The sequence below is a fragment of the Mycobacterium sp. NGS59 genome, assembly GCF_059812345.1.
Genome location: NZ_JCALCN010000031.1, coordinates 1 through 45,618 on the forward strand (window position 1 = coordinate 1; position 45,618 = coordinate 45,618).

Genomic DNA, 45,618 nt, shown 5'->3' on the forward strand with positions numbered 1-45,618 from the left:
GCGCGGTTTCGGGCGGGTAGTAGAGGGCTCCGGGGCTGACGGTGCTGGCGGCCTGCAGGTAAGCAACCTCGGCGCGTAATTGGTCGATGTCGGTCGCCAGATCGTAGGCGTGGGTGGGGCGCTGCGCCAGGGCGCGGGCCGCCCCGGCTTCTGCGCGGCAGAGTTGGTCATCGAGGGTGCGGGCGTTTCGGCGGGCGTCGTTGAGGGCGGCGGTGTCGGTGGTGATGGCCGCGGTGCGGCGGGTGTGGATGTGGTGTTCGGTGACGATGCCCTGCGGGCCGCCGGCGGCGTCGAGCAGGGTGGTGCGGGTGTCGTCGAGTCGGGTGCGCGCAGTGTGTAGCGCGACAGTGATGCGCTCGGTGTTTCTGGTGACCTGGTCGCGGTGGGCGCGGTAGCGGGCGGCGGCACCGTGATCGGCGCGGCGGGTCGCCGCGGTGATGGCGGCGTCGAGCTGGTCGAGCAGCGTGGCGTGCAGCGCGGCGGCGTCTTCGGCGTGCACCCACCGGGTGTGGGCGTGGGCCAGCGCCTGGTGCAGGGGCCGCTGCTGGTGGTGGCGGCGGCGCAGGTCGGCGAGTTCGGCGGCGGCGGCGTGTTCGGCGGGTCCACCGCCCCCGCCCAGGATGGCTTTTTCCAGCTGGCGCAGGTGGCGGTAGGCGGCGTCGCGGCGGGCGCGCAGAGCGGGGATGTCAGTGTTCTCGGCCAGCTCAGCACGCAGGGGCCGGTGGTGGGGGAGGTCGTCGAAGTCCAGGCCGGCGAGGTCCTCTTCGGCGAAGCTGTAGGGGTAGTCGGTGGGGTCGGGTGGCGGCTCGCCCAGGTGCTCCTCGAGCCCGTAGTCGCCGGTGGCGAACAAGTCGAGTTGGTCGCCGACCGCCTGTGTGTGCTGGGTGTCGGCGGGGTGCGGTACGTCGGGGTCGAGGGTGGCGGCGTGGTGGGTGAGCAGCTCGACGCGGTAGGTCAGCAGGCGCGCGTACTGGTCGGGGCGCAAAGGCTTTTCGGCGTTGATGTCGTGCAGGTGTTCCGCGGCGGCGGCGAGCAGATCAGCCGGGGGCCAGTCACAGGCGGCCACCGCGGCGACCAGGGACGGCCAGGCGTGGTCGGTGATGATCGCTTCGGCGACGACGGTGCCGAACAGACCGTGTAGCGCCGCGGCCCAGGCCGGTCGCAGGGTGGTGTCGGCGCGATCCAGCGACGGCGGGGCCAGGGTGCCGGCCAGGCGCCACCACAGGGCGGCGGCGGGCATCTCGGACGGGAGTGGGCCGTGCGCGGCTAGGGCGTCGCGCAGCAACGTGTCGATGTCGGCGCCGGCCTGGGCGGCGTCGTTGAAGTGGGTGGCCAGGCGCGGCCAGAACGGGTCTGCGGTGAGATGTCGGTCGTGGTTTTCGGCGAGCTGGCGCCAACGCGCGGCGTCGGTGTTGGCTCGGGTCAGGGCGGCGTCGAGGCGGGCGTTGATGAGCTGTTGGAAGACCTTGGAGCGGTTGGGGTGTTGTTCGGGGCCGGTGATGCGGGTGTCGGCCTGATCGACGCCGTGGGCGGCCCGGAAGACGGCGATTTCGGCCATCAGAGGGTCGCGCTGGCCGAGCAGTGGGCGCGCCCATGCCGGTGCGGTGGCAGCCCCCCACCCGCGGGCGGTGGAGCGTACGGTGTCGGCGAGTTCGGTGACCAGTTCAGCCCGCGCGCGCAGGCACGGACCCCACACGTCATCGTTGCTCAGGGCCGCTGGTGTGGGGTTGAGCCAGTGCAGCGGGGCGGGTTGTGGCGCAGTGGTTTCGCCGCGGATGGGCAGGCGCCAATCCAGGACGGCGGCAGGGTCGACAGCATCGCCGAGTGGGGTGGCTGCGGCGTCGTGGAGGGCGGCGACGGGGTCAGCACCGTGCAGGGCAAGCAGAGCCAGGTTGCGGCGCAGCACCGGCCAGGCCGGGGCGTCGGTGACGCGGGTTCCGAGGCCCGCGGCCGCGGTGTCGATGGCGGCCATGACGGTGGTGCCGGCGCGGTGTTCGGCGCCCGCAGAGAGCGCATCGGCATACATCGCGCACGCTTGGTGTAACCGGGTGAACGGGTCGGCGTCGAGTGCGGCGGCGGTGTGAGCGGAGATTTGTGCGCCGTCGCGGCCGAGAATGGTCGTGAGCACGTCGACGGCGGTCGGTGGGTGGGTGGCTTTGGGCGCCAGGATGCGGTGCGGGTCGGATTCGGCGGTGGAGCCGTAGAAGTGGTTTTCGGTGCGTCCGCGGGTGCCAGCGACGTAGAGCTGCTGGCGGGTGAGCCGGTCGGAAATGACGGTGTGGCAGGTGCCTTCGACGTCGCGCCCACCCGCGGTCATGCCTTGGGCGGCGTTGATGGTGCAGGCGTAGCCCAGGGTGGTGTTGGTGGTGACGTAGCGGGCGGGTAGCCGCACCGTCGTGGCGCGGCCTCGGAGCGGGACGACGGTCAACGAGCCGTCGTCGTGCACGGTGCGGATGGTCCAGCGGTGACCGTTTTTGACCCAGCCGCCGCGGCTGGTGGTCCGTATCCAGCGGGCGTTCTTGCGGGTGGCGATGATGTCGCCGGCCGAGGCGGTCAGCCCATCAGCGAGGGTGACGGTCGCTGCGGCTTTGGGTGTGCTCGCGTCGGTGCCGGCGGCGGTGAGACGGTCCAGTCGGGCGCGTTCGTTGAGTTGGGCGACTAGCTCGTTGGTGGGAGCCAACAGGATCGAGTCGCGCCCGGCGGCACGGTCGGCGGCCCAGGCGTCGTAGGCCATGTCCGCGGCGTGTTGATCGGCGCCGACATGGACGCGGCCGTGGTCGATGTAGAAGCCGATGCCGGCGGGGTCACCGTTGCGGATGGCCAGGCTGGCGGCGGCTTCGGCGTGCCCGGTTTCGGGGTGGGTGAAGCGCACGACGGTGCTCAGGGTGACCGCATTGTGGCGCTGCGCCAGATCGCGCAGGATGCCGCCGGCCGAGATCGACGCCAACTGCTCATCGTCGCCGATGAGGCGCACGCTGGCACCGCGCGCTTCGGCACAAGCGCGGAGGGTGTCCAGGTCGGCGGTGGAGGCCATTCCGGCTTCGTCGACGATGAGCAAACTGTCGGCGTTGATGGTGTCGAACCATCGGCGGGCGGGGTCGTCGTGGGGGGCTTCGGGTTGGTCTGCCCGGGTGCCGGTGAGCTGCACCAGTTTGGCGAGGGTGTCGGTGTCCGAGCCGAGGTCTTCGGCCAGGACTTCGGCCGCTCCGGCGGTGGGGGCCAGGCCGATCACGGTGCCGCCGCTGGTGCGCCAGGCTGCCGCGAGGGCGGCCATGGCTGTGGTTTTGCCGGTGCCTGCGGGGGCGAGCGCGAGTTGTACGCGGGCCCCGGAGGTGGCCATTTCGCGGACCATGGCAATTTGTCCGTCGTTGAGGGCCACACCGGTGTTGGCGTGGGCTTCCAGCAGCGCCACTTCGATGCTGTCGGCGTCGATGACACGGCCGTCGGTGCGGGCGGCGGCGGCCAGGATGCGCCGCTCAGCGGCCAGGATGGCCTCGCTGGTGTGCAGGGTGGTGTCGTGGCGGGTGTACACGCTGGAACCGTCGGCGCGGCGCAGGGCGGCGGGTTCGTGTTTGTCGGTGTCGGCGTGGCTGGTCAGGACCAGACTGTGCCCGCGCAGGGCGGCCGTGACGATGCGGTCGACCAGTTCGGGTCCGCCGGGGTGATCGGCGTAGCGCAGCTGGCGGTGGGCTTCGGCGCGGACGTGGTTGATGGTCCAGGTGGCGCGATGCTCGGAGACGGTGTCGATGACGTGAGCGGCCTGCTGGTGTACCCAGCTGTCGCTGATCGGGACGTGGTGTGCCGGTGCGTGATTGGTGACCGCGGCGACCATGTTGCTCAGCGCGCGCTGGCTGCCCAGGACCTCGACGGCTTGGACGCGCCAGGTGTGGCGCTGCTCGGCCAGGGAGCGGGGTTCGTGTTTGGCTTGCCGTGTTTCCAGGGTGGCTTGCTGAGTCAGGGCGAGCATCTCCACGGCGGTGGGTTCGCGGCCGTGTTCGGTGTGGAACGCCTTGGCCAGCTCGCCCACCCGGTGGTCGATGGCGGCGCTGCGTGAGGAGTATTTCTCGTTGAGTTCCTCGGGGATGCCGTCGATTTCACGTACCGGTCGTTTACCGCGCCGGGACTGCCGCGCGGTGAACCGCACCCGCAGTTTTTCGACCAGCAACGCTTCGATGCGGGTGTTGTAGAACTCCGAGGCCGCGACCGCGGCACGGTGCAGTGTCGCGCCGTCCAGCGCCATCCACCGGCCTATTCCGTCGGGGCCGATGACGTGGACCTTGTTGCTGACTGCGGCGTGGGTGTGCAGGTTGGGGTCCCCGGCCCGGGAGTCGCGGTGATCGAAGGCGGCCACGATCAAACCGGTGGTGTCGACCTGGGCGATGCCACCGGCTCCCATGCGGGAGAACGCGGCGTTGTCTTCCAGGAATTCCAGGGTCTCCTCCACCGCCTGGCGGTGGCAGTCCTCGATCGCGGCGGCGATCGGCGGTGCCCCGATGGCCCACAGCGTGGAGACCGATTTGACCGGGGTGAAGGTGAGGTCGTAGCCGGCTACCGCGGTGGAGGCGGCGCGGGAATTGGCGGCGATGAAACCGGACAGTTCCCGCGCGTCCGCCGGTGGGCGAGCGTAGGTTTCGGTGAACAATTCCTGCCCGACCGCAGTGCGCAGCCGGGCCCGGATGTCGGGGGCGATGCTGGCTGAAACATCGGCACCGATGGTGAGGTTGTAGTCGCGGTAAACCTCGCGAAGCCTGGTGACGAACCGGTTTTCTTTGCCGTCGACATGGAAAGGCCGGCCCAGCCGCGCGGCCATACTCGCCCCGGCCGCACCGGCGCCCAGCTTCGTCAGAAGACCGGTGATCTGTTCGGCGTTGGGATGTAAACCCTCACCGAACAGCGCCTTCATCTGCTCTTCGCCGACCTGCGAGCCAGCCGGCACGCCCCAGTACTTGGCGACCAGCGGATCACAGGCGTAGCGGGCCAGCGGAGTGGCCAGTGCCGCCAGGCCGCGGCCCATCCACCGGCCCGGGGATTCCCCCTTTTCGGTGTAGTACTGCGCCAAAGTGGGGCGGCCCCGCTCGGTGGCATCAGAGGCGGCGACTTGGCGGATCAAATAGAGATAGCCGTCGCCGGCGGTCAATTTATGTAAGCCCATCACTGCGTCATCACCTGAACCTGAAACTAGGGGCGCCCCCGCCCCCAGATAACGGCCGTTACCGAACCGTTACCTGAGTGCAAGAGGTGTGATGTTCGGCGGTCGGGAAAAGTTAGGGCACCCTAAGTGCCGCTCGGGTGGGCGGTGAGTGCTCGGTTGCGAAGCCTGGTGTGGGGTGCGGTCGGAAAGATTTTTGGCTTGCGTTGCGGCGCTGGGGGGTTGGTGGGGCTTAGCGTGTGATCCATGGCGAACACAGTGATCAGCAAGCAGGCCCGCCGCGCCGCGCGTGAGGCCGCCAGCGCCGCCCAGGATGACGTGGTGCGCCGCACCAGGGCCAACGTCGAGGACCTGGGACGGTACTTCTCCGCCCGCGAACGCGTCGAGGCCGTCGACGGCTGGCTTTCGGCGCGTCAGCAGGTGTTGCGTGAGGATGCCGATCGCCGCCGAGGCGCGCAGCGCGTGGTGTGCGGGCAGGCGCTGGCCGCGATGCGCGATCGGGGGGAGCCCCTGCGTGAGATCGCGCGGATGGCCAAGCTCTCCGAAAAGCAAGCCCGCGAACTGATTCGGGAAGCCGAAGCAGCCGGCCCAGTGGCGCAGGACGAGGCGGCGACGGCGGCGCAGCCGCCGGGTGCGGACGCCGAGGCCGCGCGGCCGGTTGCTGAGCCCTCGGGCGGTGCGGTCGAGGCGAGCGAGGCGCCGTCAGTGACGGCAGGGGACGCGAGCCGAACCGGTGCGGCTGTGAAGACGCTGGCGCCGTCCTCGGCGACGGTCTAAGGCGGCAGTGTCGGTGTGCGCGGCGATGATGGGTGCTGGTGCGGCAACCGGGCCGCACGCGGGCATCGAAACGCAGTGGGGTCATGGGACGTTCGCAACCGCTACAGCTGGTCGTCGATCCGGTCGCGCATGCCGAGGAGTTGGCGCGCTTTGCCAGCCACGTGGTGCGCGGGCCCGGAGCGGAGGATTGCGCGATCTGGACAGGCGCGGTGGGAACCGACGGCTACGGCCGGTTCTGGGTCGGCCGCGGGTCGGACCGGATCATGGTGCGACCGAACCGGTATGCGCTGGCGGCCGCACTTGAAGGCGAACCGTTGGCGCCGTGGGTGCGCGCTCTGCATGGCTGTGACAATCCGGCGTGCGTGAGGGTGAGCCTGCCCGGGGAGGTCGGCCTGCTGCACATCGTGGGCGGGACTCAGCGCGACAACATGGTGATGATGGCGCGGGCCGGTCGCGGCGGCGGGCGGCTGCCGATCCGGCAGGGCGACAATGGTCTTCGCGCGCGCCGCGAGCGGGCGGTGGCGTTACGCGAAGCGGTGCGCCATGGCTGGAACGCCGAGGCGGTGCGCGTGGCGCTGCTGGGATCGAGTGATCCGACTCTGTGGTGAGTGGTGGGCCGGAGGCTAAGAAGGGTGCCCGACCGCCAGCGCTGTCGGGGCGGCTGGCGGTCGGGCCCCTGGGTGGAGCTTACTGGCGCGCGGTCCAGCCGGGCCCGGGGTGGCTGAGCCGGTAGTGGAGTCGGTCGCGCGCCCAGGCCCCGAAGTTTTGCGAATTGGGTGTGGTGCGTTCGGATTCGGCGGTCAGCGAAGGCAGCGGTGTGCGCCGCCACCCGGTGTGGTCGGCGACCAGATCGGTGTGGGCGAGGTATTCGCGCTTGTCGAGGTTGCACAGGTAACCCTCGCGGGTTGACGCGGCTGCCTCGCCCAGTGGCGTGTTCGGTGTTACGCCGTCTGCCACGAGTCCGTCGAACCGCACGAAATGGCGGTCCTCGACAAGGAAGTACAGAGCGGCCTGGTGGCCGGGATCGGGGTCGGCGCAGTCACCGGCCCAGACCAGGCGCAGACCGCCGTCGAGAGCCAGCAGGGTGAGCACCGCCGACATGAGCGGGTCGTCGGCGCGGGTGTGCCCGGCCAGCTTGAGGCCCGAGCCGTAGTCGGCGGGGTCCAGGGCGCAGACGATGTGCCCGGCGGTGTTGAGGAAGATCGGGGTGAAGTACTCGCCCATGAGTTCGGCTCCTTTCGGTGTCGAGGGTTCAGCGGACGATGCCGGCGGTCAGGGTGTCGGCGGTGACAGGTTTCCATCCGATAGGGGCTACTGCCCAGGCGGTTTCGCCGGTAACGACGACGTCGCCCACCGACAGGCTGCGGTGCCCGGCCAGGCGGTAGCGCAGCGCCCAGATGTGTTCGGGCTCGTCGATGTTGAGCTGTTCGAAGACCACGTTAAGGGCGACGTCGACGAGAGCGGCTCCGGTGAGGTGCTCGGGGAGGTCGAGGTCGAAGGTTTCGGCCATGCGCAGTTGCGCGGTGGTGTCGTTGAATCCGAAGAAGCGGGCGTGGGCGTGGTTGAGGTACACGGTGGTGCGCAGAGTGGTCATGGGACAGTCCTTCCGTCGAGGTTGGTGTGCCGGTCGGCACGGGGTGCGGGCAAGCGGGTGAGGGTGGGCTGTCCACCCCGAAGAGTCCGGTGGTAGGGCCGGCGGATTTTCGGCCCGCGAGCGGCAGCGAGCTGGTAGGGCCGGAAATGTCCTCCGCCGCCGGCGCGACCACCGGGCGTGGGTGGACAGCTCGGGCCCCCGCCCGGTTAGCGTGTGCGCCCCGTCGAGCGGCAGAAGGTGAGTGGCTACGGAGGAGGTGGCCGCCGCTGAGGCGGCCCGCGCGCGCGCCGTCAGGCGCGGCGATGAGGCCGGAAGAAAAAGGGGGGCCCGGCCAACCCCCGAGTGTGGGGAGCTGGCCGGGCCCGGGCGGGTCGGGTTAGAGCGTCTGCAGCATCCGGAAGGCTTGGGCTTTCAGCGAACTGGTGCTGGCGGCGCTGGCGATGTTGCGCAGCGCGCGGGCGTTGGCCGCGTCACTGCTGGTGCGGGCACCTCGGACCGGGACGTGATGGTCGAGGTATTCGGTGACGGCGTTGTAGGCGGCCCAGCGGGTTCCGGCGATCGGGGTGAGGGTCGGCGAGGACGTCCACAGCTTCACGATGCCGCCCGCGCGTTCGCGGCGGTGCCGGCGGGTGGCGGTGCTGGTCGCGGCGTCGACTTCGAACAGTTGGTGGGCGAAGTCGCGGACCTGATCGGTGTCCATCTCCCGGGCGTAGAGCGCGGCCGCTTCTGCTTCGAAGGACTGGGCGTAGCGCCAGGTCAGTTTCAGCGCGTTGCGGGCCTCCAGGATGGCCGCGCGTGCCCCGCCGGTGTGCCGGATTCCCCAGCTGGCCTTGGCATCCCGCAAGGCCGCGGCTTGGGTGTTGCGGCAGACGATGCGGATCGGGGTCACGAGGAAGGTGAACTTCGAGGACCCGTCGTGGGAATTCAACGCCGCCAGATAGAGCTCGGTGCGGTCTTTGGTGCCGTCTCGGCCGTCGAACACGATCGCTTCGGGCAGCTTCATGGTGACGAAGGTTTCCCGTCCGCCGCGCAACGCGCCGGCGGTCTCGAAGTGCGCCCCGCTTTCGTCGACGAGGGCGTCGAGGAGATCGCAGGACGCTTCGTTTTGGACGGGCTCGTACTTGCTGCCGACGACGCCAAGAACGTCGAGGCGGCCGTTGATGGGGTTGGTGCGCACGGTGGCGTAGAAATCGGGCACCGGCAGGGGTTGCGGTGCGGTGACGCCGTTTTCGTCGATGACGGGCTCCTGGGGCACCTGCAGGGCCATTTTGCGGACGTTCCAGCCGGCCAGGTGGGCGGCGTCGAGGGCTTCGCGTGCGGTCATGGTGTGGCCGACGGTTTGGCCCAGGCGGTGCCAGTGGTCGCTGCGGGAGTTGGCGAAGGAGGCGATGCCGCTGGTGATGTCGAGTTCGTGTGCCATGAGAGGTGTTCCTTTCGGGAAACGGTGTTGTGGTGCGCCGGTCGGCGCAGGGGTGCTTGGAAGCGGGTGGGGGTGGACGGTCAACCCCGCAGAGTCCGCGGTGGGTGTTCGCCGGGTTTTCGGCCCGCGCCCGCCCGGCGCGCAGCGCCTCGGGGCGGGCTGGCATAGGGCCGAAAACGGTCACTCGGCTACGGCGATGCCCGACCGTGGGCGTGGGTTGAGCGGACGGGTCCCCACCCGGTTACCCTGTGCGCCCTGCTGACAGGCAAAAAAGTTGAGTAGCTACGGATTCCGCGACGCCAGGGGCGGCTGCGAAAGGGGTTTCCTCCGGCGGCTGGCCAGGTGGTGGGGCCGGAAGAAAAAAGGGGGCCCGGCCAACCCCCGAGTGTTACGGGTGCTGGCCGGGCCGCGGGTAGATCGGGTTCAGGTCAGGCCTGCGGCGACCAGGGCACGCCGGATGGCGGCCAGGTCGGCGACGCTGTCGTTGAGCATGGCCCAGGTCTGCCAACCGTGCAGGGCGGCGTCGACGTCGGTGTGTGCGACGCGGGGGCGGGTGAGCGCTTGGGTGCGGCCGTGGTCGGGGCGGCGGGTGTCGTCGATGACGGCAACGAGTTGGCCGGTTCCGTCGAACAGACGCGGGTCACCGGGGGGTGCCCAGTTGAGTTGGAACCGGAGCTGGCGGGTGATGTTGTCGGCCGGGTCGACGAAGTCCAGGGCCAGTCCGTAGTCGATGTCAGGCATGAGAGATCTCCTTGAAGGGTTGGGGTATGGGAAACCCGGCCCGCCGAGTCGGTGGCGGGCCGGGCTGTGAGGTCGTCGGTGAGTGCTAGGCGGCGCGGCGACGGTGGTGGTCGACCAGGTGCTCGATCGCGTCGTCGAGGGCGTCGTAGTCGGTCGGGCGGTGGTCGTCGATGGTGGTGGTCCACAGCGGGTCGTCGGCGTCGTCGAGTTCGTCGCCGGTGGCGGCGGCCAGGCGGTAGGTGTGGCCGGCGGCGGCCGCCGACCAGGCCCACTTGTTCTTGGGCAGGGCGTGGAAGGTCAGGTCGCCGGCGCGGACTTTGAGGATCCGGGTCACTGGGCGGGTGTGCAGGTCGGGTGTGGTGGCTTCGACGGCGGCGAGTTGGCCGTGGTCGTCGGTGGCCAGCAGGATCAGGCGGTGCCCACCGTCGGCGGTGCGTTCGTGCACAGTGGTCAGTGCGATGTCACCGTGGTTGTGGGCGGCGATGCGGGTGATTCCGTAGGCCTGCTCGGTGATGCGGCCCGCGGCCTCGTCGCACAGGTTGAAGGCGTGCTCGAATTCTGAGATCTCCATGGTTGTGTTCTCCGTTCGCTCAACGTGATTGGCTGCGCCGGTCAGCGCTAGGGGTGCGGTCAATCGGTCGAGGGTGGGCTGTCAACCCCGAAGAGTCCGGTGGTGGTGCCGGCGGATTTTCGGCCCGCGAGCGTCAGCGAGCTTGTAGGGCCGGAAATGTCCTCCGCCGCCGGCGCCGCCACCGGGCGTGGGTTGACAGGTCGGGCCCCCGGCCGATTAGGCTGCGCCCCCTTGCTGACGGCAAAAGGGTGAGGGGCTACGGATTGCGAGACGCCACGGGCGGCAGCGACAGGGATTTCCTACGGCGGCTGGCCGGGGGTGGGGCCGGGAGAAAAAAGGGGACCGGCCAACCCCCGTGCGGTGGGGAGCTGGCCGGTCCAGGCTTGGTGGTGATCAGTCGGTGTCGGGGGTGCGGGGTTCGGTCGCGGCGATGAGGGCTTGGCTGATCTTTTCCGGTGAGAGCCCGGCACGCAGTGCCGCGGAGAGCAGACCGGCCAGTCCCGGCTCGGGTGTGTGGCTAGTGTGGGCTTCGTCGAACGCGGCGTCCAGGGCGATGCCGGCGCGCACGGTGTCCCCGTTGAGGCACAGGCAGGCCGCTGCCACGGTGAGCGCTTCGGCGCGGGGTGCGCCGCGCAGTCGGCGGGCGATGTGGGTCCACAGGTCCGCGGCGTATTCGGGGGTGTCGATGGCCAGCCCGATCATCGCGTCGCGCAGGGCTGGGTGTGCGGTGATCAGGATGCCCGCGCGGGTGGCCAAGGTTGGATTCGTGATGGGCCCACCGGCCAGGGCGGCGGTGATCTCCTCGACGGTCGCTGCGACGAGACGGGCGTGGTCGCCGACTGTGGCGGGCGGCGCGGGGGGCAGTGGGCTGAATTCGTCCTCGATGTCGCTGCGGTGGGCGCGGATGGTGTGGCCTCGGTGGACGAGTTGGGCGGTGAGCACGGCGTCGGTGTAGGGGTAGGTGGGTCCGTACTGGCCGGTGTCGATGTCGAGCCACTGGCCGGTCTCGGTGACGTCGCGGGTGTGCAGGCAGCGCAACACCTCGATGTTGACGGCGCGCAGGGAGTCTCGGGTGGCTTCCAGTAGGTGGTGGGCGTGGGTGTCGTGGGGTTGGTCGCAGACCGCGAGGATGATCGCGGCGGCGAAGTTCCCGGCGCGCAGGTTGCAGGTGGCGGGGAAGTTGGTGGCTTGCTCGGTGCTGTTGGTGATGTCGAAGCGGGCCGCGCAGCGCACCCCAAGACCGGTGGTGGGGTGCTGGGCGAGCAGGTAGACCACGATGCTGTTGGTGGGAACGAATCCGAGCAGGCCTGGTGCGGCGGCGACGATGTCGGCGGGGGTGCGCAGTGCGTTGAAGTTCTCCATGGTGTTCTCCGTTCGGTGAAGGTGATTGGCTGCGCCGGTCAGCGCTAGGGGTGGGGTCAATCGGTCGAGGGTGGGTGGTCAACCCCGAAGAGTCCGGTGGTGGTGCCGGCGGATTTTCGGCCCGCGAGCGGCAGCGAGCTTGGTAGGGCCGGAAATGTCCTCCGCCGCCGGCGCCGCCACCGGGCGTGGGTTGACCGCTCGGGCCCCCGGCCGATTACGATTTGCCCCCAAGCTGACGGCAATAAGGTTGAGGAGCTACGGATTACGCGCCGCCACCGGCGGGTGTGACCGCCACTGCGCGGCAGCCGGCCGGGTTCGGGACCGGAAGAAAAAAGGGGCCCGGCCAACGCCCTGGTGTGAAGGGTGCTGGCCGGGCCTTGGTGGGTGGTTAGCGTCCTGCTTCGGTGGTGTCGGTGACGTATTCGGCTGCGCCGGTGGGTCCGGCGAAGGACGGCTCGTGGCGGTGTCCGTCGATGCGCAGATCCCAGTATTCGCGCAAGTTGGCCGGGTCCAGGCGACGGCTCAGTTCGTAGTGGTGGTGACCGGACGCAACGAACACGGTCCGGTCGGCCGGATCGGGGCAGGCGTCGTTGGTGATACGGGCGGCGGCGTTGTGCCATGCCAGTGGCCCGCTGCGGAAGGTTCTGATTCGTGAGCTGATCGCCGTGGGCAGTGGGTGAGTGGCGGTGGCTTCGGCGGCGGCGTGCAGGTTCCCGTGGCTGTCGGTGGCGTGCAGCTGGGCGCTGTATCCCCAGGGGTGGGTGGTGTGCAGGGCGGTGACGGTGCGCCCGTCGATGGGGGCCAGGGTGCGGTGGCCTGCGGTGAAGCGGTAGAGGCTGTCGATGGCCAGGCCTTTGAGTCGCTCGGCGAGGTGGTAGGTGGTGGGGTTCGGTGTCGTTGTGGTGTGAATCTTGCTGCGCGCCATGATGTTGTCTCCTGATTCTGTGATGGTGATGTGTGGGTTGGTGGACGGGTTGGGGACACACCCGGCCGGGCCCTGTGCGGTACCCGGCCGGGGTGTCGTGGTTAGACCGCGACGGCGTGGTGGTGCTCGCGGACGCGGTGGTCGAGTTTGAGGACCTCGAGGATGGGCGGGGTCTGGGTGTGATCGCGGCGTGCTGCGACGTCGACGCGGTCGATGAGAGTGGCGCTGATGCCGGGGTTTCCGCCGGCCAGAGCGAAGGTGGCGGCCAGGGTGAGGCTTTCGATGCGGGCCTGCCCGCTCAGGTGATCGGCGATGCGGGTCCACAACAGTGCGGCGGCCAGGGGGCGCCGTTCGGCGATGTGGTGCAGCAGGGTCTTGTTGAAGGTGTCGTCGAGGACGAGTCGTCCGGCGAGTTCGGCCAGGCCGCGGCTGGGGTCGGGATTCCCGGCGATCAGTTGGGTGTGTAGTGCGGCTAGGACGGCGATGCGGTTGTAGGACATGATGTTTCTTCCGTTCTCCTGTGGTGCTTGGTTGCGCCGGTCAGCGCTAGGGGTGGGCGTCAATCGGGTGAGGGTGGGTGGTCAACCCCGAAGAGTCCGGTGGTGGGGCCGGCGGATTTTCGGCCCGCGAGCGCAGCGAGCAGGTGGGGCCGGAAATGTCCTCCGCCGCCGGCGCCGGCGCCGGGCGTGGGTTGACCGCTCGGGCCCCCGGCCGATTACGCTTTGCCCCCTTGCTGACGGCAATAAGGTTGAGGGGCTACGGATTACGCGACGCCACCGGCGGGTGTGACCGGTACTGCGTGCGGCAGCCGGCCGGGTTCGGGATCGGAAGAAAAAAGGGGGGCCCGGCCAACCCCCTGGTGTGGGAGCCGGCCGGGCCCGGGTGTTAGAACAGGCGCCCGGCGCGGTGTGGGTCGTTGTGGCAGGGGCAGCCGCAGCGCCAGCAGAAACCGGGCAGGGACAGCTTGAGCAGAATGCCGCCTTCGTGCGGGCCGCCGAGGCGGTGCCCGCACTGATCGTGGCGGCCTTGGTCGCACGTTTTGGTCGGTGCGTTGTCGGGCATCTCGACGATGACTGAGGCGCCGTTGATTTCGTCGGGGAAGGTGATCCAGCGGCGCCGGGTGACTAGGCCGAGGTGGCGTTCTTCGCGGAAGGCCACCGTGGCGCGGCGTTTGAGGCACTGGATCGGCGCGGCAGTGGTGGCGGCCCATTGTTCCCAGAACTCGCTCATTCTTCGTCCTTTCGAAGTGCGGCCGGGTCAGGACCGGTCGGTGACGTGTTGGGTCAGGGCGTAGGCGGCGCGGGTGAGCCGCAGGCTTTCGGTGATGAACGCGGCCACGTCCTCGCCGGTGGTGGCTTCGCTGAACTCGACGTCGTAGACCTGGTCACTGAGCAGGGCGCTGACCGCTGTGTGGGCTCCGGTGAGTGCCGTCAGGGCGGTGTTGAGGCTGGTGATGAGTTGGGCGCGGTGGTGTTCGATTTCCAGATCCCTGTCGGCGTAGATGTTTTCGGCATCGGCGTCACTGCCCACAGCGGGGGGCTGGTGCGGGTCGTGGTCGGTGCTGGTCCATGGGTCGATGGTGTGCTCGGTGATGTTCATAGTCAGGATTTCCTTTGCGGTCGTGGTGATCTGCGCCTGGGGGCGCGGGCTTGGGGGGACCGGTGGGGTGGCGGTGTCAACCCCGCAGAGGACCGGCGGATCAGCAGGAGGCGGCGTCAGCCGCCGGTGCCGCACGGGCGCAGCGGGAGCCGCCCGTCAGGGCGGCGGGAGCGCAGAACGGGCGAGCCCGCTGGGCCGTGGGTTGACGGCGACGGGGCCCTCACCGGTCATACTTAGTGCCCGCTGACAGGCAAAAATGGTGAGCGGCTTCGGATTCCGACAGCAAACCTCTGGCCGCTCGTGCCCGGCGGGTATTGTGGTCACATGGTCGAGAACGCGTTGCGACAATTGATGCTCGAGGAGCCGAATCAGGTTCCGGTGGCACTGGTCGCCTGGGTGGTCACCGGTGAGTGGCCAGCGCACCAATCGCGTTGCGACATCGCAGTGTGCGAATTGCCGTATTAGTTTGCGCCGCGCCTGTGCTCAGGTGACTGTTGGCGGGCGGTACAGGTAGGGCTTCCCCGCATCGGGGCACCTCGCTCCGAGGAACTGCACCCGGCATGAACAGCGCCGTAATGCCAGGATCTCGCTATCTACTGTGATGAACTCGGCCCCGACACCACGGTGTCGCGTGGTGGGAATGCCCACGTCGCCATCGCCGTCGGCGGGTGGGAACGCAGAGGGTGGCAAGGGTCGATTCCTCGGATCAGTTCAGCAGTTGCAGGCCGTCGGCCAGGGAGGCGAAGCGGCCGTGTTCTTGGCCGTTGGTGGTGGTTTTTTCGCCGAGCCAGATGCCGATGATGTCGGCGGATCCCGTGTCGGTGGTGAGCCAGACGGGGCCGCCGGAGTCGCCGGGGATGCTGGCCGGCATGCCGGTGGTGAGGTATTGGTTTTTGCCGGCGTATCCGGTGATGGCTCCGCAGTGCTGGCCGCTGGAGACTCCGGTGCGGCAGACTTGCTGGCCCTTTTCGGGTTGGGGGTGACGGTTGGTGGTGGGGGTGTCGCCGATGTAGGCCAGCGGCAGCGATCGGATACCGAAATCGATCAGGCCGTAGTCCGGCCCGCCCTGGTAGGGCGGCTCGACGATGGCGCGGGTGAAGTCTCCGGTCAACCCGGTGCGGGTGGCGCGGGCGTAGCCCGCGGTTTTGCCTCGGCAGTGCCCGGCGGTGACGGCGTAGGTGTGCAGGTCGCGGCCGGTGTAAACGTAGCCGATGGTGCAGAACATGGTGACATCGGCGGTGGGACTGAGGTATTCGATGCGGTCGCCGGGGCTGACCGTGGGTATGTCGGCGGAGGCCAGTGGTGATCCGGCTACAGCCAGGACAGCCAGGAAAAGGGCGGTCGCGGCCGCGCGGGCTGGGCTGGTGATGTGCATGGGGTGGTTACCTCGAGGAGTGGGGGCGGTGGGGGCGGAGGTGTCGTTCGGAGCGCAGTTGGGCGCGTGCGCACAGGCCGTCGATCCACGCGCGGGCGGTGTGGGCGGCCGGGCCGCCGGTGCGGCCTGCGGCCGCGGTGATGGCGGTGGTGACTTGTGAGGTGACCAGGGTGTCGATGCCGGTGTTCATGCGGACTCCTGCAGGCGGGGCTCGGCGGTGGCGCTGCGCCGGTAGTCGGCGGCGGCGCGGGTGCGCAGTGCGGTGACGGTGCGCAGGGCCGTCTCGGCGGTTACTGAACGTTTGTGGCGCACGATCTTGGTCAGCTGCTGGTGTTGGTGGTGCACGGCGCGCAGCTGGCGGGCGGCTTCGGCCAGCCAGCGGCGGTGGGTGTGCGCTTGGGTGACGGTGGCGCGCGCTTCGGCCAGCGCGGTCGCGCAGTGGGCGGCGGCTTCGGCGGCGGTGGCGGCGGTGGCCAGGGCATGCAGTTCGTCGAGGCTGACCACGGTGAGCCCGCCGAAGGGTTCGCCCGGTTGCCACAGGCCGGCGGCGAGGTGATCGGTGATGTCGGATTTGTCGGCCTGCAGCGCTGCGAGCACGATGACTACCTGCGCGACGCGCCGCCGCAGCCGGGTGTGCAGGTCCAGGGCGCGCCGGTAGCCGGCAAGATCCCGGTCGGCGGCGATGACCACCTTCAGCCCGTCGAAGTGCGCGAGCAGGTCGTCGGTGAAGTTGGCGGCTCCTTGGGCGTTGGTGGTGGCCAGTCGGCCTGCGCCGGTGAGGGTGTCGGCGTCTTTCTCGCCTTCGGTGATCCAGATCCACTGGCCGCTGGCGGCGGCGGTGCCGATCGCGCTACTGCGGTAGAGCACGGGGGCGAATCCTTCGGGTTTGCGGTACACCCAGCGGCGGCCGTCGCGGTAGCGTTGCTGAAATCGTTTGTGCGGCTTGCCGGTGCACCCGCATTCTTGGCGCAGCACTTGCTGGTGGGGCAGTCCGCGGTCGGTGGTGTAGGTGTAGACGCGCACCGTTGTCCATTGGTGGTTGACGCGCTCGGCGGTTCGGGTGATCCGCGCGGGCAGCGGACCCGAGACGAGCGCGGGTCGCGCAGCGGCGGTGCGCCGCTGCGGCGTGGGGTGATTGGTGGGAGCCGGTGCGGGGGCGTCGAACAGCTCGGCCACTCGCAATCCGAGGGCTGCGGCGAGGTCGGTGATGCTGGCCTGGCAGCTAAAGCAGTGCATCAGCACCGCACCCCCCTGGTCGCCGCGCCCGGTGGGCCGCCAGGTGACCGACAGCGACGGGCTGTGGTCGGTGTGTAGCGGGCAACTTGCCATGAAGGCATCGGTCCCACGGGGGCGGATGTGGTGACCGGCGGCCTCGAACGCCTGGTAGACGTGCTCGAAGGCATCACGGGGTCGCCAGGTGTGGTGTGGTGTGACGCTCATCGCGGGACCCCGTGGTCGATGACGGCGTGCACGACGGCGTAGGTGGCGCGGGCGTTGCGGATGGTTTCGTCGAGGAACGCGGCGACGTCGCGGCCGTCACGGCCGTCGATGAAGTCGGCGTCGTAAACGGTGTTGCTGCACAACCGATCCAGGGTGTCGGCAGCGCTTTGCAGGGATTCGATGCCGGCCGCGATGTGGGCCAGCAGTTGAGCGCGGGTTTCACCGATGCGTTCGAGATGGTCGAGTTCACCGATGTCGTGCAGGTCGTGGTCCAGGGCGGCGAAAGTGTTCATGGCAGTTGTCCTTTCGATGGGAGCGGCCTAGGCGGCCAGCGCCTTAATGCGGTCCGGGCGAAAGCCCCCCCAGTGCGTGTCCTCGGCGACCACCACGGGTGCTTGCAGGTAGCCCAGCGCCATCACGTAGTCGCGGGCTTCGGCGTCGATGGTGATGTCGATTGTCTGGTAGTGCACGCCTGCTTTATCGAGGGCGCGGAATGTGGCGGTGCATTGCACGCATGCGGGTTTGGTGTAGACGGTGAGAGTAGACATTGGTAGCCCCCTGGAAGTAATTGCGGGATGGGTTATCGATAATTCAATATTACTGCGCCTATTAGGCTGGCGCTACATCGGTGAGAAACAAATTTGTTGATCTTTTGTCACGGATTCTCTTTGCGCATCGGACGCCGGAATCACTGCTCTCCGCCCTGGCCTCGACGCAGGTAGTCCAGTTGTTTGACAGCGCATTTCGCTCGGGCAGGCCTCCTGGTCTGGCCACCGTGCAGCGCGGCGGTGTCTCCCTGTTTCTCGGGCAAAGTGACCCGGCGAAGAAATGCATTATCTGACTGCTTTCGCGCATCCGGTAACCAACAGATTGATTGTCGTAATTTATCGGCTGATGCGTTCCCTTTCTTGCACACTTCATTTGTTTCCTGTCCGTCTGTGACATCTATTCTTTTTGCCCTTCTGGCAGCACGATCTAGACCGGGTTACGGGCGGCGGAGCGCAAGGCCCGGGCGCGAAGTTTTCCCAGGGAGCCCGTTGTGTGGGCGAGCGGCTCGGGGAAAAGTTCGCGAGTCCGGTAGGGCCCGGAGCAACGCGCAGGCCGGCGCCTTGCGTGCAGCCGATCCGGCCGGTCACGATCGACAAGCCAGAAGGCAAAATGCAGTGTGCCTGTTGCACAACGGAGTTGGCCCGGTCAGATGCGAGTGGGGGCCAGCGCCGAAGCCCTGACCCCCACCAGCCGCCCGAATTTACTGCTTCCCAGCGTCGGAGAGATACTCGCTGTAGACGGTCTCGGCGTCGGTTGTGCCGGTGATGATTTCCTCGACCGCTGCCAGCGGGTAGTCGTTGGAGGCCAGCCACCGCAGGTAGTCCGCGCTGCCGACACGCGGGCCGTAGCCGTGCGCGGCGCCGCGCCAGGCGTCCTTGGCGGTCGCCGATTCGAGCGCTCCCAACACCAGAGCCAACGTGATCACTTGGGCACGGTTGTCACCGCCTGCACCGAGGTCGCTGGCCTGCTTGGCCACGGCGGCTCGCTCGATACCGAGCAGCTCGGCGGTCGTCTCCACCGCGTTGTGGTGAGTCAGCAGGTATGGGTCGCCAGCCAGGCAGGTGGCGACGAAGATCGCCGCACCCTTGGGTGGGGTCTTGCGCGCCAGCAGCTTGGTCAGGAAATCCCTGCGCACACCCATCGCGGCATCACCGAGCTTGTTCAGCGCCAGCACCTTGCGGCGTTCCCGCTTGTCGGCCTCGGCTCGTTCGGCTTCGGCCCGCTCACGGCGCGCCTGGGCGGCCTCGGCGTCGAGGTCCACTGCCCCGTCGCCGCTGCTGGTGTCCTCGGCCAGTCCGGCGCGCCGGGCGAACCACGGCTCCGGCGTGAGACCTGCGGCGCGGAAGTCCAGGCAGAAGTAGTGCGCGACGTATCCGGTGGCATCGGTGACAGTGTCGGCGTGGCGCAACCCCTCGGCGGGGGTGGCCTCGGGCTGGTCCTGGGTATCCCAGTCCACGTCGTCCTCATCGACGGCCTCGCCGGTCGCCACATCGACCACGATCTCGGTTTCGTACAACTGCACCGCCCACTGGGCCGGGTCGGTCACCACCTGCTCATCGGCCTCGGCACCGTCTGCGGTGCGCAGGTGGTGCAAGGCGATGCAGCCAGGATCTGAAGTTTCCGGGCGCTGCTGTAGCCAGGTGAACCCCCGCTCCACGTAGGGCTGGGCCGCTGCTGCTTCGGCCTCGGCGGCGACGCGTTCCTGGCGCAGCTGGGCCACCACGTGCTCAAAACTGCGGGTGCCCGCCACCTGCATCAGCCGGTTGATCGCACCGGGCAAGTCCTCGAACTCGGTGAGCGCCGCCGCCTCAGTCAGGCTCAGTTGCCCCTCGGCCAGACCGTGCATCGCCGCCTGCGACTTCGCCGCCGCCGCCGCTGCCTTCACGGTGTCCTTGCCCACCGACAACTTCTTGGCAACCCTGGTGATCGACACCCCGGCGTCGATCATCTGCTGGATGCCACGGGTGCGCTGAAGCTCGGTGAGTTGTGCGCGCTGGTCGTTCTCCACGATCTGCTCCGAAACCCGTTCCACGAGTTGGGCTTTGTCGTCGTCTCCGGGGGATGCGGTACGGACATAGACCGGCACGCTCGCCAGTCCGGCTTCCCGTGCTGCCAGGGTGCGGCGCTGCCCGGAACGCACCCGCAGCTGGCCGTCGCGGTCGCGCACGGCCGCAATCGGAGTGAGCACCCCGTGCTCTCTGATGCTGGCCACGAACTGCGTCCCCAGCGCGGCCTCGTCGCGGACGTTGTTGTCGAGGACCAGGCTGTGCGGGTCGATGTGCTCGATGACACCCAGCGCGGGGTGCTCACCGGTGTTCTGCTCGGCCTCGGTGGTGATGGTGTCGGTCATGACGGAACCTTTCTCGGTTGGCAGCGCCCCTTGCGGGCCGCCCGCTTTTTTTGCCTTCTGGCAGCCAAGATTTGGGCCGGCAACAGGTCCGCGAGAGTGCAAGGTCCGGGCGCAAAGTGTCGAAGGTGCGAGCCTGCGAGCAGCGCGCGAGACTTTGCGAGCCTTGTGCCCGCAGCGCAGCGGAGGCCGTGGCCTTGCGCGAAGCGGAGCGCCGGCCATAATCGAAGGCCAGAAGGCAAAAACGTCACCGTAACCGCCTTCGCGCGTACGGTCTACGTGCTCTGCTTTTGCGAATCGAAAGCCGTGGCGCGGCTTACGTGCCGGCGTCGACGATCAGCGTGGCAAAGGGTCGAGCAGGTCGCGCAGGCGCGCCGTGTCGATATAGACGCGGCGGGAACCGACCCGGCGAACCGGCAGCTCGTCGCGGGCGATCAACCGATACACGGTGTGAGGACTGATTCCCAACAACGGTGCCGCATCGGCAACCGGCAGCAGCGGCGGCAGCGCCTTCCACCGGCGCTCCGCGGTGACACTGTAGGCCCGCGCCCGCCGGGAAGGAACGACGCGGGCTGACCGAGCCGCTGTGGCCGGACCTCGAAGGCGTTGCGCGGGGGCGCAATTGAGGTGATATCGACTGGGCAGGCGAGCCCCGTCAGTGTCGAATTGCGATCGTCGGCTCAGCAACCCCCGTTCCTCGAGATCGTTGAGAGCACGCAACACCGTGCTTCGCGCGGCTCCAGACTGTTCGACCAGGGCGCGAAGGGAGATACACGCAGTGCGGTCGTCCTTCGCTCCGTCGGCTAGCACCACGAGAATCATTCGTGCCAAGGGAGATCCGACCGCGGCGCTACGCGCCCAGGCGTGGACATCGGGAGCGGGCTGCTGTCGCATACTTTCGGGGCTAAGCCCTTGTGGTGGTTGAGCGCGACGGCCGGGGCTGACCAATGTTCCTAGCGGCAATTTTGTCCATACGTCTACGAATTGCCTTGCGAGGTCGGCTAGTTCATCGGCTGCGCCAGTTTCGGCGTCGGTGTCGCCTGATGACGCCGCGACGGCGAACCGTCTTTGCGTCACATCGAACGCCGTGATATAGCGGTCGAGAGTTGCTAACGTCGCCTCGGTCAGCTCGTCTGACCGCTGCCGGTGTCGCCGCTCGATAGCTTCTGATTTGGGGTTGTGCGCCGCGTCGACGGCAGCGTTGAAATCAGCTTCCGTGGGATCGCCGAGGAAACGCCAGAAGACGTCGCGGCAGTCGCCTCCGCGGCGGAGGCGCTCCACGATGCCCAGCCGGTCAAGGGCGCATAGTTGCGGATAGATTCGGTAGCCGGTCTCGTCGTATCGGTGCGCGCCGAGGAGCTCGCACACGCGACGCGTCGATATCGGCAACGGGCTCTCCGCGCGTAGCGCCGCCAGTATCTGGTCACGAAGCGCAACGGTCCGGGCTGATGGGCTACCCATCACCAATCCGATCAGTTCGCATACTTGCGAGGCTAAGCCCCGCCAATGGCCCAGCGCGACGGCCGCGGCTCACCAATTTTCTGACGGTGCCGATGGCTAGCATGAGCCGATGCGTCTACGGCAGACTCATCGCGGCTGGGAAGAAGTGGGACCCTCGCACTGCCCGGCGTGCGGCGCCGGCTTAGGTGCCCACCAAGTACTTGTAGGCACCTCGCACTGCGCCTGTGGATCGCTTCACCGTTCACACAGCTGCGTGGCGTGCCAGCACACCGTTTTCACACCGGCGCGCGGGCCCCAGTGCCGATCACTGAATCTCGATGGGCGTTGAAACCCGGTCAGCAGGAAGTGCGGACGTAAATGTGCCGGCCGTGGTGGACGGCCTGGCGGAACAGCGGCTGCAGCAGCGCCATCACCTCCGCGAGCTCGCCGGCGGTGACTCGTCCGGCGAACTCTTCGATCTGCGACCAAGGCTGCAGTGCGGCGCCGAGTTGCTCGGGGCCGGCGGCCGCGATCAACGCGGTGGTGTGATCGGCGATCCTGTCGACGAACACGTTCCACGGCTCGTCGTCGTGGGCAACGACAACGGCATGGTCGGGACGGTCCATCAACTGCGAGGTCGTTGTCTCGTGGCCAGACGAATTCATCAGCAGGGCTTCAAGACTGACTAACTCAGTGATCGGACACATACCGATGACCCCGCGCTCAGCCGAGCCGAGCAGCAACGCCCCCTGCTCATCATCATCGCGCACGAAATATTCATGGACGACTCCCACAGAAACGCAGCCTATCTCCCCAGCTGACCAGTGGGTCGCTGCGGTCCTTCGGCGAGCTAACGCTCATCCCCGGATGGGGGAGCGGTGTCGACGAGCTGATACAGCGGGTTTACTGCTGCAGCGGAACGGGTTTCGGCCCCCGCAGCGCTGACGTAGCGCTGGGAGGTAGCCATGGATTCGTGTCCGAGAAGCCGCATGAGCGTGTAGACGCTGATGTTGGTGTTGGCCAGCTCGGTGGCGTAGGTGTGGCGCAGGGCGTGCACGAGGGCGCCGGGATTGCGGTGAGCGTCCGGGCCGGCCAATTTGAACGCGCGCAGGATCCGGTATTGCAGTGCCCCGCGGGTGATTCGCTGTCCGTCGACGCCGACGAATAGCGGCGCTTCGGTGGGCCAGCGGCGCAGCGCAGGAACGTCGCCGGCCTGCCGACGACGGGTGGTGGCGGGGAATCGAGCGCCGCGACTGGCCAGGTAGTCATGCAGGACGTCGAGCAGCGCTGCTTCGATCGGGATAGCGCGGTCTTTGTTGCCCTTGCCGCGCACGTGGATCACCCCGCCCTGGTCGGTGAGGCGGACGTCGCCGATGTTGGCGGCGCGCAATTCGCCGGCGCGAAGACCCGTGAGCAGGGTGGTCAAGATGAGGGCGCGGTCGCGTTCGGGCCATTCGTTGCGCAGTTTCGTGTCGCCGCGGTCGGCGACGGCGTCGATGAGGGCCTTGGCGGCCGCGGCGGGAAGTGACTTCGGAAGGTTCTTGGCGACCTTGGGTCGGCCGACGAATTGCATCGGGTTGGCTTCGAGCAGCTCGGCGGTAAACAGATAGCTGCACAGCGTGTTCCACGTCGACCAGCAGCGCCGGATGGAGGCCGCTTCACGGGTGGCGGCGAACACTGCGAAGGCCTGGCGCATCGTGTCTTTGGTGATCGCGGCGCAGCCCAACGCGGCCAGATATTCGGATCCGCCGGCCAGGACGGCAGCGATCGCGTCGAAGTCGCGCCGGTACGCGTCCACGGTGTGCGGTGAGGGCTTACGGGTGCTCCGATCGGCTAGAAACGCGCGAAACCATTCCGGGCGGTCGGCGTCAGTGCGCGCCGGCGGACCGGGCGAGGGTGGTTCAGCGGGTGACATGGTTCATGCATAATATCCGTTATGCATGAAAGAGCATAGAAGCTGCGAACGGGGTACCGAAATCGCGCCGGTGTCGCTCCCTCGTGCGATGGTGAGGACCATGGACGATGACAACGGTGATGATGGTCCCTGGGGGGCCGATGATGAGATTGGGAACGTCGGCCAGCGGAAGCGGGCCGACGTGGCCCCAGAGATGGCCTCGTTACGCAAGGACGTGGACCAACTGATCGTCATCTCAGCGGTGCTGGTAGTGGTCGTGTTGTTCCTGTGCTGCCTTGCCATTAGCCAGGCCATGGAACGGCACCGCGCTTCTGCCTCATCGCCACCGTCGGACCGCGATCTGGTAGAAGCCGATCTCCTGCACACGGGCGTGCATTGTTTCTCGGGTCCTGCTGAGATGGGTGTGGCGCGGCAACGGGCGCTTGCTGCGATCGATCGGTACCGGTGGGAAAACCGCTTGGATCGCGAGCGTAGCGAGCGAGGTGGCCGGGATGTGCAGATGTGGGGCGCACTGCCAGCGAAGTTCCCTGAGGGGTTGCTTTCGATCGCTAAGCCCCTTTCCGAAGATGCATCGAAATGCTTCGACATCGAGGTCACCAGTGGCGCCGGCCCGTAGCCGGAGTCGCGGTTCGGCAAGCGGAGTTTGGTGTGCGCCTTAGCAATTTGCGATGCTGCAATAACTTCTGAGATATCGGATGAAGTATCTCATGACCACTAATGGACCCAATGGGCAGGACTGCTTCCATGTCAACTCTTGGTTGGCATATATGCCAAGTCATAGTTGACGCTGTCGGATCTTTCGCCGAGGATGGTTGGCATGGCACCTTCGCGGCTTGTAGAGCTGATAGACCGCTACCGGAATACGCATGGAGTCAGTGAGGCCGAGCTAGCTCGCCGTCTCGGCGTTTCGCGAGAGAATTTGCGTAAGTGGCGCACCAAAGGGGTGCGCCGGCTGCCGGAGCGCACGAATCTGGTTGCTGCTGCGCGTGTTATCGGTCGGCCGTATCGGGAGGTCCTATCGGCCGCGCTATTCGATACGGGGTACCTCGCTGCCTCAGCCACTGAGCCGCGGCCGTACAGCGAGGTGCTCCATGATGCCATCGGCGTCTTGACTGAGGCGACTCGGCTGACCAATCAGTTGTCGCGGCGCACGGACTCAGGCCAGTGGGAAGCTGATCCGGATCCGCGTGCCACGGTCCCGATCGACTGGGCCGAGTTTGTGACTCTTGCCCTGGCCGGCGCGGCCGCGAACGTGGGAAGTATCGAGGAAGCGCTTGCGGGTCGGCCGGGTTCATGGGAAGCCGAAATGGTGCGTCGGACGTTGGCATCAACCGTCTTTGACGATAAGGACTTGCTACGGCATCGCACCGAGCCGGTGGTGATCGACATGTGGACGGAAAGCATCTTGAGCCATCTGGGCGATTCCAGCGACCTCGACTACGACAGCGCATCCCTGGAATTGTCGGACCGCGCCGATGCGGTCCCCGAGCCCACCGATCTTCCGCCCGGCCCGTTCTCTGCTGAGGATCCTCGCATCGCCGGGGTCGACTGGGCTGAGGTCGATGACAACGGGTATCTGGTCATCCGCGCGACCGCGGGATGGGGAACTGAAGCAGACATCGCGCTGCTGACCGAACTCCAAGCAGAGGCGCAGGCTTATCGCGACCCCACGCCCGGTGAAATCGCCTACGAGCAAGCCATGGATGAGATCTCGGCGCTGCAGGACGCGCTCGATGAGCTGCGGCGGCGGGAATACCGTGATTACGCAGAACAGTTGACCGAGGCCATTGTGATGCAGCTGGCGGCGCTTGAGTTGTCGGTGCCGATTATCGTCACTGTCTCCCCCGCCCCCCATGTGTTTGCGGACGGCGAGTTCGACCGTCACGGACCGCCCCCGTTGCCGCGCACGGCGATCGAGGCGGCCATCGAGACAGCAATGGCACAGACACCCACACCAGCTATGCTGGCCGGCACTCCCCTAGATCGGCTCGGCTAATACTCAGGCAGGCTTGCTATTTCGATTAGCGCGGGTGACCACAGGTGATGTCCGGCCAGGGTTACGCTGCGGGGCACTAGCTTTGGGGGTTTGCGATCATTTGCGGCGGCCTTGCGGGAGAAATGCGTCGAGCGCCGCGGCAACCATTTCCGACCTATTGGTGTGGCGGGTTCCGGGTCGTTGGTGGGCTATCTGTGCGCTGGACCAGTCGGTGAGTTGTTTCATGATGTTCAGTTCACCTTTGGTGGGTCTGATTCTCAGCGGCATGGGTGTGTCGGTTGCGGTTCGGCCGGGGGTGTCTCGGTAGGGGAAGAGGTCTCCTGGCTTCGGGCCGGGTCTGCGGTTGAGGATGAGGGCGGGCAGGTCGTGGACTTGAGCGCGGAGGGCGTCGAGGACCAGGGCGGTGTGGCTCGGGGAGTCTGCGCGGGCGCGTTCGAATCGCTTGATGATCGAAGCCGGGATGCTGAGTACGGTCGGTGACACGATGTGGGCGGTGGGGTCGGCCGCGTCGACATGCAGATCAGGTAGTGCGTTGGCGGTGTTGGGTGGGTCTGCGGCGATCTGGACCGGTGGCGTGGCGGCGGGTGGCGGCGGTGGCGCGGGTGCAGCAGGAGGGTTAACGTTTGCCGCTGGATTGTCGTTGCTTGCTGGCGGTGTGTCGTCGTTGTCGGGGGGTGCTGTTATGGCGGTGTCGGAGGCTTCTGCGGCCAGTTTGGGGTGCCGTGGTTGGGGGGCCTGGCGAGTTCGGCGCGCACGCCGCTCGTGGAGCTGGTGGATGCCGCCGCTGAGGTTGTCATTCATCGAAATGTTGCGGCGTGGAAACCTCCGGCTTCAACCGGGGGAGGAAACGCCGCGCCTCCTCTCGGTGTGTTGTCGGTGGTGATAGCTACGTTGTGGCTGTGACGCGGTACCGGTTGCTTCCTACTGCCGAGCAGGCGGTCGGGCTTGCTGAGCATTGCCGCCACGCCCGGTATGTGTGGAATTTGGCGGTTGAGCAGCAGCAGCATTGGCGGCCCGGGCTCCGCGCGCCGGGCTACAACGAGCAGTGTGCTCAATTGACCGCGGCACGCGCCGAGTTCGCGTGGCTGGCGGCGGGTTCGCAGACCGTGCAGCAGCAGGCGCTGCGGGATTTCGCCCAGGCGATGCGCAACTTTTTCGCCGGGACTCACCGTCGGCCCCGGTGGCGCAAAGCCGGCGTGCATGAGGGCTTCCGCCAGGTCGGCGTCACGCCGCGTCAGGTTGGGAAGATCAACCGGCGCTTCGCCCGGGTGTGGGTGCCGAAAATCGGCTGGGTGCGGTTTCGTCTGTCGCGCCCGGTACCTGCAGGCGTGAAGTCCTACCGTGTCACCTGTGATCGGGTGGGTCGCTGGCACATCGCGTTCGCCCATACCCCGCAACCGATCAGCAGCCCCGGTGATGGCTCGGTCGTGGGTATCGATCGCGGCGTGAGCGTCTCGGCGGCCTTGTCGACCGGTGAACTGCTGCACGCCCCCAAGCTCAGTCGCGGTGAGGCTGCGCGGTTGAAGGTGCTCCAACAGCGCCTGGCCCGCGCGCAACGCGGCTCCAATCGCCGTGCGCGCACGAAGGCGGCGATCGCGAAACTCACAGCGCGCGAGGCTGACCGCCGCAAAGACTGGATCGAAAAGACCACCACCGATATCTCTGGACGCTTTGAGACGATCCGCATCGAGGCCCTTGATGTGCGGGCGATGACGCGCTCGGCGCGGGGCACCGTCGATGCTCCCGGGGTGCGGGTTGCGCAAAAACGCGGGTTGAACCGTGGTATCAGCCGTAGTGGGTGGGGTCTGCTCGCCGCGAGATTGCAGCACAAGGCCAGTGGTCGGGTTGAACAGATCCCGGCCGCGTACACGTCGCAACGATGCTCGGTGTGCGGGCACGTCGCTGTCGGAAACCGCAAGAGCCAAGCGGTCTTCGACTGCGAATCCTGCACTCACGGACCGTGCAACGCCGATGTGAACGCAGCACGCAACATCGCCGCCGGGCGGGCGGTGACAGCACGGGGAGACCTCAGCACTAGCCGGTCTAAGAACCGTGAACCTCAACTCCGCTCTCCTGCCGCCTAGGTGGGGTGAATAAGGGTTGGAATCCCCTGGCTTCAGCCAGAGGAGGACGTCAATGTGCTGCTTCCTTCTGGGCTGTGTTGGCGTAGTTGATGACGGCTCGCGCCACACTGGTGATCTCCTCGACGAAATGCCGGTTCTTCGCGGGTACGGGGGTGCGTGCGGCGACAGCCATGCGCAGGGTGCGACGGGAGAGCCAACCGTATTTTCCGATCGATGGCCCAACGGGGATGGTGTAGGTCTCGCTGATCCGTTGGAGCCAGTCAACCAATTTGCGTGGTGCAGCATCGACCATGTTGGGGATGATCAGGAGAGGAAAGGCTCGGAGCTCGTCTGCCATCCCTTCGAGCGCCTCTAAGGGCCGGGTCTCCAGGACGATCGGCACGACGACAACGTTGGCGGCAGCGATAGCGCCGGAGGCGCTGGGGTTTGCGTCGTCTCCCCCACCGGGGTGGGTGTCGATGACCAGGGGGCGGCGCCACTGCGCCGACCACTTTTCGAGTTGGGTCGTCACGTAGTCGTCATTGGGCTGGTTGTTACCCCAGTCGGGGTGGGAGGGAACGAGATCCGCGCGGTATGGCCCGCCTGCGAGCGGCCGGGGGATGCGCTCGTTGTCCATCGCATCGAGCAGCGGCGCGTTGCTGCGAGTTTCGTATCGGTAGCCCCAGGCGCGGCTGGCGCCGCCGCGGTCCCAGTCGAAATCGACAAGTACGCCGGCGAGCAGCCAGGCGAGTTCTTTGGCGATCTCCGTCTTGCCCACTCCCCCTTTGTGTGCTGCGACCGTCACGATGAGCTGCTCAAGGACTGCGCTTACCTGAGGATCTGGGCTGACACCGATGCGTTGCAACGCCTGCTCGTTGCCGGTTTCCTTGACAGACACGACGCGCTCTCCCCCAACTCCCCCGGCTTCGATACTTATCTGGGACCAACCAACGCGCACTCCCCCCACCCCTCGGTTTGTCCTGGTCGGGGAAACGTCGACCCCTCCCAAACCCACGCCCGGCGAAGAGATAACGCGTGAATTACCCTGAGAGTGTATCGCATGTTGCGCCCGCATGTGCTACTGCGTGAAACTATGCGTGATGTATGCCGCGCAGAAGCGCGTGGCATACCGCGTGGCATTGCCCGTAAAAACTCGCGCGCAAGCACGGATCAGTTAACGGATGACATACCGCATGAGATACTTGCCAAGATAAGCCATCAACCATCGCTGGGGAAGTCGGCGCAGCGGTGCCACTTTTGGCGCAAGATATCTCACGCGCTATCGCGGCGCACATCACGGGGGGCTCTTGAGAAGCCGGCGGGCCACGGGCCGCCACGTAGTGGGCGACCCCCCCGGGGGGGTGGTTGCTTCAAACAATCTTGGAAGTTCGAACCTTTTGAAAATTCGTTTGGTCCGCCCGTCGCTTTGGGCTCTACCCCGGCGGTAGCGTTTTTCACCAGGAAGTACGCAGGTAGAACCGCTTAGGGGGGTCCCCGTGGGATTTTTGGAAGACTTGGAACACCTTCTGAGTCCGATCAGTGGTGCTATCGACGCTTTATTCGGCGGAGACGACGGTGGGTTGGCGCCGCGAGATCGTGCGACTGCTGTCCTGACGCCTGGATTGTTCGGCAGGCAGCCTTACGTGGGGGTTCCGGGAGGTCCGGGGGGGCTGCCGCAGGGAGCGGAGCAGGCGGCGGGAACGTATCAGCAGACCACCGGGGCGCTGGCCGCGACCGATGAGAAGTTGGCCGAAATGTTGAAGAAGATCTTTGCTTCCAATGACGAGACGCGGGCGCGGGTCAGTGAGCTTGTTGCCGGGATTCAGGCGGCTCACCAGAAGATGCTGACCGACCCGACGATGCGGAATGATCCGCAAGCCCAGGCGCTGTTCAACACGATGTTGGACCAGAATCTCGCCGAGATTCAGCGGCTGCTCAACAGCGCGAAGGTGGACAGCAAGAAGCAGGCCGAGCTGCTGGCCGCGCTCGGTAATGAGTACCGCGACAACAGCGGCGAGCACCGTAAAGGCGGCGCCGATGGCGGTGGTGGGTCTGATGGTGGCGGCGCCGGCGGTGGTGGGTCTGATGGTGGCGGCGCCGGCGGTGGTGGGTCTGATGGTGGCGGCGCCGGCGGTGGCGGCGGCGGCGGGTCTGATCCGGGTGCTGGCAGCGGCGGGGGGGTGAGTGATCCTCTGGCCGGGATGGGCGGGATGCCGGGGTTAATGGGTGATCCGATGTCAATGCTGGGTCCTGCGCTGGGGGCGCTCGGTTCGGTCCCGGGGGCGTTGGGCGGTGCGGGGGGCTCGTTGCCGATGGATGCGCTGGGTGCGTTGGCGCCGCTGGCAGGGGCGATGGCCGGACAGGGAGCCGGAGATGGTTTCAGTGACGACCGAGGTCGTGAGAGGGCAAAGCCGTCGGATTTTGTTGATGAGCATCATGGGGAGGGTGAGGGCGATAGCGGCTCGGAGGGGGCCGGGAAGTCGAAGGGCGACAGTGAGGGGAAACCGGAGCCGGCGGCGGCCGCAGCGGGCGGACCTCAGGGCGCACAACCGGCGGCTGCGGCTGCCGCCCCGGCCAGCGCGCCGGCGGCCGACGCGTCACTGGTGGTGCAGATGCCCGATGGCACCCCGGTGACCACGACGTCAGCACAGCATGCCGCGGTAGTGCGGGCGGTGCTCAACGGGGCCTCGGCGACCGATGCGTGGAAGCCGTACGCCCAGTTACCGCCGCCGGGTACACCGGTCACCGAGCCCGCCGACCCCAATCACCTGGTGCCCGGCCAGGTCGCGCAGTGCAAGAGCCGCGAGCCAGTGGTCTACATGGGAAATGGCAAAATTTGGCTTGACGGGCAGCTTCAGCCACAAAGCGCGTTGCCTGCCGGAGAATTCATGGCGTGGGAGGACCCAACTCGGTTCGCCGGCGGGGTCGCCGGGCACGCACCGGCACCGGCGGCGTTGTCGCCGGCTTCACCGGGGACCACCGTGACAGCGGGTGCCTAGATGCGGTTCGAGGAGGCGGGAGTCGCGGTGATCGGTGACCAGGACTGGACCGTGGCGGAGTGGTCACGCGATGGCGCACTGATGGTCAAGTTAGGGGATCCCTCGGGCCGTGATGTACAGGTCGAGCTGGAGCGCGACGCCATGTCCTGGCCGGCTGAGGTGCTGGCTGATCGGATCATGCGGCTACACCGGTTGGCACTGATGCGGCTGCGGGCCGAGACCCGGGAGCGTAGCCGCAAGGAGTCCGGCGTGGAGTGGTCGTTGCAGGCGGGCTGGCCGAGCCTGGTGGACGTCGACGAGTACCGACAGACGATCGACTTTTGATGGTCGGCGCTTGATGCGTTGGGCGCTAGGCCCCTTTAGGCTTTGGTAAAGACGCAGTTCAGAGCGCAGGAGGTAGGTAGCGGTGGCTAATGACGTATCGGTGGATTTCGCCGAGTGGCATGAGCACGCGAAGTGGTGGGAGGGCGAGGGCCCTCGGGTCCGCGAGCTGCTTGACGCCAGCCCGGAATCACTGGAGCGGGCGCGATCGATGTTCGGGCGGATCGGTTCGTCGACGGTCGGTGCGGCGTTGCAGGAGGTGTTGGTGGCCCGCGCCGAGGCCGGGCATGCACTGGGCCGCTACTGCGAGGACGTCGCGGGACATATCCGCAGCAGCGTGACCTCCTACCGCGACGCTGAGGAGCACAATCAGCGCACCCTGAGCACCTAACTGCAGGGGTTGCGCGGTGGCGGATTCAGTGCGGGTGGAGCCCGCGGCGCTGACAGGTGCGGCGGGTCAAGCCGGTGCTGTCGCGCACGCGGCCATCCCGCACGCTGACCAGGTGGCGCCATGTGCCTCCGATCATGTGTCGGTGGCAGCCAGTTCCCGGTTCAGTGCGCAGGTCAGCCTCGCGCGCCGCTACACCGAGATAGCCAATTCTGTGGCCAGGCGGTACGGCGTGATGTTGCAGTCCAGCGCCGCGGCCTATGGCGACCAAGAGGCGGCGTCGGCGGCCACGTTGGGTTCCGGTGGTGGCGGGGCGATACCCATACCCACACCAGTGCCGGTCGCCGATGTCGATGCTGTCGCTGCTCTGTTGAGCGGAGGGGGGGCCTCGGTGCCGGCAGGGGAGGTGCCGGTGGCCCCGCGCGATATCGCCCGGCTCATCGAGACCGGGCGCGGCGGTGTCGGGGTGGCGGCCTGGCAGGCCGTGGAGCGCAGCCTGCGCACCGAGGCCGCCGCCCTTGAGCAGGCGGCCGAGCAGCTGGGAGCCGCGATCGCGGCGACCGAGGCCAGCTGGGAGTCGGGCAGCGCCCACGCGGCTACCGCCCGGATGCGCACGCTGCAGGGCTGGTATGAGGGTCACTCACGCTATGTCGGGGGATTGGCTCAGCAAGCCTCGACGCATATAGGGAATTTTCACCGGGCCAGCACCGACATTCCGACCTACCGGCAGGTGGTTGAAGGGGAGCGCGAGCTGGACACGGCGGTGCGGGCCAACATCGCCGCCAAAGGCATGCGCCGCGAGGCGGTCGTGCACGCGCAAGTGAAAGTCGCCGGCCTCTATCAGGCCTCGACAGCAGGGTTTAGCAGTTACACCTTTGCCGAGTCGGTGCCCGGACCTGGCCCCGGCGCGCCGATTCCGCCGCCGGGCACCAGCGCGGGCAGTCCCGATGTGCAGCGGGCCAACGGTCCCGGCGGTGCTCCGGTGACCAAACCTGATCCGTCGCCGGCCTCGGCCCCGCGTGAGCCGGTGCAGCAAGGCCCGGGGCCAGGGGAGAGCCTGCTCAGTGGTGGGCCGACCTGGCCACCCGCCGACGTCGACCCGGCCGCTGTGGGTAGCCCCTTGCTGGAGACAGTGACCGGAACCGGGGCGGGCGCAGTGCCCCAGCTGCTGCCGGGAATTCTGGGCGGGGTTGTCGGCGGCCTGGGAGGCGTGATGGGCGGCTTGGCCGGATCGGGGGCCAAAGCGTTGCAAGGCGTGCAGCAGGCCGCCGCACCGATGATGAGCGGGCTGGGCCAACACCCCGGCGGTGGCTCACCCTCTGGTGGGGAGCCGCCACCGGAAACCCCGGAATCACTCGGTGAGCCCGCAGGTGCCGATGGTGGCGGTGGGGGCGGCGGAGAGACTACGCCCGCCAGTGACGGCGGCGCGATGGGCGCGCCCGCTCCGTTAATGGCCGCCCCCGAAGCGGCCGCCCCGGCCGCCGCCGCTTCGGCACCGGCAGCCCCGCCCGCGACATCGGCAGGACCGGCCCCCGCCGTGGGGGCGATGGGTCCGATGATGCCGCCGATGGGTGGGCGCGGCGGCGCGTCGGGGGGGCCGCAGAACAAACAGCTCTACCCAGACCGCGTACTCAAAGTGGTGACACCACCCAACAGTGAGCCGGTCAAGAACCGCTATGAAGGGCGCAATAAAGACAATGACCGAGGCCGGGACAAACCGCGTGGGTAATCGCTTTGACACCGCTATGTCCGATGACGAATACACCGCCGCCTTCTTGAAGCAAACCGAGATGGTGCAGGCGGCCGTCGCTGCGTTCCACGCCGACTGCGAGCGCCGCTCCGAGGAACTCGGGCCGTTCGGCGACGACGTTCAAGCAACCCTGAACCGCGATGGGCACCTTGAAGACCTCTACATCGACCCGACCGCGCTGACGCGCTACACCCACCTCGAGCTCGAAGACGTGATCACCGATGCCCTACGCGGCGGCGCGGAACGCCTCGGCGCGGTGCTGGTGGAGACGTGGCACGACCACTACGAAGCCGAGCATTCGCCGATCCGCGAACTGCTCGAAGAATGAGAAGAAACAACCCCCATGGGATATCTTATCGACTATCTCATCGGGTATCGCGTTAGCTATCTCATCGGGTATTGCGGACTGAGCGGGGAGATACCGCGCCGCGTCGCCACGTAGGCCTCGAACTGCGAGATCTCGACCGCGACCTGCCCAGCGCGCTTGGTCGCGGCCCGCGCCCGAATACGCGCCAGTTCCTGGCCGATCTGCGCGCGGCCGGGCCCGGTGGCGGCGGCTTGTCCGCGGGCGCGGGCCGCGGCGTGTTCGGCGCGTTCGCGTGCGGCGGTGCGCGCCCGTGTTTGCGCGGCCACGCGTTCGTGGGCTTCGCGCGCCTCGTCGAGTGCGGCCGGCCGGTCGGCCAGGGTGTTGTGGGCGCTGTGCCAGGCGAGCAGGGTGCCCAGCAGGGCGATCGGTCGCGGCGGAGCGTCCGGGATGCGATGGCCCGCGCCGAGCCAGTCTGAGACCAGTGCGTTGAGGTCGCGCGGTGTCCAGCCGGCGGCCGCCGGCGCGGCCAGCATCGCCGCCCAACTGCCGACACCGAACCTGCGGGCCCACGGGGGGGCGTGTGGATCAGCGCGCCACCGCACGGCCAGGCGCCGGCCGGCCTCATCTGGTGTTCGGCGGCGCGCAGCGCCGCGGTGCCGGGCGCGGTGAGCGCCCGCGTGGGTAGTAACCAGCTTGCCCAAACAGGGGGGTGTAGTAGTTAGTGGGGACCGTTCCAGGTGGGGTGACAAGCTGTGGACAAGTCGGGTGGTGTGGGCGTTGTCGTGCAGTGCCCACACCGAGGCCCAGCCGCGGTGGCGATCGCCCATCCGCCAGGACGCCATGCGTTCGATATAGGTGCGTCGGCGCCCGCGCAGGATCTCGGTGGCCACCCCGAGCAGGCGCAGGCATTCGTGGGCGCGTTGGATGGTGCGTTCGTCATAGCCGGTGTCGCGTTCGAGTTGGGCGTTGGTGGGCCGGCAGCCCCGTCCGGTGCTGCGATCGGCGTAGCGGGCCATGGCCGCGGCGATCACGATCAGGGTGGGTTTGGCGATGCCCCCGTTGCACATCAGCGGCCGCACCCGGTGGTAGTGCAGGTCGTAGGCCACCGCCACCGTGATGTGCGCCCAGCCGGTGGGCCCGGCGCTCCAGCACGGCACCCCGGCGTAGGCCTGGTCGTCGAGATTGAGGGCGACGAACGCGCTCGGGCACGGCAGGTCCCGGCCGGCCAGGCGCCGCCCGCGCCGCATCGCCAACACCTCGGCAACACCAGCGGTGCGGATGACACCGCGGCGCGGGCGAGCCGCAGTACAGCCGCGATACCCACCACGGGCGCTGTCCGCATGCGGCGGGGAAAAAAGTGGATCACGGCACGCGACAAAATCTGGAACCGGGCCCAGACATGCGCTACCGTGAGACGAGACTCCCAAGTCACGTCCCTTTCAGGGGCAACGGGTGCGGACCCGGAACCGAGCTGGTAACTCGGCTCAAACCCTCCGACAGGGCCCCGCTTCGGCGGGGCCTTCGTCATGTCAAGGGGGGTGTTTCCGCACCGCAATATTCAGCTGTCAGCATCTGCCCGGCCAGGCACAGGCCCGAAGAAGAGGCCTGCCGGCCGGGCGCGGTGAGGATTCACATCGCCAGCGGCAAAACCTCCGGGTGTTTGTGGAGTTCGCGGACCAGGTCTTCGCGGTCGTAGCGATAGGCCAAGACGTCGGCGACGAGCTGAGACATGCTGATGCCACGTTGCGCTGCTTCGGCTTTGACTTCCTCGTAGACCTCTTCAACGGGGCGACACATGATGAGTTTGCGCTGACCTTTATGCGGCTGAGCCATGGCCGCGATCATGGCACGGCTATCTGATAGCGGGCCTCCGACACGCCGAGGCCTCGTGATGTTTTTGTGATAACCGCACGCCTCCCACCTGCAGTTCTCGCTCATTCACGCCGAAACGTGACGTAGCGAGATGAACAGCCGCCAGTGGGTGTGACCGGGCGGCTTGTACGCCCCGCACACCACCGTCTCATCAGCATCAAGGACGGTGATCCGCTGCGTACCGTTGTCATCGACGCTGGACACCAACGGGCAAATCACCGCGGCAGTCATGCCGCACCGGCGATGCCGTCTACCGGTGAATCCTGGGCGAACTGCTCGTACGGGTCGGGCAGCGCCGCGACGGCAACGTCACCGATCTCCTCGCGGCGGCGCGCCTCAAACTGCTCAATCAGCCGCGCATATACAGGCGCGAGCTGCGGGGGGTAGTGACCGGGCAGCAATATCCCACCCCACACGCCGTAGCTGGCACCGGAGGCCACCGCGTTGTAACTGCAGCGACCCCGAAACGGGCATTCGGCGCAACGGGCACCCGCGCGCGACCTGCGGTTGGGGTTGAAAAACAGCTCCGGCTCCTCCCGGCACGCCAGGTCCTGGTCGGTGTGGAATAGGCGCACCTCGGCGCGTAACCGCGATGAATCCGAAGGCCGCGGGCCGCGGGTACTCGGGGTGATCGTCGTCATGGGGTATGTCCTCCTGCGCGTTCGGCCTGGCGGCGGTTCTTCACCAGCACCCTCCGATGGTGAATTGACGGTAATCTAGCACAATTACCGGTAATTAGGCGTAATTTTGCTAACTGGATGTCAGGATCGATCGATGACAGGACCACACGTCCATGGCAGATGCGTTGGCGTCGATGCCATCGGCGCATGTCAGAAGCCAGTTGACTAGATGAGCGCATCTGCGGACGCCGGGCAGCAGATTGCTCACCCCACGAGCCAAACGGCGGCGGGGATGCAGTTATTTACCGGGAAATCGGGCAAAATATCGCCCATGTCCTGGGCCACACTCGGTACCGCCGTGCGTGAGCGCCGCTACGAGCTGGGACTGAGCCAAGCCGACGTCACCGCCCGAGGCGGACCCTCTGTCGAAACTCTGCGAGCTGTCGAGAAAAACAGGGCCGGCCGGCTGACCGACAAATTGCGCCGAGCCCTCGAACGCGCGATCGAGTGGGAAACGGGCAGCATCGACGACATTCTCGACGGCAGCCCCCCACGCCCACGGCCACCCACTGCCACCGTGGCCGAGGCGCGCACGGCACCCCCGGCCAACGGGCCAGGGCCGGCACCTAATGCGGCCGAGCGTTTCGCCGTGGCCGAACACCTGATCAAGGTGCGGCGCACCTTCGCCACCCACCGCGACGACATGGGGGAGACCGCTCGCGCGGCAATCGAAGCGGAGTTCGCCAGCGCTGCGCGCGAGCTTGAAGACGCGATGGTGTGGATGCTGCCGTGGCTTGGCGATGAGGAGCGGGCCGCGGCGATCCGGATCCTGGGCGAACTGCGCAGCGGTTAAAGCGTGTCGGAGCAGCGCGATACGGTGCGGCCATGAGCAGCAATATCCCTGGTATGCCTCCTGGCGGAGGCACCCCGAATCTGCCGGCCACTCGACGGGCTGACGCACTCGTGCATGTTGAACGGCACCGTGCACGCGGGTGTGCCGGGGTGCGGCCACCGCAGCCGCGGCCGCAGTCCCTCTCCGAGCAGTGGTGGCACTACAGTCGCGGCTGCGCGGCCGCCCTACGCGCCGGGCGGCCCCTCACGCCGATCGACGTCTACGGCCCGGTCCTGGAACCGGGCGAGCACGCGCTATTGAGCACCGAGATCGGCTACAGCCGCTACTGCGACACTGACGCACGCTATTCGCCGTTTCCGCTGATCGTCGCCGGCCGCCCCGCGCTCATGTTCGGGGCCCTTGCGGCGCAAGGCGTGATCAACCACCGCCGGAAAGCCAACGCGGAGCGAAAAGCCGCGCACCAGTGGCGGTTTCACCAAACCAGCTCCGTCATTGTCACCACCGACCGGCTGATCTGCAGTACGGTCCCCCATGGGCAGATGAGTTTCTGGTTCGACTCGTGCACCGAATTCCACCCCGACCTACACCAGTGGACACTCACACTCGGCTTTGAAGAGGCAGCTCCGGTACGGCTGCATGGCCCTGCGGCTCCCGCCCTGAGCCTGTGGAGCGCCCACGGAATCTTCGGAGACAGTGGACTTTCCGACCCACGCTTGGCCGCGCTGGTCAGCTAACGAGCGATCCCATCGGAGTTAACTTCCGAGCAAATTGCGCGTATGTTGGTGGTTGTGGAGCTCTGGACGGCGGACCAAGCTGCCCGCCACTGGCAGGTGACGCCGTCGCGGGCCCGCAGCATCCTGTCCGACCGGGGAATCCGCCGAGTATCGGGATATCCCGTCGACGAAGTGCGTGGCGTGTCCCGCCGCCAGGGCGCCCGCACCGACCTGACACCCCCCGTCCAAGCCCACACCCTTTCCGAAACGGCCGAGGCGATCATTCGCGCCACCGACGAACGCACAAGGCTTCGGATTTTCTTCGAATTCAGTCGCGGCGCAGACGAATCCGGACCGGCCGCCCTCGCACTGACCAGCAGGGAGCCGCCCCTAACCGGGGACTCCCGCTATGACGCACTGCTGGCTGCGATTGCCGAACACCTCGCCAGCCGGTACGGGTCGCCAGGCCCGCTGTGGAGCTGCACGCTCGAACGCTTCCTCGTCGACGAGGGGCCCTGGTGGATTTCACCCCTGCCCTCCGCGCGGGCCCACGCCATGTTGTGGACGCCGGCCTCGTTTCGCCGGCGCGGAATATACCTAGACCGCCACGACCTCACCCATGACGGAGTTACCCCGATGCCCGAGCCGTTGTTTGACCACAGCGAGCTGCGCCGCGCGTTGAGCGCTTTAGCGGAAAAGCTCGAGCGCCGCCGGATCGTCGGCCAGGTCCATATCGTGGGCGGGGCCGCCATGATCCTGGCGTACGACCAAACCCGCACCGCCACACGCGATATCGACGGATTGTTTACTCCCGACGGTCCGATGATCGCCGCGATCCATGAAGTGGCGATCGAGCAGGGTTGGCCATCGACGTGGCTCAACAATCAGGCCGCGGGCTATGTCTCACGGAAGCCGGGTGAGGGCAGTCTGGTGTTCGACCACCCGCACCTGCAAGTCGCGGCGACCCCGCCTCGCCACCTGCTGGCGATGAAAGTCCTGGCTGCCCGGGCGGTCCGGGACACCGACGACATCCGCTTCCTGCTCGATTACCTGGGGATTACAGGACGAGCGGAAGTGTGGGCCATTGTTGAGCGCTATTTCCCAGACACAGCAATCCCGGCGCGCTCCAAACAGCTCATCGAAGACCTACTGGACGCGTAGGCAGCTACCGGTCTATGGGCTATCGGATCGTTCAAACTGCGGTGGGCTGGTTGCTGTACGCCGACGGAGAGCAGCTCGGCGTCTACGACACCGCTGGCGAGGTGTTCGCCACGGCGGCCTGAAAGCCGCGGTCACGACCCAGCCGGAACATGGCGACGACAGCTGGACGGAAGCTACGGGACAACACCAGGTCAGATTGACCACCGCGTCTTCGACAAGGGGCTCTTCGATCCACGCTTGGCTGGCGAGAGAAAGGTCTGACCGCCGATTCTTTCTCCGTGGGTACCGCCTGAAGTGCTCAATGCGTGAAATAGCGCGGTGGCCACCGGGCCGAATTAATGCTGGTTGGCCCATGTGTTGGGCGGTTCGGGGCCGTAGAATCGGGCGCTATGGCGCGAAATTTTCAAATGGATCCGGAAGCGACGCGGGCAGGTTTGTCGAACGCCGATGCCGCTGCAGCGTCGCAGCCAGGGTCAAGCGGCAGCGGCCTGCAGCCCGGCGGATACACGATGAGCCTGACAGGCGCGGTGAGCGGATCAGTAGCGGTGCGCCAGGCCGAGGCCGAAGTTCGGGTGGCCGCCAACATGACGAGCCGCGAGGTGTCGGTCGCTACGGTCCAGGCCGCCGAAGCGGCGAACTCGGGCGCACTGAGCACGTAGGGAGGTTTGGTTGAGATGACGGCTACTTCGTCACCGTGGTCACGGGAGGCTTCGCCTTCGGTGACACTGCCTGCTCCGCCATCGCCACCACCGCCGGTGCCCGGACCTGGCCCTGGCGCGCCGCGGCCCCCTCATCACGTTGCGCGGCAGCAGAACACTCGCCGATGGGCATGGGCTGCCCTGGCGCTGCTGGTAGTAGTAACCGTGTCTGGCGGCGTGAGCGCCGCAATCACCTACGCCGCGCTGAGCGGCGAGCAATCTACATTGAGTTCACCGACGCCTTCGGCGCCGGCACCAAGCTCGCCCACGACGACACCGCGGTTTACCGCCGCCGAGACGGCGGCCGCCAAAGATCACCTCTGCCACGTCTTCGATGTCTCTGTGCGGGGTCAGGAAGGCCAAGGAGGCCTTCGCGTGGAAGGCAAGCTAAACGTGCCCATTGCGCTTCGCGCCGTCAACAGCGCGTCAGTAGTCGAAAACGCACTCATACCAGCAGTCCCCGCAGAGATCACAGTCGCCGCCCGAGCCTATGTCAGTGCCACGCTGCAGGCGACCACAGCCGCGATGGGCAATACTCCGACGCCGGAATTGAATCGCCTGAATGATATTTCCAACGACGCTATCAACACATTGCTGGATTCATGCGGTCTTCCGAGGTGAATTGATTTAATGGCAACGGTTTCTGGTGTTGAGGTCCAGGACTGGTGGGCGGAGCGGAACAATAAGCAGGTAGAGAAGCTGCTTAGGACTCATCTCCAGTCGGCGTCGAACCCGTTGTCGCATCCGGGTGTTCCGTCGGTTCCGCATGTGGCTGGTGATCATCCACCACCGCAGGGCGCGTTTGTGACGCTGTTGTTCGGGCCGTTGGTGTGGCCGCTGGATTCAGAAACGCAGGTAGCCGCGCTTGGCGAGCAGTGGCGCGAGAACGGCCGGATAACCGAAGAGGCGGCGACAGAGGCCCACCGGGCGATGCAGGAAGTGTTCAGCACCTATTGGACGGCCGGTGAGGGTGCCGACCGCGCGTATGACGCCTATAGCCGCGAGGTGTCAGACAAGTTCGAAATTGCTGAAATGTGGAGCTTCGGTGGTTTTCTAGTCGGGCGGTCCGCAGGCGATGTAAGAGACACCAAGCGAGTGATGCTCCGCGAAAACAATGAAGCCCACCAAGAAATCCAGGCGTTTCTCAAAAGTATGAGCGGTCAGTCGATCGCGCAGATAGCGGTAATCCTTGCACCACATCGGGCCGGTATTGAAGAGGCTGGGGCACAGCTACGGGCACACGTCGCCAAAGACACCCTCCTTTTTACCAACCGATTTCCACTCAGCCCAGAGGGCGGTGGCCACGGTCCAAAAGTTAAACAGACAGGAAATGGCTCAAATCAAGATCCATCAACAGACGATCCCGTTTCTCCGAGTCCACCGACTCCTAACCCGACTGGTCAAGCCGGACGCGGTGGCGCTACACGTGATGGATCAGGAGGCAACAACCCACACCTGCCAAGTGGACCACATTTGAGTCCATCAACAGGACCAGGTGAACCGGCACTGCGCCCGACTCCAAATCCGTTGTCGTCGTTGGGTGGGGGTGGTTTGCCTTCGTTGCCGAGCATGCCGGGTGGCGGGGGTGGTGTGCCCGGGTTTCCGATGTCGATGTTGCAGGGCTTCGGCAAATTCCCTGGGGCCACGGGCTTTCCGTCGACGGCCGGTCTGTCGTCACCGGTGAGTCCTCCGCCTGCGTTGTCTTCGTTGGGTGCGGATTTCGGGCGTGGTCTGGCGGCTGGGGCTTCGGCGGCGGGAGCTATGCCGGCGGCTGCGCCTCCTTCGGCTCCGTTGACACCTTTGATGGCGGCTCCGGTGGAAAGTACTGCCGCAGCGGCGGCACCTGCCGCGGCTGCTGTTGCGGCGCCTATCTCTTCGGCGCCTTCGGGCGCGGGGGTGCCCGCGATGGGAGCCGGGGCCGGGTTAGCGCCTTATGGGTCGGTGTTGCCGCCGACGATGTCGAGTCCGGCGCCGGCCAGTGTGGGCGCGGGGTCGCCGGCGGGTTTGGCGGCTACGGCTGAGGGCGCGGTGTCGACTGCTGGTGGTAGTTCTGCTGGTTTGATGCCGGTGGGGGGTCGGCGCCGCGTTTCGCAGGTTGTTCGGGACAGCGCGGAGACGGATCTTGGGCGGGCGCGGATGGCGGTGGCGGATCTTGCTGGTGCGGCGTCAGTGATCGATCCGGGTTTGGATTGGGCGGTGGCGGTGTCCCGGGATCGGACGGGCGGGATTTCGTTGTGGGTGGCCACGAACGACGGCGCTACCTATATCCCGCCGGGTGTTTTTCTGCATAAGACGATGCCGATTGCGGCGGTCTTCAATGAGGATTTCGATGCGCGCTGGTTCGGCTGGGTGAATCCGGCGGACAAGGTGGTGCGGGCGGCGCGGTCGTTGGGTGAGGAGGTGTCGGCGGTGGCGACGTCGTGGGCGTTGCCGTCGGAATACCTGACCGGGGACCCGGTGCCTGAGATGGCCGTGGGTGTGGCGCCTTCGGGGGTGGATAGTCTGGCGTCGCAGCTGTCGCGTGATCGTTCGCATCGGCTGAAAACGGTGGACCCAGCTTTGTATGCCGCTGTGAAGGATGCCGATCCGTCGGTGATGCGGAGGTATTGCCGAGAGTTGGTGCGGCGGCTGGTTTTCGGTGATGACGCCGAGGGTGTGTCGGCGGTGGTGCAGGCAGTGGGTCGGGCGTTGGTGGCGGGGAACTGGCCGGCGAGGGAGGAGTGGGCGGCGCTGCGAGCGGAATACGACAAGGCGCATCTGCTGGCCGGCACGCAACGCCCCGGGCTTGATGGCTTCGAAAATGCGGCGCAAATCGTCAGCTATGTAAAGTATTTCGTGGAGGCCCGCCGGATGGAAGCGTTGTTGTGTTGGGAACAGCATGGCGGCGACCTGGCGAATGTGGTGTACGCGGCGTGGGTGTGCGGTATACGGCTGACATTCAAAGACTTCGTGCTTCAGTAGATTTGGGGAATCCATGGAGCTGGCAGGGCGCCTGAATAAGCTTTTCGATGTCATGCATCCAGTTGGTGGACCCGAAGTTTCCAACGCTACCGTTGCGGCCGCGGTTGCGGGTGTTTCAGTAACACCGGAGGACCTCGGGCGCCTTCGGGATGGCAGCGAAAAGAGCCCTGGCACCGTCGTGTTATGTGCGATCGCTGAGTTCTTCGGTGTTTCCGCGTCGTATCTGACCGACGTTGATCTTGATCCGTCTATTGATGCTCAACTTAATCTGCTGCGTGCCCTTCGAGATCAACGTGTGCAGGGTATGAGGGCTTGTCGCGGTGATGGTCCCCTGAGTCCGGGGATGTTGAATAGCTTGGCGGACACGCTTAATTCGCTTTGAGACCGTGCGCGTGCTCGTCGGTACCGGTGCTCGTTCAGCACCAGACGGATCGGCGCACGCGTTCTGCCGCGTGAACGTCAAAAGGAAGGCTGCGGGACCGTATCTGGTCGGCTAGGCGACGCCTTCGGCCTGCGTCGCTATCACGCTTCAACGTTCAAGGGAGGGCGATCCGCAGAGCTTCGCTGATGTCTTTCTGCGGCGGGCCGCGGTTATTGATACGACGCCGTCGTGTGATTTGGCTTGGTCAATCCCAAGTAGCTGATCGGCGATCTTGGCGATAACGTCGTCGGTGACGTAGAACTTGGCGGCCTGGCGGCCGATGCGCATCAGCTCCGCTGTTGTGTCGAGGTGGTCGGAAATAAGCTGTCGCGCGATGTCTTCGGGCAGCGTCATCTCGTACTCGCCTAGCCGGGCTAGCAGGAGCGACGTGCGTTCGTTCATCCAGGGGGATCGCCGCGCTTTGGCCATGTGGCAAGGTTAGCCGGTACTTCTCTCTCGACCACATCTATATCGACCGGAATGCTGCGTGACCGTACGCGGCCGGCCGGCCCGGCCGGGCGTCGTCTCAGGCTGTGTGTTGCACTGCGGCACTGCGGATCTCTGCTCGATACGTCGCTCTAGCTTTTATTGGTTGATGAGGTTTAGGCGGGCGGTGGGTTGGCCGGTGATTTTGCTGATGGTGTTGAAGTCTTTATCGACGTGCAGGACGATGAGGCCGCAGAGTTCTGCGGTTGCTGCGACGATGAGGTCCGGGATGGAGACGCCTCGGTGCTGGCTGCGATCGGCTAGGAGGATTTGTACCTCGAGTGCACGATCCTCGATTGCGGGTGTGAGGTATTCGAGTGGCATTGCAGCCAGGGGTGATTGCCGGAACTGCCGTCGTGCGTCCTCCCCGGAGAGTGCCGAGTACCCGATCTCGAGGCGTGTGAGGTTGCTGATGTGGATAAGGCCGCGTTCGATGCGGTTGGCCCAGGTGTCGGGTTCCGTGGCGATCCCGAGTCGGGCAAAAGCGGATTTGTCAATCAGCCAGCGCTGGTTCAACTCCAGGCCTCGCGCATGAGGTTCTTGTCTAATAGACCTGCGGTGGCTTGCGTGCTGCGCAGCAGGTCGTCGCGGGTTACGGTGATCCGCGATGTTCGCGCGTCTTGGGCGAGTCGGCGCCGGATGTATTCGGCGCGGGAGAGTCCCAGCTCAGCCGCCCGCGCGTCGAGACGGGCCAGGACGTCGTCAGGTACATCACGGATGAGTAGATCGCTCATGTTCCGATGATATCAATCGATATCATTGCTAGGGCATGTATTTGGGCCTCCTTTTCAGAGCATCAACAGGCAAGTTGACCCGCTGCTGGGCAGGAACTGACGACAACCTCGACCGTTCCGAGATGGTCCCGCCGGCTTTTTGGTGGTCGTGCGTTGTGGTCGGGGGGTTTTGGGCGGGTTAGTTTTGGTGGGTGAGTGTTGGGGAGTTCGTGGCCGGGGTGGATCGGCTGCTGACTCGTGGGCATGGTTTGTTCCCGGCTGGTGGTGGCGGTGGCGGTGGTGTGTTTGCTGCCGGTGGTGGTGACGGGGGCGTCTCGGTACCTGAGGTTCCTGGTGGCCGGAGCCGGTTGGCCGGTGGGGTGGTCACCGCGGGTGGGCAGTATTCGCGGGGCCGGGCGGCGGTGGTGGGCCTTGATGTGGAGTCGGGGCAGGCGAGCGGTGAGGGCACGGCGGCCGGGGCAACGGGGCGGGCTGGTGCGGGGGCGATTCGGGATCAGGCGCGGGTAGCCGGGGCGGCGGCGGGGCCGTTGGCGTCGTCACCGGCGGGGGTGCGGTTGGTGGTGGCGACGATGGAGGAGCATTTGGCGGCGATGCAGCGCCAGGTGCAGGCCACCACGGAGCAGAACCGGGTGTTGGCGTTGCGGTTGCGGCAGTTGGCGATGGGCTATCGCGGAATGGGCGGCGGCGGGATGGGCGGGTTGTCCTCGGTGCTGTCGGGGATGGGTTCGATCCCGTCGCTGGGTGGTGGCGGGGGCGGGTTGAGTGGTTTGAGTGGCCTGGCCGGGTTACCGACCTCGTTGATGGGCCGCGGCTTCGGCGGGATGGCGGGGTCGGGGCGTGCTGGCGCCGGGGCGTCGGGCCGCTTGGCTGCCGGTGCAGCTGGGGTGGCTCAGGCGGCGATTCCGTTGTCTGAGGTCTCTTTTGAGGGTAAAGGGGTCTGGGCGGGCGGCCGAGAGGCTGTGCATCGCTATCTGGAAGAGGCGTTGGATCGGATGGGTATTTCGGATCCGCGGGCCCGGGCGCATTGGGTGGCGGGTATGACGACGATCGCCGAACATGAGTCCGGGTTTCGTACTGACGCAATCAATTTGATTGATACGAATGCGCATGGTGCGCGCCAAACCGATGGCGGGCCACAGAATTCCAGCCGCGGAGTGTGGCAGCTGGTGCCGGGCACGTTCGCGCACTATCACCAGCCGGGGACGTCGAATCATATTTGGGATCCGGTGGCTAATGCGTGCGCGTCGATCAACTATCAAATGGCTCGCTATGGGGTGGCCGCGGACGGGCACAATCAGCGGGCGTTGGTCGGCCAATCCAACCCGGGCGTCCACCATGGGTATTGAGCCCAGACGCGAGTTGTCGTAGCGTTGAGGTTCGCGGGCTCGGGAAGTGGCTGTTTCTGAAGTGCCGGTGTACGGGGTTTTGGCCGGCCGCGCGAGATAACAGAGTCGCCCCCGGAGTGTCCTCCCGGGTCCGCCCGCGATCTCACCCGTAGTTCTTGGCCGGTTCCGGCGCTAATGTGTGGGTGTGGCTGACCCGAGTCTGCGGCAATTTGCCGACGATGTGATCGATCGGCTGCTGGCGCGCGGTGAGGCACTGTTCCCCGAAGTCGATCAGGCCATCGAATTCAACTTCGGCGCGACACCTGGGGGGGCCCGAACGCCGCCGGCCGGCGGCGTGGCACTGGCAGACAGGCTTGAGGAAGCCCACGGGCAGTGGGCGCGGCAGCACGGGGCGTTGCAGCATTTGGATGAGCAAGGCACCCAGATCGTCGCCGCGGCGGTCGCGGCGGCTGCTGAGGGACGTGCAGCGGTGCAGCGGCTACGTGAGCAGGCCCGCGCCCAGGTGGACGCGATGATGCCGGTAGCTGAGTCGCCGGCGGGAACGCAGCTTGTGGTGTCGACGCTGGATCAGATCGTGGGCCAGGTGCAGCAGCACGTCGCGGCGAGCAGGCGCGCCTATACGGATGCGGCCGCGCAGCTGCGCGAGCTGGCCGCCGGATACCGGGACAGCATCTAACTGGCCCGCTAAACCGCCGAAATTGGTGGTCGTGCGTTGTGGTCGGGGG

At 66.9% G+C, this 45,618-nt stretch carries 49 protein-coding genes; 20 read left to right on the top strand and 29 right to left on the bottom strand.

Annotated features, from left to right (window positions below; all coding sequences use genetic code 11):
* Positions 1-5,152: MobF family relaxase (mobF, locus tag AC5Y46_RS23275; protein ID WP_499993326.1), on the bottom strand; the 5,152-nt coding region annotated here is incomplete at its 3' end.
* 243 nt (positions 5,153-5,395) lie between these two features.
* Between mobF and AC5Y46_RS23280 the strand changes: the two genes are divergently transcribed.
* Together AC5Y46_RS23280 and AC5Y46_RS23285 are read left to right on the top strand one after the other, a co-directional pair.
* The gene (locus AC5Y46_RS23280) at positions 5,396-5,926 is read left to right on the top strand and encodes a hypothetical protein (protein WP_499993328.1); all 531 of its coding nucleotides are present in this window, start codon (positions 5,396-5,398) and stop codon (positions 5,924-5,926) included.
* A gap of 83 nt (positions 5,927-6,009) precedes the next feature.
* Positions 6,010-6,534, top strand: coding sequence for a hypothetical protein (locus tag AC5Y46_RS23285; protein ID WP_499993329.1), 525 nt, complete (start codon positions 6,010-6,012; stop codon positions 6,532-6,534).
* Between the two features lie 79 nt (positions 6,535-6,613).
* Here the strand turns inward: AC5Y46_RS23285 and AC5Y46_RS23290 are convergent, their stop codons facing one another.
* From AC5Y46_RS23290 to AC5Y46_RS23335, 10 genes are all read right to left on the bottom strand, one after another.
* A complete protein-coding gene (locus tag AC5Y46_RS23290; RefSeq protein WP_499993330.1) occupies positions 6,614-7,150 on the bottom strand; it encodes a hypothetical protein in 537 nt (178 codons plus the stop codon).
* 28 nt (positions 7,151-7,178) lie between these two features.
* Positions 7,179-7,520 carry a hypothetical protein gene (locus AC5Y46_RS23295; RefSeq protein ID WP_499993332.1) on the bottom strand — a complete coding sequence of 114 codons (342 nt, stop codon included), beginning with the start codon at positions 7,518-7,520 and terminating at the stop codon, positions 7,179-7,181.
* 376 nt (positions 7,521-7,896) lie between these two features.
* Positions 7,897-8,940 (bottom strand): DUF932 domain-containing protein, encoded by a 1,044-nt coding sequence (locus tag AC5Y46_RS23300; RefSeq protein WP_499993333.1) that lies wholly within the window; start codon positions 8,938-8,940, stop codon positions 7,897-7,899.
* 423 nt (positions 8,941-9,363) lie between these two features.
* The gene (locus AC5Y46_RS23305) at positions 9,364-9,681 is read right to left on the bottom strand and encodes a hypothetical protein (RefSeq protein WP_499993335.1); all 318 of its coding nucleotides are present in this window, start codon (positions 9,679-9,681) and stop codon (positions 9,364-9,366) included.
* Between the two features lie 85 nt (positions 9,682-9,766).
* Entirely contained in the window at positions 9,767-10,252 is a 486-nt protein-coding gene (locus tag AC5Y46_RS23310) for a hypothetical protein (RefSeq protein ID WP_499993336.1), read from the bottom strand.
* Positions 10,253-10,645: 393 nt separating this feature from the next.
* Positions 10,646-11,674 carry a DUF4192 domain-containing protein gene (locus AC5Y46_RS23315; protein ID WP_499993337.1) on the bottom strand — a complete coding sequence of 343 codons (1,029 nt, stop codon included), beginning with the start codon at positions 11,672-11,674 and terminating at the stop codon, positions 10,646-10,648.
* A gap of 328 nt (positions 11,675-12,002) precedes the next feature.
* Positions 12,003-12,539, bottom strand: coding sequence for a hypothetical protein (locus AC5Y46_RS23320; protein WP_499993338.1), 537 nt, complete (start codon positions 12,537-12,539; stop codon positions 12,003-12,005).
* A gap of 101 nt (positions 12,540-12,640) precedes the next feature.
* Positions 12,641-13,039, bottom strand: coding sequence for a hypothetical protein (locus AC5Y46_RS23325; protein ID WP_499993339.1), 399 nt, complete (start codon positions 13,037-13,039; stop codon positions 12,641-12,643).
* A 385-nt stretch (positions 13,040-13,424) separates the two neighbouring features.
* Entirely contained in the window at positions 13,425-13,769 is a 345-nt protein-coding gene (locus AC5Y46_RS23330; RefSeq protein ID WP_065045534.1) for a hypothetical protein, read from the bottom strand.
* 27 nt (positions 13,770-13,796) lie between these two features.
* A complete protein-coding gene (locus AC5Y46_RS23335) occupies positions 13,797-14,138 on the bottom strand; it encodes a hypothetical protein (RefSeq protein ID WP_499993341.1) in 342 nt (113 codons plus the stop codon).
* Positions 14,139-14,462: 324 nt separating this feature from the next.
* Between AC5Y46_RS23335 and AC5Y46_RS23340 the strand changes: the two genes are divergently transcribed.
* Complete coding sequence (locus AC5Y46_RS23340) at positions 14,463-14,603, top strand: hypothetical protein (protein WP_499993343.1); 141 nt, start codon at positions 14,463-14,465, stop codon at positions 14,601-14,603.
* Between the two features lie 241 nt (positions 14,604-14,844).
* Here AC5Y46_RS23340 and AC5Y46_RS23345 read toward each other — a convergent pair whose 3' ends face one another.
* The 9 genes from AC5Y46_RS23345 to AC5Y46_RS23385 form a co-directional block, all read right to left on the bottom strand.
* Positions 14,845-15,513: a chymotrypsin family serine protease gene (locus tag AC5Y46_RS23345; protein ID WP_499993345.1), complete on the bottom strand. Its 669-nt coding sequence runs from the start codon at positions 15,511-15,513 to the stop codon at positions 14,845-14,847.
* A 7-nt stretch (positions 15,514-15,520) separates the two neighbouring features.
* A complete protein-coding gene (locus AC5Y46_RS23350) occupies positions 15,521-15,703 on the bottom strand; it encodes an amidohydrolase (RefSeq protein ID WP_499993346.1) in 183 nt (60 codons plus the stop codon).
* Positions 15,700-16,953 carry a hypothetical protein gene (locus tag AC5Y46_RS23355; protein WP_499993347.1) on the bottom strand — a complete coding sequence of 418 codons (1,254 nt, stop codon included), beginning with the start codon at positions 16,951-16,953 and terminating at the stop codon, positions 15,700-15,702. Before AC5Y46_RS23355 ends, AC5Y46_RS23350 begins: the two co-directional genes overlap by 4 nt.
* Complete coding sequence (locus AC5Y46_RS23360; RefSeq protein ID WP_499993349.1) at positions 16,950-17,246, bottom strand: hypothetical protein; 297 nt, start codon at positions 17,244-17,246, stop codon at positions 16,950-16,952. Before AC5Y46_RS23360 ends, AC5Y46_RS23355 begins: the two co-directional genes overlap by 4 nt.
* Positions 17,247-17,273: 27 nt before the next feature.
* Entirely contained in the window at positions 17,274-17,501 is a 228-nt protein-coding gene (gene nrdH, locus AC5Y46_RS23365) for a glutaredoxin-like protein NrdH (protein WP_499993350.1), read from the bottom strand.
* A gap of 701 nt (positions 17,502-18,202) precedes the next feature.
* Positions 18,203-19,852, bottom strand: a complete 1,650-nt coding sequence (locus AC5Y46_RS23370) for a ParB/RepB/Spo0J family partition protein (protein WP_499993352.1) — start codon at positions 19,850-19,852, stop codon at positions 18,203-18,205.
* 333 nt (positions 19,853-20,185) lie between these two features.
* A complete protein-coding gene (locus tag AC5Y46_RS23375) occupies positions 20,186-21,217 on the bottom strand; it encodes a helix-turn-helix domain-containing protein (RefSeq protein ID WP_499993353.1) in 1,032 nt (343 codons plus the stop codon).
* A 428-nt stretch (positions 21,218-21,645) separates the two neighbouring features.
* Positions 21,646-22,032 (bottom strand): hypothetical protein, encoded by a 387-nt coding sequence (locus AC5Y46_RS23380; protein ID WP_499993354.1) that lies wholly within the window; start codon positions 22,030-22,032, stop codon positions 21,646-21,648.
* 107 nt (positions 22,033-22,139) lie between these two features.
* Positions 22,140-23,204, bottom strand: a complete 1,065-nt coding sequence (locus AC5Y46_RS23385) for a site-specific integrase (protein WP_499993356.1) — start codon at positions 23,202-23,204, stop codon at positions 22,140-22,142.
* 100 nt (positions 23,205-23,304) lie between these two features.
* Here AC5Y46_RS23385 and AC5Y46_RS23390 point away from each other — a divergent pair, with 100 nt between their 5' ends.
* Positions 23,305-23,820 (top strand): hypothetical protein, encoded by a 516-nt coding sequence (locus AC5Y46_RS23390; protein ID WP_499993360.1) that lies wholly within the window; start codon positions 23,305-23,307, stop codon positions 23,818-23,820.
* 201 nt (positions 23,821-24,021) lie between these two features.
* Positions 24,022-25,200: a helix-turn-helix domain-containing protein gene (locus tag AC5Y46_RS23395; protein ID WP_499993362.1), complete on the top strand. Its 1,179-nt coding sequence runs from the start codon at positions 24,022-24,024 to the stop codon at positions 25,198-25,200.
* 96 nt (positions 25,201-25,296) lie between these two features.
* On the opposite strand, the gene AC5Y46_RS23400 is transcribed toward AC5Y46_RS23395, so the two are convergent.
* Positions 25,297-26,001: a hypothetical protein gene (locus tag AC5Y46_RS23400; RefSeq protein WP_499993364.1), complete on the bottom strand. Its 705-nt coding sequence runs from the start codon at positions 25,999-26,001 to the stop codon at positions 25,297-25,299.
* Between the two features lie 98 nt (positions 26,002-26,099).
* Between AC5Y46_RS23400 and AC5Y46_RS23405 the strand changes: the two genes are divergently transcribed.
* A complete protein-coding gene (locus tag AC5Y46_RS23405) occupies positions 26,100-27,284 on the top strand; it encodes an RNA-guided endonuclease InsQ/TnpB family protein (RefSeq protein ID WP_499993365.1) in 1,185 nt (394 codons plus the stop codon).
* A gap of 49 nt (positions 27,285-27,333) precedes the next feature.
* Here AC5Y46_RS23405 and AC5Y46_RS23410 read toward each other — a convergent pair whose 3' ends face one another.
* Positions 27,334-28,161, bottom strand: coding sequence for a ParA family protein (locus AC5Y46_RS23410; protein WP_499993368.1), 828 nt, complete (start codon positions 28,159-28,161; stop codon positions 27,334-27,336).
* A gap of 745 nt (positions 28,162-28,906) precedes the next feature.
* Here AC5Y46_RS23410 and AC5Y46_RS23415 point away from each other — a divergent pair.
* From AC5Y46_RS23415 to AC5Y46_RS23435, 5 genes are all read left to right on the top strand, one after another.
* A complete protein-coding gene (locus tag AC5Y46_RS23415) occupies positions 28,907-30,262 on the top strand; it encodes a DUF4226 domain-containing protein (RefSeq protein ID WP_499993369.1) in 1,356 nt (451 codons plus the stop codon).
* A complete protein-coding gene (locus tag AC5Y46_RS23420; protein ID WP_084954084.1) occupies positions 30,263-30,586 on the top strand; it encodes a hypothetical protein in 324 nt (107 codons plus the stop codon).
* An 82-nt stretch (positions 30,587-30,668) separates the two neighbouring features.
* Positions 30,669-30,974, top strand: coding sequence for a type VII secretion target (locus AC5Y46_RS23425; protein WP_139813854.1), 306 nt, complete (start codon positions 30,669-30,671; stop codon positions 30,972-30,974).
* A 16-nt stretch (positions 30,975-30,990) separates the two neighbouring features.
* Positions 30,991-32,700: a PPE domain-containing protein gene (locus AC5Y46_RS23430; protein ID WP_499993374.1), complete on the top strand. Its 1,710-nt coding sequence runs from the start codon at positions 30,991-30,993 to the stop codon at positions 32,698-32,700.
* Positions 32,669-33,049: a YbaB/EbfC family nucleoid-associated protein gene (locus AC5Y46_RS23435; RefSeq protein WP_499993375.1), complete on the top strand. Its 381-nt coding sequence runs from the start codon at positions 32,669-32,671 to the stop codon at positions 33,047-33,049. Before AC5Y46_RS23430 ends, AC5Y46_RS23435 begins: the two co-directional genes overlap by 32 nt.
* Positions 33,050-33,105: 56 nt before the next feature.
* Here AC5Y46_RS23435 and AC5Y46_RS23440 read toward each other — a convergent pair whose 3' ends face one another.
* The 4 genes from AC5Y46_RS23440 to AC5Y46_RS23455 form a co-directional block, all read right to left on the bottom strand.
* Positions 33,106-34,275, bottom strand: coding sequence for a helix-turn-helix domain-containing protein (locus AC5Y46_RS23440; protein ID WP_080691106.1), 1,170 nt, complete (start codon positions 34,273-34,275; stop codon positions 33,106-33,108).
* A 382-nt stretch (positions 34,276-34,657) separates the two neighbouring features.
* A complete protein-coding gene (locus AC5Y46_RS23445; RefSeq protein WP_042910171.1) occupies positions 34,658-34,861 on the bottom strand; it encodes a hypothetical protein in 204 nt (67 codons plus the stop codon).
* Positions 34,862-34,966: 105 nt separating this feature from the next.
* Positions 34,967-35,131: a hypothetical protein gene (locus AC5Y46_RS23450; protein WP_499993377.1), complete on the bottom strand. Its 165-nt coding sequence runs from the start codon at positions 35,129-35,131 to the stop codon at positions 34,967-34,969.
* Complete coding sequence (locus AC5Y46_RS23455; RefSeq protein ID WP_069432794.1) at positions 35,128-35,541, bottom strand: WhiB family transcriptional regulator; 414 nt, start codon at positions 35,539-35,541, stop codon at positions 35,128-35,130. Before AC5Y46_RS23455 ends, AC5Y46_RS23450 begins: the two co-directional genes overlap by 4 nt.
* Before the next feature lie 310 nt (positions 35,542-35,851).
* Between AC5Y46_RS23455 and AC5Y46_RS23460 the strand changes: the two genes are divergently transcribed.
* From AC5Y46_RS23460 to AC5Y46_RS23490, 7 genes are all read left to right on the top strand, one after another.
* Positions 35,852-36,373 carry a helix-turn-helix domain-containing protein gene (locus AC5Y46_RS23460; RefSeq protein WP_042910132.1) on the top strand — a complete coding sequence of 174 codons (522 nt, stop codon included), beginning with the start codon at positions 35,852-35,854 and terminating at the stop codon, positions 36,371-36,373.
* 149 nt (positions 36,374-36,522) lie between these two features.
* Positions 36,523-37,107: a hypothetical protein gene (locus AC5Y46_RS23465; RefSeq protein ID WP_051445796.1), complete on the top strand. Its 585-nt coding sequence runs from the start codon at positions 36,523-36,525 to the stop codon at positions 37,105-37,107.
* A 42-nt stretch (positions 37,108-37,149) separates the two neighbouring features.
* Entirely contained in the window at positions 37,150-38,247 is a 1,098-nt protein-coding gene (locus tag AC5Y46_RS23470) for a DUF6036 family nucleotidyltransferase (RefSeq protein WP_069432795.1), read from the top strand.
* A 509-nt stretch (positions 38,248-38,756) separates the two neighbouring features.
* Complete coding sequence (locus AC5Y46_RS23475) at positions 38,757-38,906, top strand: hypothetical protein (RefSeq protein WP_499993379.1); 150 nt, start codon at positions 38,757-38,759, stop codon at positions 38,904-38,906.
* A 216-nt stretch (positions 38,907-39,122) separates the two neighbouring features.
* On the top strand, positions 39,123-39,566 hold the full coding sequence (locus AC5Y46_RS23480; protein ID WP_142283757.1) for an Rv2240c family protein: 444 nt from the start codon (positions 39,123-39,125) through the stop codon (positions 39,564-39,566).
* Positions 39,567-39,575: 9 nt separating this feature from the next.
* Positions 39,576-41,906 carry an EspK C-terminal domain-containing protein gene (locus AC5Y46_RS23485; protein WP_499993380.1) on the top strand — a complete coding sequence of 777 codons (2,331 nt, stop codon included), beginning with the start codon at positions 39,576-39,578 and terminating at the stop codon, positions 41,904-41,906.
* A gap of 13 nt (positions 41,907-41,919) precedes the next feature.
* Complete coding sequence (locus AC5Y46_RS23490; protein ID WP_499993381.1) at positions 41,920-42,288, top strand: XRE family transcriptional regulator; 369 nt, start codon at positions 41,920-41,922, stop codon at positions 42,286-42,288.
* A gap of 147 nt (positions 42,289-42,435) precedes the next feature.
* Here the strand turns inward: AC5Y46_RS23490 and AC5Y46_RS23495 are convergent, their stop codons facing one another.
* From AC5Y46_RS23495 to vapB, 3 genes are all read right to left on the bottom strand, one after another.
* On the bottom strand, positions 42,436-42,756 hold the full coding sequence (locus AC5Y46_RS23495) for a hypothetical protein (protein ID WP_473140150.1): 321 nt from the start codon (positions 42,754-42,756) through the stop codon (positions 42,436-42,438).
* Between the two features lie 156 nt (positions 42,757-42,912).
* Entirely contained in the window at positions 42,913-43,329 is a 417-nt protein-coding gene (locus AC5Y46_RS23500) for a PIN domain nuclease (RefSeq protein WP_438269251.1), read from the bottom strand.
* A complete protein-coding gene (vapB, locus tag AC5Y46_RS23505) occupies positions 43,326-43,547 on the bottom strand; it encodes a type II toxin-antitoxin system VapB family antitoxin (RefSeq protein ID WP_084954056.1) in 222 nt (73 codons plus the stop codon). The genes AC5Y46_RS23500 and vapB overlap by 4 nt, the downstream gene beginning before the upstream one ends.
* Positions 43,548-43,738: 191 nt before the next feature.
* Between vapB and AC5Y46_RS23510 the strand changes: the two genes are divergently transcribed.
* Together AC5Y46_RS23510 and AC5Y46_RS23515 are read left to right on the top strand one after the other, a co-directional pair.
* Positions 43,739-44,893 (top strand): transglycosylase SLT domain-containing protein, encoded by a 1,155-nt coding sequence (locus AC5Y46_RS23510; RefSeq protein ID WP_499993383.1) that lies wholly within the window; start codon positions 43,739-43,741, stop codon positions 44,891-44,893.
* 184 nt (positions 44,894-45,077) lie between these two features.
* The gene (locus tag AC5Y46_RS23515) at positions 45,078-45,569 is read left to right on the top strand and encodes a DUF4226 domain-containing protein (protein ID WP_176234856.1); all 492 of its coding nucleotides are present in this window, start codon (positions 45,078-45,080) and stop codon (positions 45,567-45,569) included.
* Positions 45,570-45,618: the final 49 nt, after the last annotated feature.

What these genes read in the sequence shown, in the direction of transcription:
- AC5Y46_RS23290 (WP_499993330.1), bottom strand. Translation starts at nt 7,150, where the DNA reads ATGGGCGAGTACTTCACCCCGATCTTCCTCAACACCGCCGGGCACATC.
- AC5Y46_RS23345 (WP_499993345.1), bottom strand. Translation starts at nt 15,513, where the DNA reads ATGCACATCACCAGCCCAGCCCGCGCGGCCGCGACCGCCCTTTTCCTG.
- AC5Y46_RS23340 (WP_499993343.1), top strand. Translation starts at nt 14,463, where the DNA reads ATGGTCGAGAACGCGTTGCGACAATTGATGCTCGAGGAGCCGAATCAG.
- vapB (WP_084954056.1), bottom strand. Translation starts at nt 43,547, where the DNA reads ATGAGCGATCTACTCATCCGTGATGTACCTGACGACGTCCTGGCCCGT.
- AC5Y46_RS23355 (WP_499993347.1), bottom strand. Translation starts at nt 16,953, where the DNA reads ATGAGCGTCACACCACACCACACCTGGCGACCCCGTGATGCCTTCGAG.
- AC5Y46_RS23450 (WP_499993377.1), bottom strand. Translation starts at nt 35,131, where the DNA reads ATGACTGCCGCGGTGATTTGCCCGTTGGTGTCCAGCGTCGATGACAAC.
- AC5Y46_RS23350 (WP_499993346.1), bottom strand. Translation starts at nt 15,703, where the DNA reads ATGAACACCGGCATCGACACCCTGGTCACCTCACAAGTCACCACCGCC.
- AC5Y46_RS23490 (WP_499993381.1), top strand. Translation starts at nt 41,920, where the DNA reads ATGGAGCTGGCAGGGCGCCTGAATAAGCTTTTCGATGTCATGCATCCA.
- AC5Y46_RS23455 (WP_069432794.1), bottom strand. Translation starts at nt 35,541, where the DNA reads ATGACGACGATCACCCCGAGTACCCGCGGCCCGCGGCCTTCGGATTCA.
- AC5Y46_RS23320 (WP_499993338.1), bottom strand. Translation starts at nt 12,539, where the DNA reads ATGGCGCGCAGCAAGATTCACACCACAACGACACCGAACCCCACCACC.
- AC5Y46_RS23335 (WP_499993341.1), bottom strand. Translation starts at nt 14,138, where the DNA reads ATGAACATCACCGAGCACACCATCGACCCATGGACCAGCACCGACCAC.
- AC5Y46_RS23385 (WP_499993356.1), bottom strand. Translation starts at nt 23,204, where the DNA reads ATGTCACCCGCTGAACCACCCTCGCCCGGTCCGCCGGCGCGCACTGAC.
- AC5Y46_RS23460 (WP_042910132.1), top strand. Translation starts at nt 35,852, where the DNA reads ATGTCCTGGGCCACACTCGGTACCGCCGTGCGTGAGCGCCGCTACGAG.
- AC5Y46_RS23495 (WP_473140150.1), bottom strand. Translation starts at nt 42,756, where the DNA reads ATGGCCAAAGCGCGGCGATCCCCCTGGATGAACGAACGCACGTCGCTC.
- AC5Y46_RS23400 (WP_499993364.1), bottom strand. Translation starts at nt 26,001, where the DNA reads ATGAATGACAACCTCAGCGGCGGCATCCACCAGCTCCACGAGCGGCGT.
- AC5Y46_RS23390 (WP_499993360.1), top strand. Translation starts at nt 23,305, where the DNA reads ATGGACGATGACAACGGTGATGATGGTCCCTGGGGGGCCGATGATGAG.
- AC5Y46_RS23485 (WP_499993380.1), top strand. Translation starts at nt 39,576, where the DNA reads ATGGCAACGGTTTCTGGTGTTGAGGTCCAGGACTGGTGGGCGGAGCGG.
- AC5Y46_RS23435 (WP_499993375.1), top strand. Translation starts at nt 32,669, where the DNA reads ATGACCGAGGCCGGGACAAACCGCGTGGGTAATCGCTTTGACACCGCT.
- AC5Y46_RS23370 (WP_499993352.1), bottom strand. Translation starts at nt 19,852, where the DNA reads ATGACCGACACCATCACCACCGAGGCCGAGCAGAACACCGGTGAGCAC.
- AC5Y46_RS23395 (WP_499993362.1), top strand. Translation starts at nt 24,022, where the DNA reads ATGGCACCTTCGCGGCTTGTAGAGCTGATAGACCGCTACCGGAATACG.
- AC5Y46_RS23310 (WP_499993336.1), bottom strand. Translation starts at nt 10,252, where the DNA reads ATGGAGATCTCAGAATTCGAGCACGCCTTCAACCTGTGCGACGAGGCC.
- AC5Y46_RS23330 (WP_065045534.1), bottom strand. Translation starts at nt 13,769, where the DNA reads ATGAGCGAGTTCTGGGAACAATGGGCCGCCACCACTGCCGCGCCGATC.
- AC5Y46_RS23470 (WP_069432795.1), top strand. Translation starts at nt 37,150, where the DNA reads ATGTTGGTGGTTGTGGAGCTCTGGACGGCGGACCAAGCTGCCCGCCAC.
- AC5Y46_RS23445 (WP_042910171.1), bottom strand. Translation starts at nt 34,861, where the DNA reads ATGGCTCAGCCGCATAAAGGTCAGCGCAAACTCATCATGTGTCGCCCC.
- AC5Y46_RS23295 (WP_499993332.1), bottom strand. Translation starts at nt 7,520, where the DNA reads ATGACCACTCTGCGCACCACCGTGTACCTCAACCACGCCCACGCCCGC.
- AC5Y46_RS23475 (WP_499993379.1), top strand. Translation starts at nt 38,757, where the DNA reads ATGAGCCTGACAGGCGCGGTGAGCGGATCAGTAGCGGTGCGCCAGGCC.
- AC5Y46_RS23305 (WP_499993335.1), bottom strand. Translation starts at nt 9,681, where the DNA reads ATGCCTGACATCGACTACGGACTGGCCCTGGACTTCGTCGACCCGGCC.
- AC5Y46_RS23420 (WP_084954084.1), top strand. Translation starts at nt 30,263, where the DNA reads ATGCGGTTCGAGGAGGCGGGAGTCGCGGTGATCGGTGACCAGGACTGG.
- AC5Y46_RS23325 (WP_499993339.1), bottom strand. Translation starts at nt 13,039, where the DNA reads ATGTCCTACAACCGCATCGCCGTCCTAGCCGCACTACACACCCAACTG.
- AC5Y46_RS23440 (WP_080691106.1), bottom strand. Translation starts at nt 34,275, where the DNA reads ATGCGGCGCGGGCGGCGCCTGGCCGGCCGGGACCTGCCGTGCCCGAGC.
- AC5Y46_RS23285 (WP_499993329.1), top strand. Translation starts at nt 6,010, where the DNA reads ATGGGACGTTCGCAACCGCTACAGCTGGTCGTCGATCCGGTCGCGCAT.
- AC5Y46_RS23280 (WP_499993328.1), top strand. Translation starts at nt 5,396, where the DNA reads ATGGCGAACACAGTGATCAGCAAGCAGGCCCGCCGCGCCGCGCGTGAG.
- nrdH (WP_499993350.1), bottom strand. Translation starts at nt 17,501, where the DNA reads ATGTCTACTCTCACCGTCTACACCAAACCCGCATGCGTGCAATGCACC.
- AC5Y46_RS23360 (WP_499993349.1), bottom strand. Translation starts at nt 17,246, where the DNA reads ATGAACACTTTCGCCGCCCTGGACCACGACCTGCACGACATCGGTGAA.
- AC5Y46_RS23300 (WP_499993333.1), bottom strand. Translation starts at nt 8,940, where the DNA reads ATGGCACACGAACTCGACATCACCAGCGGCATCGCCTCCTTCGCCAAC.